Annotated in this window: 51 protein-coding genes, 1 tRNA gene, 1 pseudogene and 3 riboswitches (2 of these 56 running past the window's edge); of the genes and pseudogenes, 30 read left to right on the top strand and 23 right to left on the bottom strand. The window is 46.0% G+C overall.

The window, feature by feature from the left end; all coding sequences use genetic code 11:
• The 4 genes in view from ACYCSE_RS03290 to ACYCSE_RS03275 are tightly spaced (at most 2 nt apart) and all read left to right on the top strand, a layout consistent with a single transcriptional unit that may run on beyond the window.
• A protein-coding gene (locus tag ACYCSE_RS03290) for a polysaccharide biosynthesis protein (protein WP_039272612.1) crosses the window boundary here: on the top strand, positions 1–91 show its 3' end. It extends 890 nt beyond the left edge of the window; 91 of the gene's 981 nt are visible here — the last part of the coding sequence; its start codon lies off the left edge, out of view; the stop codon is at positions 89–91.
• Positions 92–93: 2 nt separating this feature from the next.
• On the top strand, positions 94–1,443 hold the full coding sequence (locus ACYCSE_RS03285) for a nucleotide sugar dehydrogenase (protein WP_442434764.1): 1,350 nt from the start codon (positions 94–96) through the stop codon (positions 1,441–1,443).
• Positions 1,436–2,311 (top strand): class I SAM-dependent methyltransferase, encoded by an 876-nt coding sequence (locus tag ACYCSE_RS03280; RefSeq protein ID WP_459701356.1) that lies wholly within the window; start codon positions 1,436–1,438, stop codon positions 2,309–2,311. The genes ACYCSE_RS03285 and ACYCSE_RS03280 overlap by 8 nt, the downstream gene beginning before the upstream one ends.
• Complete coding sequence (locus ACYCSE_RS03275; RefSeq protein WP_459701354.1) at positions 2,308–3,423, top strand: tetratricopeptide repeat-containing glycosyltransferase family 2 protein; 1,116 nt, start codon at positions 2,308–2,310, stop codon at positions 3,421–3,423. The genes ACYCSE_RS03280 and ACYCSE_RS03275 overlap by 4 nt, the downstream gene beginning before the upstream one ends.
• On the opposite strand, the gene ACYCSE_RS03270 is transcribed toward ACYCSE_RS03275, so the two are convergent.
• Positions 3,415–4,293 (bottom strand): DUF72 domain-containing protein, encoded by an 879-nt coding sequence (locus ACYCSE_RS03270; protein ID WP_459701352.1) that lies wholly within the window; start codon positions 4,291–4,293, stop codon positions 3,415–3,417. The genes ACYCSE_RS03275 and ACYCSE_RS03270 overlap by 9 nt on opposite strands.
• 343 nt (positions 4,294–4,636) lie before the next feature.
• On the opposite strand from ACYCSE_RS03270, the gene ACYCSE_RS03265 reads away from it, so the two are divergent.
• From ACYCSE_RS03265 to ACYCSE_RS03245, 5 genes are all read left to right on the top strand, one after another.
• A complete protein-coding gene (locus tag ACYCSE_RS03265) occupies positions 4,637–5,422 on the top strand; it encodes a class I SAM-dependent methyltransferase (RefSeq protein ID WP_322160223.1) in 786 nt (261 codons plus the stop codon).
• A 22-nt stretch (positions 5,423–5,444) separates the two neighbouring features.
• Complete coding sequence (locus tag ACYCSE_RS03260; protein ID WP_459701350.1) at positions 5,445–6,455, top strand: MBL fold metallo-hydrolase; 1,011 nt, start codon at positions 5,445–5,447, stop codon at positions 6,453–6,455.
• Positions 6,456–6,532: 77 nt separating this feature from the next.
• Complete coding sequence (locus ACYCSE_RS03255; RefSeq protein ID WP_459701348.1) at positions 6,533–7,168, top strand: NAD(P)-dependent oxidoreductase; 636 nt, start codon at positions 6,533–6,535, stop codon at positions 7,166–7,168.
• A 218-nt stretch (positions 7,169–7,386) separates the two neighbouring features.
• Positions 7,387–8,025, top strand: coding sequence for a TetR/AcrR family transcriptional regulator (locus ACYCSE_RS03250; protein WP_061828860.1), 639 nt, complete (start codon positions 7,387–7,389; stop codon positions 8,023–8,025).
• A 106-nt stretch (positions 8,026–8,131) separates the two neighbouring features.
• Positions 8,132–8,923 (top strand): SDR family NAD(P)-dependent oxidoreductase, encoded by a 792-nt coding sequence (locus ACYCSE_RS03245; RefSeq protein WP_459701346.1) that lies wholly within the window; start codon positions 8,132–8,134, stop codon positions 8,921–8,923.
• 143 nt (positions 8,924–9,066) lie between these two features.
• On the opposite strand, the gene ACYCSE_RS03240 is transcribed toward ACYCSE_RS03245, so the two are convergent.
• Entirely contained in the window at positions 9,067–9,504 is a 438-nt protein-coding gene (locus tag ACYCSE_RS03240) for a GNAT family N-acetyltransferase (protein WP_459701345.1), read from the bottom strand.
• Positions 9,505–9,576: 72 nt separating this feature from the next.
• The gene (locus ACYCSE_RS03235) at positions 9,577–10,134 is read right to left on the bottom strand and encodes a phosphatidylglycerophosphatase A family protein (RefSeq protein WP_039272599.1); all 558 of its coding nucleotides are present in this window, start codon (positions 10,132–10,134) and stop codon (positions 9,577–9,579) included.
• Positions 10,135–10,286: 152 nt separating this feature from the next.
• Between ACYCSE_RS03235 and ACYCSE_RS03230 the strand changes: the two genes are divergently transcribed.
• The 3 genes from ACYCSE_RS03230 (at position 10,287) to ACYCSE_RS03220 (ending at position 12,831) form a co-directional block, all read left to right on the top strand.
• On the top strand, positions 10,287–11,345 hold the full coding sequence (locus ACYCSE_RS03230; protein ID WP_039272598.1) for a GerMN domain-containing protein: 1,059 nt from the start codon (positions 10,287–10,289) through the stop codon (positions 11,343–11,345).
• A 92-nt stretch (positions 11,346–11,437) separates the two neighbouring features.
• Positions 11,438–12,199 carry a ribonuclease PH gene (rph, locus tag ACYCSE_RS03225; RefSeq protein ID WP_013311675.1) on the top strand — a complete coding sequence of 254 codons (762 nt, stop codon included), beginning with the start codon at positions 11,438–11,440 and terminating at the stop codon, positions 12,197–12,199.
• On the top strand, positions 12,199–12,831 hold the full coding sequence (locus ACYCSE_RS03220; RefSeq protein ID WP_459701341.1) for an XTP/dITP diphosphatase: 633 nt from the start codon (positions 12,199–12,201) through the stop codon (positions 12,829–12,831). The genes rph and ACYCSE_RS03220 overlap by 1 nt, the downstream gene beginning before the upstream one ends.
• A gap of 169 nt (positions 12,832–13,000) precedes the next feature.
• Here the strand turns inward: ACYCSE_RS03220 and asnB are convergent, their stop codons facing one another.
• Positions 13,001–14,845, bottom strand: coding sequence for an asparagine synthase (glutamine-hydrolyzing) (asnB, locus tag ACYCSE_RS03215; RefSeq protein ID WP_029518362.1), 1,845 nt, complete (start codon positions 14,843–14,845; stop codon positions 13,001–13,003).
• A gap of 163 nt (positions 14,846–15,008) precedes the next feature.
• Between asnB and ACYCSE_RS03210 the strand changes: the two genes are divergently transcribed.
• The gene (locus ACYCSE_RS03210; RefSeq protein ID WP_013311672.1) at positions 15,009–15,368 is read left to right on the top strand and encodes a hypothetical protein; all 360 of its coding nucleotides are present in this window, start codon (positions 15,009–15,011) and stop codon (positions 15,366–15,368) included.
• 319 nt (positions 15,369–15,687) lie between these two features.
• On the opposite strand, the gene ACYCSE_RS03205 is transcribed toward ACYCSE_RS03210, so the two are convergent.
• Positions 15,688–15,981 (bottom strand): DUF4870 domain-containing protein, encoded by a 294-nt coding sequence (locus ACYCSE_RS03205; protein WP_016324668.1) that lies wholly within the window; start codon positions 15,979–15,981, stop codon positions 15,688–15,690.
• 174 nt (positions 15,982–16,155) lie between these two features.
• On the opposite strand from ACYCSE_RS03205, the gene ACYCSE_RS03200 reads away from it, so the two are divergent.
• The 3 genes from ACYCSE_RS03200 to ACYCSE_RS03190 all read left to right on the top strand — a co-directional run bounded on the left by ACYCSE_RS03200 (position 16,156) and on the right by ACYCSE_RS03190 (position 18,801).
• Positions 16,156–16,229 (top strand) — tRNA-Arg (locus ACYCSE_RS03200).
• A 413-nt stretch (positions 16,230–16,642) separates the two neighbouring features.
• On the top strand, positions 16,643–17,566 hold the full coding sequence (locus ACYCSE_RS03195) for an IS4 family transposase (protein WP_322173002.1): 924 nt from the start codon (positions 16,643–16,645) through the stop codon (positions 17,564–17,566).
• Positions 17,567–17,898: 332 nt separating this feature from the next.
• A complete protein-coding gene (locus ACYCSE_RS03190) occupies positions 17,899–18,801 on the top strand; it encodes a PhzF family isomerase (RefSeq protein ID WP_069290241.1) in 903 nt (300 codons plus the stop codon).
• Positions 18,802–18,963: 162 nt separating this feature from the next.
• On the opposite strand, the gene ACYCSE_RS03185 is transcribed toward ACYCSE_RS03190, so the two are convergent.
• Complete coding sequence (locus ACYCSE_RS03185; protein WP_013311670.1) at positions 18,964–20,307, bottom strand: 6-phospho-beta-glucosidase; 1,344 nt, start codon at positions 20,305–20,307, stop codon at positions 18,964–18,966.
• Positions 20,308–20,493: 186 nt separating this feature from the next.
• Between ACYCSE_RS03185 and ACYCSE_RS03180 the strand changes: the two genes are divergently transcribed.
• From ACYCSE_RS03180 to ACYCSE_RS03165, 4 genes are all read left to right on the top strand, one after another.
• Complete coding sequence (locus ACYCSE_RS03180) at positions 20,494–21,468, top strand: LacI family DNA-binding transcriptional regulator (protein WP_442434751.1); 975 nt, start codon at positions 20,494–20,496, stop codon at positions 21,466–21,468.
• Positions 21,469–21,666: 198 nt separating this feature from the next.
• Complete coding sequence (locus ACYCSE_RS03175) at positions 21,667–23,058, top strand: helix-turn-helix domain-containing protein (protein ID WP_322158186.1); 1,392 nt, start codon at positions 21,667–21,669, stop codon at positions 23,056–23,058.
• A gap of 191 nt (positions 23,059–23,249) precedes the next feature.
• Positions 23,250–23,417: an aspartyl-phosphate phosphatase Spo0E family protein gene (locus ACYCSE_RS03170; RefSeq protein WP_322158576.1), complete on the top strand. Its 168-nt coding sequence runs from the start codon at positions 23,250–23,252 to the stop codon at positions 23,415–23,417.
• Between the two features lie 67 nt (positions 23,418–23,484).
• On the top strand, positions 23,485–23,679 hold the full coding sequence (locus tag ACYCSE_RS03165; protein WP_307353479.1) for an XRE family transcriptional regulator: 195 nt from the start codon (positions 23,485–23,487) through the stop codon (positions 23,677–23,679).
• A 688-nt stretch (positions 23,680–24,367) separates the two neighbouring features.
• On the opposite strand, the gene ACYCSE_RS03160 is transcribed toward ACYCSE_RS03165, so the two are convergent.
• The 6 genes from ACYCSE_RS03160 to ACYCSE_RS03135 form a co-directional block, all read right to left on the bottom strand.
• Positions 24,368–24,676 (bottom strand): hypothetical protein, encoded by a 309-nt coding sequence (locus tag ACYCSE_RS03160; RefSeq protein WP_459701335.1) that lies wholly within the window; start codon positions 24,674–24,676, stop codon positions 24,368–24,370.
• A 378-nt stretch (positions 24,677–25,054) separates the two neighbouring features.
• Entirely contained in the window at positions 25,055–25,744 is a 690-nt protein-coding gene (gene thiE / locus ACYCSE_RS03155; RefSeq protein ID WP_459701333.1) for a thiamine phosphate synthase, read from the bottom strand.
• Positions 25,741–26,571 (bottom strand): bifunctional hydroxymethylpyrimidine kinase/phosphomethylpyrimidine kinase, encoded by an 831-nt coding sequence (thiD, locus tag ACYCSE_RS03150; protein ID WP_459701331.1) that lies wholly within the window; start codon positions 26,569–26,571, stop codon positions 25,741–25,743. Before thiD ends, thiE begins: the two co-directional genes overlap by 4 nt.
• Complete coding sequence (thiM, locus tag ACYCSE_RS03145) at positions 26,568–27,410, bottom strand: hydroxyethylthiazole kinase (protein WP_459701330.1); 843 nt, start codon at positions 27,408–27,410, stop codon at positions 26,568–26,570. Before thiM ends, thiD begins: the two co-directional genes overlap by 4 nt.
• A gap of 74 nt (positions 27,411–27,484) precedes the next feature.
• Positions 27,485–28,174 carry a thiaminase II gene (gene tenA, locus ACYCSE_RS03140; protein WP_459701328.1) on the bottom strand — a complete coding sequence of 230 codons (690 nt, stop codon included), beginning with the start codon at positions 28,172–28,174 and terminating at the stop codon, positions 27,485–27,487.
• A gap of 138 nt (positions 28,175–28,312) precedes the next feature.
• A riboswitch (TPP riboswitch) is annotated at positions 28,313–28,415 on the bottom strand.
• A gap of 92 nt (positions 28,416–28,507) precedes the next feature.
• Positions 28,508–30,229: an NAD-dependent malic enzyme gene (locus ACYCSE_RS03135; protein WP_459701326.1), complete on the bottom strand. Its 1,722-nt coding sequence runs from the start codon at positions 30,227–30,229 to the stop codon at positions 28,508–28,510.
• A 397-nt stretch (positions 30,230–30,626) separates the two neighbouring features.
• Between ACYCSE_RS03135 and ACYCSE_RS03130 the strand changes: the two genes are divergently transcribed.
• Genes ACYCSE_RS03130 through ACYCSE_RS03115 form a run of 4 tightly spaced genes read left to right on the top strand, consistent with a single transcriptional unit; the run spans position 30,627 to position 35,099 of the window.
• On the top strand, positions 30,627–31,748 hold the full coding sequence (locus tag ACYCSE_RS03130; protein WP_061828845.1) for a glycosyltransferase: 1,122 nt from the start codon (positions 30,627–30,629) through the stop codon (positions 31,746–31,748).
• Between the two features lie 4 nt (positions 31,749–31,752).
• A complete protein-coding gene (locus ACYCSE_RS03125; RefSeq protein ID WP_459701324.1) occupies positions 31,753–33,018 on the top strand; it encodes a polysaccharide biosynthesis protein in 1,266 nt (421 codons plus the stop codon).
• Entirely contained in the window at positions 33,002–34,228 is a 1,227-nt protein-coding gene (locus ACYCSE_RS03120; protein ID WP_459701322.1) for a glycosyltransferase family 4 protein, read from the top strand. The genes ACYCSE_RS03125 and ACYCSE_RS03120 overlap by 17 nt, the downstream gene beginning before the upstream one ends.
• A complete protein-coding gene (locus ACYCSE_RS03115) occupies positions 34,188–35,099 on the top strand; it encodes a glycosyltransferase family 2 protein (protein ID WP_069290231.1) in 912 nt (303 codons plus the stop codon). The genes ACYCSE_RS03120 and ACYCSE_RS03115 overlap by 41 nt, the downstream gene beginning before the upstream one ends.
• Here ACYCSE_RS03115 and ACYCSE_RS03110 read toward each other — a convergent pair.
• Positions 35,067–35,771, bottom strand: a complete 705-nt coding sequence (locus tag ACYCSE_RS03110) for a response regulator (protein ID WP_459701320.1) — start codon at positions 35,769–35,771, stop codon at positions 35,067–35,069. The genes ACYCSE_RS03115 and ACYCSE_RS03110 overlap by 33 nt on opposite strands.
• 45 nt (positions 35,772–35,816) lie before the next feature.
• On the opposite strand from ACYCSE_RS03110, the gene ACYCSE_RS03105 reads away from it, so the two are divergent.
• The 3 genes from ACYCSE_RS03105 to ACYCSE_RS03095 are packed head-to-tail and all read left to right on the top strand — an operon-like array spanning position 35,817 to position 42,477.
• A complete protein-coding gene (locus ACYCSE_RS03105) occupies positions 35,817–36,266 on the top strand; it encodes a hypothetical protein (RefSeq protein ID WP_235308568.1) in 450 nt (149 codons plus the stop codon).
• A complete protein-coding gene (locus tag ACYCSE_RS03100; RefSeq protein WP_459701318.1) occupies positions 36,263–37,996 on the top strand; it encodes an ATP-binding protein in 1,734 nt (577 codons plus the stop codon). Before ACYCSE_RS03105 ends, ACYCSE_RS03100 begins: the two co-directional genes overlap by 4 nt.
• 50 nt (positions 37,997–38,046) lie before the next feature.
• Positions 38,047–42,477, top strand: a complete 4,431-nt coding sequence (locus ACYCSE_RS03095) for a hypothetical protein (protein WP_459701316.1) — start codon at positions 38,047–38,049, stop codon at positions 42,475–42,477.
• 42 nt (positions 42,478–42,519) lie between these two features.
• Here ACYCSE_RS03095 and ACYCSE_RS03090 read toward each other — a convergent pair whose 3' ends face one another.
• The gene (locus ACYCSE_RS03090) at positions 42,520–43,215 is read right to left on the bottom strand and encodes a response regulator transcription factor (protein ID WP_061828838.1); all 696 of its coding nucleotides are present in this window, start codon (positions 43,213–43,215) and stop codon (positions 42,520–42,522) included.
• A 160-nt stretch (positions 43,216–43,375) separates the two neighbouring features.
• Here ACYCSE_RS03090 and ACYCSE_RS03085 point away from each other — a divergent pair, with 160 nt between their 5' ends.
• On the top strand, positions 43,376–44,734 hold the full coding sequence (locus ACYCSE_RS03085) for a sugar phosphate nucleotidyltransferase (RefSeq protein ID WP_459702469.1): 1,359 nt from the start codon (positions 43,376–43,378) through the stop codon (positions 44,732–44,734).
• Between the two features lie 196 nt (positions 44,735–44,930).
• Here the strand turns inward: ACYCSE_RS03085 and ACYCSE_RS03080 are convergent, their stop codons facing one another.
• The 4 genes from ACYCSE_RS03080 to ACYCSE_RS03065 all read right to left on the bottom strand — a co-directional run bounded on the left by ACYCSE_RS03080 (position 44,931) and on the right by ACYCSE_RS03065 (position 49,722).
• Complete coding sequence (locus ACYCSE_RS03080; RefSeq protein ID WP_459701313.1) at positions 44,931–45,446, bottom strand: thioredoxin family protein; 516 nt, start codon at positions 45,444–45,446, stop codon at positions 44,931–44,933.
• A 138-nt stretch (positions 45,447–45,584) separates the two neighbouring features.
• Complete coding sequence (locus ACYCSE_RS03075) at positions 45,585–47,441, bottom strand: beta-glucoside-specific PTS transporter subunit IIABC (protein WP_459701311.1); 1,857 nt, start codon at positions 47,439–47,441, stop codon at positions 45,585–45,587.
• Between the two features lie 233 nt (positions 47,442–47,674).
• Positions 47,675–48,517 carry a BglG family transcription antiterminator LicT gene (gene licT, locus ACYCSE_RS03070; protein WP_452567400.1) on the bottom strand — a complete coding sequence of 281 codons (843 nt, stop codon included), beginning with the start codon at positions 48,515–48,517 and terminating at the stop codon, positions 47,675–47,677.
• Positions 48,518–48,750: 233 nt separating this feature from the next.
• Positions 48,751–49,722: a LacI family DNA-binding transcriptional regulator gene (locus tag ACYCSE_RS03065; RefSeq protein ID WP_459701309.1), complete on the bottom strand. Its 972-nt coding sequence runs from the start codon at positions 49,720–49,722 to the stop codon at positions 48,751–48,753.
• A gap of 136 nt (positions 49,723–49,858) precedes the next feature.
• On the opposite strand from ACYCSE_RS03065, the pseudogene ACYCSE_RS03060 reads away from it, so the two are divergent.
• Positions 49,859–50,490 (top strand): annotated as a pseudogene (locus ACYCSE_RS03060) (glycoside hydrolase family 1 protein); the annotation flags it as partial.
• Positions 50,491–50,655: 165 nt separating this feature from the next.
• Positions 50,656–50,732: riboswitch (glycine riboswitch) on the top strand.
• Positions 50,733–50,750: 18 nt separating this feature from the next.
• Positions 50,751–50,845: riboswitch (glycine riboswitch) on the top strand.
• A 159-nt stretch (positions 50,846–51,004) separates the two neighbouring features.
• Entirely contained in the window at positions 51,005–52,423 is a 1,419-nt protein-coding gene (locus tag ACYCSE_RS03055; RefSeq protein ID WP_235308583.1) for an alanine/glycine:cation symporter family protein, read from the top strand.
• Between the two features lie 57 nt (positions 52,424–52,480).
• Here the strand turns inward: ACYCSE_RS03055 and ACYCSE_RS03050 are convergent, their stop codons facing one another.
• From ACYCSE_RS03050 to ACYCSE_RS03030, 5 genes are all read right to left on the bottom strand, one after another.
• Positions 52,481–53,653 carry an iron-containing alcohol dehydrogenase gene (locus ACYCSE_RS03050; protein WP_459701307.1) on the bottom strand — a complete coding sequence of 391 codons (1,173 nt, stop codon included), beginning with the start codon at positions 53,651–53,653 and terminating at the stop codon, positions 52,481–52,483.
• 148 nt (positions 53,654–53,801) lie between these two features.
• Positions 53,802–54,629 (bottom strand): carbohydrate ABC transporter permease, encoded by an 828-nt coding sequence (locus tag ACYCSE_RS03045; protein WP_250260565.1) that lies wholly within the window; start codon positions 54,627–54,629, stop codon positions 53,802–53,804.
• Between the two features lie 22 nt (positions 54,630–54,651).
• Positions 54,652–55,527, bottom strand: a complete 876-nt coding sequence (locus tag ACYCSE_RS03040) for a carbohydrate ABC transporter permease (protein ID WP_165179212.1) — start codon at positions 55,525–55,527, stop codon at positions 54,652–54,654.
• A 32-nt stretch (positions 55,528–55,559) separates the two neighbouring features.
• Positions 55,560–56,843, bottom strand: coding sequence for an ABC transporter substrate-binding protein (locus ACYCSE_RS03035; protein WP_459701304.1), 1,284 nt, complete (start codon positions 56,841–56,843; stop codon positions 55,560–55,562).
• Between the two features lie 197 nt (positions 56,844–57,040).
• Positions 57,041–57,671: the final stretch of a PTS transporter subunit EIIC gene (locus ACYCSE_RS03030; RefSeq protein ID WP_250260567.1), read on the bottom strand. It continues 851 nt past the right edge of the window; the window shows 631 of its 1,482 coding nt (coding positions 852–1,482); the start codon falls outside the window, past its right edge; the stop codon is at positions 57,041–57,043.

Below are 57,671 nucleotides of genomic sequence, written 5' to 3'. Positions count from 1 at the left end.
ATTGGAACGAGTGAGCTTCGATCAATATCGCTCGGACGATGAGTTGATGAACCGCGCTGGAATTGCTGAGCTATTGAGAGGCATGGAGTAACGATGAAAGAGGTGGGTATTTTGCAGCTTATGGAAAAAATAACTAAAGGAACTGTAAAGGTTGCGGTAATCGGCCTCGGTTATGTAGGGCTGCCGATGGCAGTGGAAATGGCAAAGGCTGGTTATGATGTATATGGTGTGGATTCCGATCCCGTCAAAGTAGCCAAGCTGCTTCAAGGAAAGTCGTACATCATAGACATTGGCGATGATGCATTGGAAGGTCTGATCGGGCAGCAATTGCATCCGGTTACGGATATCAAGGTGCTGGAGCATGCGGATGTCGTTGTCATCTGCGTGCCTACGCCACTGACGGACGGACACCAGCCGGATACGTCCTATATTGAAACGGCTATTGATCAGGCCATACCTCATTTGCGTAGACAAACACTGTTGATTCTGGAAAGCACCACCTATCCGGGAACGACCGAGGAACTGATTCGGCCGGTGATAGAGCAGCGCAGGGGCTGGACAGTAGGTAAGGATTTTTATGTGTGCTTTTCACCGGAGCGTGTTGATCCGGGCAGCGTTCATTTTAACATTCGCAACACACCCAAGGTGATCGGCGGCTGCACACCGGATTGTCTGGCAGCGGGAGTAGGTTTTTATGGGTCCTTTTTGGACCAGATTGTACCAGTCAGCTCGACAACCGTGGCGGAAGCCGCCAAGCTGTTCGAGAATACGTTCCGCAGCGTCAACATTGGAATGGTTAATGAGCTGACAGCCGCCTGTGAGAAAATTGGCATCAATATATGGGAGGTACTGGATGCGGCGGCAACCAAGCCATTCGGCTATATGCCTTTTTATCCGGGACCTGGGATCGGGGGGCACTGTATCCCGGTTGATCCGCTATACTTGTCATGGAAATCCGAGCAGCATGGTTTTCCACTGGAATTCGTGGACTTGGCAGATCGCATGAACCGGCGTATGCCGCTGTATATCGCGGAGCGAATTGAAGCCATGCTCGCTCAGAAAGGTAAAGCCATAAACAAAGCCAAAATTATTCTGGCAGGTGTGGCCTACAAAAAGGACATTGATGATGTTCGTGAATCCCCAGCTCTTGTTCTGTTTGAACATCTAATAAAACTGGGAGCTTCGGTGAGCTTCACCGACCCGTATGTATCGAGCTTTAAGCTGAACGGTGAAGCAATCTCCTCTCGAACGGCAAATACTCAGTTATGGGAAAGTGCAGATATCGTAGTCATCACGACAGACCATTCTGTGGTGGATTACCAACAGCTGGTCGACCATGCCCCGCTGGTCTTCGATACACGTAATGCGACTGCACATTGTACAGGTGGACATGTCGTCATCTTGGGGCATCCCGGTGATGGAGGGGGCGCCGCTGTTGGCTAACCGTGATCAGGTAAATGAACGTTATTACGGGCAAATCAATTCGGAAGAGTCCCATGAAGCCACCCGCAATAGAATTCACTGGATTTGCCGCCATGCACAGGGCCATACTGTGCTGGATGTTGGGTGCAGTCAGGGCATAACGTCCATTTTGCTTGGGCGGGAAGGATTTAAGGTAACGGCCATTGATTTGGAAGAGGGCAGCATTTCTTATGCAAAAAAAGAACTTCGCCAGGAATCCGCACCCGTCCGGGGAAGAGTCCACTTTCAGTTAAAGGACATTTCACAATTCGAGCGTCCTCCCGGTGGATTTGACACCATTATTTTAGGGGAGATTTTGGAACATTTTGCGCATCCCGACACCCTGCTGGCTCATGCTTATCGCTTATTGAATAAAAAGGGAACGCTTGTCTTGTCTGTACCTTATGGATACCATCCGTTTCATGATCACAAGCGGACTTACTATGCCGGGAGCCTCTCCCGTGTGTTGTATCCTTATTTTGATGAACAAGCGCTGGAGGTGCATCACAAATATTTGTGCTTTGCCGGCCGCAAGAAGTCGAAAGAACTGCGTGAGGCCAAACCAGGGGTAGAGCATCTGAATGAGTGGATGAAACTGGACGAGGATCAATTTCGACTGGTGGAGCAGCAGCATGTTCGCAAAATGAATCAGCGAAAGGCCGCACTCGATAAGGCGGTACAGCGAATCCGGCATATGGAGGAACAATTTTTGCCGTTGCACAGGTATGCACGTGTCGAACAGCTAGACAAGACGCAGGCTGAAAGGAGAGGTGCATATACTGATGGCGAGTCTACCGGAAAAACGACGGCAGATTCAGCCAAAGGTAAAGGGGATGACGTGAAGTCATGACTGAGCATCCAATGACTATCAGCTTGTGTATGATCGTAAAAAATGAGGAGCAGACACTGGCCCGCTGTCTGGATTCGGTCGCAGACCTGATGGATGAAATTATCATTGTGGACACGGGATCGACGGATCAGACGAAGACGATAGCAGCCCGCTATACGGATCGGCTATATACGTTTGAATGGAGGGATGATTTTGCAGCCGCCCGTAATGAATCGTTTGACAAGGCGACGTGTTCCTACATCATGTGGCTGGATGCGGACGATGTGCTGCTGGAGCCGGACCGTGAGCGCCTGCGCGCCTTGAAGCGGCGTTTGTCTATGGATATCGACGCAGTGGTAATGCCACTTCATTTGGCAGAGGGGGAGCAGGGTGAACTGTTGTTCACCTCACGCCGTATCCGTCTCGTGAAGCGTGAGCGACAATACCGCTGGGAAGGGCGTCTGCATGAGGATCTGGTGATACCTCAGGGGCAAATCGTGCATTCGGATGTGGCAGTAACTCACCGCCGAATGCAAGACCACACGCTCCGTAACCAACGTATTCTCGCCCGGTGGATCAGCGAAAGCGGCAAGCTGGAGGGGCGTCTGCTGTATTTGCACGCCAATGAATGTTTTGACCGTAAAGAATATGCCGAGGCGGCAGAGGCGTTCAACCATCTGTTGGAGGAGCCAAGCGGCTACCGCGAGGATCGGATTACCGCTTGTGCGCGGTCGGCGGAATGCTATCTTCACCTCGGGAAGCCGGAGCAACAGCTGGATAGTCTGTTACGCTCCTTTCGATACGGTGTACCGCAATCAGACTTGTGCTGCATGATCGGTGACTGGTTTTTCACACGAAACGAATGGACCACCGCCGCATACTGGTATGAAAAGGCATTGGAGCAACAGCATCACCTTCCGGGTGTGCGACCTGTTCCACTACCATGCTACTCCTGGTTACCTCATGTGCGGCTTAGCCATTGCTATGCCCATGTAGGTCAGCTGGACGCTTCGTATGAGCATAACCAAACCGCTTTACGCTATTTGCCCGACGACCCGCATTTACTGGATAATGCACGCAAGCTCAAGGAGGCTATTTCCAACTCCCCACTCTCAGCCCGTTCCTCAAAATAGTTTAAGCTGTTCCGGTCCGTTATCCTCTTCGGGTGGCTTGTGAAGGGGAAAAGGTTTAGGGTCCATGCCAAGCATGGTCATGAGCTGCTTGGCGTTAGCAGCGGCGTCTCCACCTGAATTGTTATTGAAAATAACACACACCTCACGGCTTTGCTGCTCCAGCTCCAGCAATCTGTCTCTCCATTCGGTCAACTCTTGTGCATTGTACCGATACAGATAACGAACCTCCCGCCAATTAGGCGCGGAGCTTTGATTCCAGCCCGATATGTTCCGTCCGTGGAGACGTACAACTGTCAGATTGCCGTCTGTAGCCAACGGCACAATGGGAACCGACCCCGGTCCCGCCTGCGGCTCGTCGCATACGCTGTGTATCCAGCCTTCTTCACGCATGAATGCCAGCGTTTGTTTCCGAAAATCGGGTGTGAACCAGCTTTGATGTCTGAATTCAAGTACGGATGGGATCTCTCCCATCCTTTTTTTTGTGTCTCGCAGTACAGCGACATTCTCACGTGTACAGTCGAACCAGGGTGGGTACTGAAACAGCACGGCTTTGAGCTTGCCCGCTTCGCGAAGAGGTTGTATAGATGCATGCAGTGCTTCGTACATGGCATCTATTGTTTTGAAGTAAGGCTGCTTGCCGCGGGTATGTCCAGTCATGCCTTGATAGGCTTTGACGAGAAATGAAAAAGAGTCAGGGGTTTCCGCCGCCCAGCGTGCCATACGATCTGTGGGCTGCACCGCATAGAAAGAACTATCCATCTCTACTACCGGAAAATGGCTTCCATAGACGCTTAGTTTTTGGTTAGCTTTGGTGCCGGTTGGATACAAGTCATCATGATCGCCCCAACCCGTAAGTCCAATTTGAATCATAACTTCCCCGCTCCTTTCTCTTATGAATCCTTCTAAAGGCGTTCCCATGAATCATTTTAATGATAAAATGGGGTGAATCACATGAAGTTGGTATGAAGTTCCTATGAATATTTAAGCTCAAATGAATCCATTTCATAAATGATTAAACCATTTTGATCTATATGTACTCTTTATTAAAGCTACTGAAGGTATTATGAAATGGATTCAAATAACGATTATTGTAACATGTTTGTTGCTCAGGATTTTTTGTAAAACCCTTATTCGTAATGCTTTTGAGTTTCCAGTTTGAAAAAGCTAATATAGTATGTAATAGAGCGAAATGAGTTCATGGAGGAGAAACGATATGGCAGAATGGTACGAGCAAAGCTTTGGGGAAGATTATTTATTGGTATACAAGCATCGCGACTTTCAGGGAGCCTATCAGGAAGTGCAAAAAATGATCTCCTGGCTCAAATTACCGCAAGGCTCCAGCGTATTGGATTTATGCTGTGGGATGGGCCGTCATTCGCTTGCGCTCGCAGATGCAGGTTATAAGGTGACAGGTGTAGACCTTTCCAATGTGCTGCTGAGAGAGGCACGTGCAGCTGATTCCGAAGGGCGGGTAAGTTGGCATCAAGGGGATATGAGAGAGGTGCCGCTGGATGAAAGCTATGACGCGGTGATGAATTTGTTCACCTCCTTCGGTTATTTTGAAAAGGATGAGGAGCAGCTAAAAGTACTAAAGGAAATATATCGGCTGTTGAAGCCGGGAGGACGCTTTATCATAGATTATTTGAACCCTGCTTATGTAACCGCTCATTTGGTACCGCATTCGTCACGGGAGGATGAAGGGAACTGGATTGAGGAGCATCGGGTCATTGAAGATGGCTTTGTGAAAAAACAAATTGCGATTCGGTCAGCTGCATCCGTTGCGGGCACTGAGATAGCCTCTGCTCTGGGCACGACTCCTACTGAGGGAGAACCTGCGCGCGTGTATCATGAACGAGTGAAGCTATATCCATATGAAAAGTTTCGTGGATTGCTAGAGCAAGCCGGACTATCTGTAGAGCAGGTACATGGAAGCTATAATGAAGATCAATATATTGAAGATGCTTCGCCTCGAATGATTTTTGTCGGCGTGCGGGCATAAAACAGAAAGGCGGATGGAAGCCATGAAATTGCCAGAGCTTACACCATGTGAGCGAATAGACGGAGGCTTTCAGGTCAAAATATCCATGTCCTTTCCGCTGCGCTGGGTGAATAGCTATGTGCTCAAGGGACAGCACGGTTTTACGATTGTAGACCCGGGGCCGCGCAATATGGACACTGAGGCAGAATGGGCGCATGTCTTCCAACAGCTGGGGATGTCCTTTGGGGATATCTCTGACATTGTGGTAACTCATCATCACCCCGATCATTACGGATTGGCGGGCTGGATGCAGCAGCAAAGTCAGGCTCGTGTACATATGTCAGCTCGAAGCCATAAGGAAGCGATGATGATGTGGGACGCTCCAGAATCGACGGTCGCTATGGAGAACAGGCTTCCCCGCTTTTTTGTCCAGCATGGCTTTCCTTTGGAGCAAGTGTCGGCCTTGGAATTACATATGCGGCAGGCATATTTGCAAGTGAATCCACAGCCTGAGATTACCGTTATTCCTACCGGAATGGACGCTCGTCTGGAATGGGGTGAACGCAGTTGGCTCCCCGTCGAGACAGGAGGACATGCGCCTGGACATGTGTCCTTATATGACCCGAATAGCGGCGTTATCCTCTGCGGTGACGCAGTTTTGCCGCAGATTTCTCCTAATATCAGTCTGCTGCCAGACAGTGATGCCCAGCCGTTGAAGTCTTATGTAGACGGCTTGCAGCGTCTAGGCGAGCTTGAGGTAGCGTGGGCATATCCGGGGCACCGCAATCCGTTTGGTTATTTTCGGGAGCGGACGCAAGCGTTGCTGGCGCATCATGAAGAACGGCTGGAGAAATTCCAGCAGCTGATCCAACCGGAGGGCAGCACAGCCTATGAGCTGTGCATGGCCATGTTCGGTGGCAAGCTGGGTATTCACCAGCTAAGGTTTGCCATGTCCGAGACGCTGGGTCATCTGGTGGAACTGGTGCGCCGTGAACGGGCCTCTATGAGCGAGACGGACTCAACCACGCGCTTCTATCCCCTTTGCCGTCAATAGTCGCGGAAAGTTAACCAACAAAGTGACATGACAAGAGCAACATGACAAGCGGCATGCATGCCGGAAAAGAGGATTTTATGAATTTGCTGCTGCTGGGAGCTACCGGACGCGTAGGACGGTACATATTAGATTATGCATTAGCGGACGGCCATGCCGTTACGATCCTTGTTCGTTCACCGGACAAGCTGGAGGATTACGCACCCGGATACGGGAATCAGCTGCAAATCGTACAAGGCGATGCCACTAATGCAGAGGACGTAGCACAAGCGCTGAAGGGTGGGGCGACGACTGTGATCAGTGCGCTGAATACGGATGGAACGACTACCTTATCCGCTAATATAGCCCTGCTGATCCGGCTCATGCAGGAGCGGTCCATTTCCCGGCTCATTACGGTAGGAACGGCAGGGATTTTACAAAGCCGGACCGAACCGGACCTGTATCGGTACGAGTCCTCCGAGACCCGGCGACGCAGCACTCGTGCGGCTGAGGAACATCGGCGAGTGTACGAATTGCTGCGTGAATCAGCACTAGACTGGACAATCGTATGTCCAACCTATCTGCCGGATGGAGCGCGGACAGGGATTTATCGTGTGGAAAAAGATTTTTTGCCTGAAGGTGGCTCACAAATTACCACCGCGGATACGGCTGATTTTACCTATCGTCAATGCAAGAGTTACGAATTTATCCGTACACGGGTAGGCATTGCCTACTAATCATGAACGCCAAACATAGCTTCATTTTTAAGTATTAACCAGAGCGCGGTAAGTGTACCTACTCATTGCGTTCTTTTTTTCATTTGACAAATACTCAGGCTTAGAATACTATGATTCTTAACGGAAACACTGTTTCCTAAAATCTTGTGTAGATCTTTAATTTATTATAGTAGCATCAAGCGACAGTTCTTAATAAGCAAAAGGAAGTGTATTGAATCATGTCCGAGCCATCGCATCCCTATAAAACCTATTCGGAAGTGAAGCTACAGCAGCAGCAATTGCTACGTAAAAATGTCATCGATGCGGCATGCATCCTTCTTGCGGAAGAAGGGCCAGAGGCCGTGACCGTGCGGCGAGTTGCGCAGAAATTAAGCTGTTCCACCAAGATCATTTACAGTATTTTTGGCAGTAAGGATGGTCTTGCCAATGAGATGTACCTGGATGGATGTCGGCTATTGGCTGAATCCTTCCAGCAAGTACCTGTTACCGAAAGTGTACTCGCTGATCTTGAAGCTTTATGCTGGGCGTACTGGGAATTTGCGCAGCTTCATTCAGCTTATTACAAAATGATGTTTGGCGGTGCATTATCTGATTTCAAGCCGGATGAACAGAGCTTGGAGGGTACCACAACGGCATTGTCACGAATTCTGCACACCGTCACACATGCTATGGAGATAGGGGCACTGAAAGAGGAAGATCCGCTGTTGGTTGTCCGAATGCTGTGGTCTGCTTTACATGGAGTCATACATCTTCAGTTTGCAGGTCATTTTTCAGATGTAGATATGGCTCAAGGAGTGTATACATTTACACTGAAGAATACGCTCGTAGCATTTAAAACATCCTCATCCCCATCGTAAATAATGAAGTGTACTGAGGTCGTCATAGTAGATGACTTCAGTTCATTATAGAGTAGTGGTAACAATGTTTCTAAAATAAAACTATGATACTATGGAGGTTATCATCATGTTTATGTACGCAAACAAAACAGCTCTGATCACAGGGGCTTCATCAGGGATTGGCGAGGCCTTTGCCTATTCGCTCGCAGCTAAGAAATGTAATCTCATTTTGGTAGCACGCAATGAAACCAAATTAGAGACGCTGGCTAAAGAACTCTCAACTAAATATAACGTAAAAGCAACGGTGATTGCGATGGATCTTTCCACACCAGGAGCATCACAAGCATTGCATCAGGAGGTTCAAAAGCAACAGCTAAAGGTAGATCTCTTGATTAACAACGCCGGTTTTGCCACCTATGGATACTTTGAGCAGGTTTCAGGAGAACGACAGCATGAGGAAGTGATGCTCAATGTGGCTGCTTTAGTCGACATCACACATGCATTTATGCCTGATTTATTGCGTAAGCGGGATGGTGGATTAATCAATGTTTCTTCCACAGCTGCATTTCAGCCCGATCCTTATATGGCGGTGTATGGAGCAACCAAAGCATTTGTGCTTTCTTTTACTGAAGCGCTATGGGCCGAAAATCGGAAACGGGGGCTTAAAGTTCTGGCCCTTTGTCCAGGCTCAACAGAAACGCCTTTTTTTGATATTGTTGGCGCAAGTGAAGCGTCAGTTGGAATTAGGGAAACTCCCCAAACCGTTGTGAAGAACGCGTTGAGAGCATTTGAAAAGGGGCGTAGTCACATCATTTCCGGTCGCCAGAACTATTGGGTAGCTCAGGTGTCCCGGTTATTCTCTCGTCAATCCACGCTGGGAATTGTAGAACGTGCACTGCGTCCAAAAAATGGATTGTAATTTATGAATGAAGGTAATCTGGGCTTGAAATGTCAGGATTGCTAATCAATATGTTGTGAGTTTTATGCACCGGGTCTGATCGTTTCTAACTCGACTTGAATCAGACCCGGCGTTCCTATTTGTATAGATCAAGCACTTAGACCTTATTCAAGCCCTCGGGAATATAGTAAAATTCCATCCCGTTTCTCCCAGCCGTTAGCTGACCAGAAGTGTTGCCCCCCTGCGTTATGCTCCATTACAAACAGATGACATTTATCAATGCCTTCTCTCAGCAAAGCAGATAACGCCTTATCCACCAGTCTGGGCGCGATCCCTTGACCACGATGTGCTGTGGCTACACCCAGATGATACAAAAACCCCCTGCGAGAATCGTGACCCGCTAAAATCGTGCCTATAATGTTTCCGTTGTACTCACAGACAAAGCTAAGTCCTTCGTTCCGTTGTAAAAAGCGTGCAACCCGCTCCGGTGAGTCGGCCTCGCTTAATCCTAATCCGTCTAAGCCATTCCAAAGCTCAATAGCCTGATCATAATCGTCAGCCTGCATCGTACGGAATGTATATCCTTCAGTTACGTTTGCCATGTCTAGTTCTCCTCTAACCCTGTATATATCTGTTATATTCCAAGCGTTGTTTGTTATTTAACGTGTTGCTGTTTAACGGGTTGTATTCGGTGCGCTTTCTTCCCCAAGCTCCTGCTCGCGTTCTGCCTGTTTGCGATGGGCGATACGGCTGCTGGCCGAAGCTGCGATAGCGCCCACGATGTCGTCCAGGAACGTATGGATCGGCCCGAGGCTTTTATCATTCAGGCGTTCCAGCACACCGGGTTTGAGTTTATCAACATAACCGTAATTGGTAAATCCAATGCTGCCGTACACATTTACGATGGAGAAGGCCAGAATCTCATCCACTCCGTATAATCCCTCATCATTCTCAATCATGTCCTGCAATGGGGGAAGAAGGGCGCCCTGTTCGGCAAGGATATCGAGTTGGATGCCCGTGAGCACTGCATTTTGAACCTCGCGCTTCATCAGCACCTTGTCCACATTCTCAATACATTCTTCCATCGTTAGGGTCGGGTAATATTTTTTTTGTAAAAGCATGACCAGTTCTGCGATTTCAGTCAGGTGTACACCACGCTTGTGCAGCAACTCGCGGGTGGCATCGGCTACCTTTTTACTATTCAAGCTGTATGGTGCTTTTTTCTTGTCCATAAAGTTGAAATTCCCCTCCTCGTATAGATCCTGATTTCCACTGCAATTATGATCAGTGTGTCCAGTCTGCTGAAAAAGTAGTTATTTTTTACGCGAGGCTCGTATACATATTAGTACAATCTGTACAAAATTGTTAGGGAGGAACTTCACTTATGAATATAAAACACCCATGGCGTATGACCTCTGTAGCTGGACTGCTATCCCTACCCCTGTTGTTGTCAGGCTGCAGCCTTTTCGGCGACGAATCGGCATCTATTGACCCCCCGCCGTCCACGACAGAGCAGTCCATGATTAAGGCTGTAACGGGAAAAGCACCTGCCAGTACAGGGCAACTGAGGGCTGTTTTTTTGCAAGATCATAACGGTTTGCTGGCCCCGGTATCTTTACCGATTGCTACAGGTGATGTGCAGGCAGATGCCAAGTCAGCGCTGGAAACATTGGTTGAGGGCGGGCCATATGCTGGATTATTACCAGAGGGATTTAAAGGGGTAATACCCCAGGGTACAGAAGTAAAAAGTGTGACAGTGGACAAGAACAACAAGCTGGCTGTTGTCGAATTCAACAAATCTTTCACCAACTATAAGCCACAGGAAGAACGCCAATTAATGGAGAGCTTGACCTGGACCCTAACCGACCGTCCCGATATTGAGAGCGTACAGATCTGGGTGGATGGCAAAAAACTGAACGAAATGCCTGTTGGGGGCACACCGCTGGATCATCCATTGACGCGTGCAGTAGGTATTAATTTGGAAATTGGTCATGGCGTGACACCCCTGGATTCCAGTCCAGTCACTGTGTATTTCTCTTCCTCTTCTCCTGCTGGAGTTCAATACTATGTACCTGTAACACGGTTGGTTAGCCCTGAGAAAGATCGTGTCCAGTCAGCACTGCATCAATTGATTCAAGGGCCGCAGACCAAAGATGGGTTACAAGAAGTGATGACAGGGGAGACGGCGCTGAAATCGGTAGAACGCTCCAAAGACAACGTAATTACGGTATCTCTCTCAGATGATATGTTTGCTAAAGGAGAAGCTGTGCCTGCTGAATTTTTGGAATCGGTTGTGCTGACAGCGGCAGACAATTCAGATGATGCGGTCAAAACAAAAATTCGGATTGAACTGAATGGTGAAAAAAGCGTAATTGGACAAAATAATCAAAATTATGGAGAGCCTGTAGCCAAGCCGCAACATATTAACGAAATTCCTCTTTAAGGGCGGGAATCGTCCTTGGGGTGCTTTTGCCTGCACACTTTGGTAAAATAAACATATAAGAACAGGTTGCATACGACGTAGGAGGAAAAAGCATGAGTAGATCTAACGGACGAAACGGTGATGAGCTGCGCCCGATGAAATTGACAGCAGGAGTAAATAAATACGCGGAGGGCTCTGTTTTTATAGAGGTTGGCGAGACGAAAGTCATTTGCACGGCTACTGTAGAAGAACGTGTACCCCCCTTTATGAAGGGACAAGGAAAGGGCTGGGTGACCGCAGAGTATTCCATGCTTCCGCGTGCGACTCATAGCCGTAATCAGCGTGAAGCTGCTCGTGGCAAGCTGACAGGCCGCACCATGGAAATTCAGCGTCTGATTGGAAGAGCGTTGCGTTCGGTGGTCAATTTGCAGGCGCTTGGTGAACGGACGATTACGTTGGATTGTGACGTCATTCAGGCGGACGGCGGAACACGCACAACCTCAATTACCGGTTCTTTCGTAGCGTTGGCGATTGCGGTTAATAAAATTGCCACCCAGCACAAGCTGCCTGTTTTTCCAATTACCGATTTCCTGGCTTCCGTCAGCGTAGGGGTTGTTGGTGAAAAAGCGTTGCTGGATCTGAACTATGAAGAGGATTCCAAGGCCAAAGTAGACATGAATCTTGTCATGACTGGCAGCGGAAAATATGTTGAGCTGCAAGGTACAGGTGAAGAAAGCCCATTTGACCGTAACGAATTGGATCAACTGCTTAGCTTAGGCGAACAAGGGATTCTGCAAATGATTGAGCGCCAAAAAGAAGTGCTTGGACCGATTGCTGATAAGATCGGTGCTGGACGTACAGGAGCTGGCGCCTAATGCGGCTGGATGGCCCGATGGTCATTGTCGCTACGAAAAATAAAGGAAAGGTGCGGGAATTTGCGCATGCTTTTGCGCCGTTTGGCAAGGAAGTCAGAAGCATGTACGATTATCCCGACATTCCTGATGTCGTTGAAGATGGCAAAACCTTTGCCGAAAATGCACTGAAAAAAGCTAAAGCGGTTGGAGATGTGCTCGGATTGCCCGTACTGGCCGATGATTCCGGCCTCTGCGTGGACTTGCTGGACGGTGCACCGGGGGTATACTCTGCCCGTTATGCTGGAGAAGGTGCCAGCGATCACGAAAACAATATTAAGCTGCTCGACGTTCTAGAATCGAAGCAACTGGGTGATGATACGGGACAGCCTTTGCTAAGCCCGGCTCAATTCGTCTGTACCTTGATTCTGTATAATCCGCAGACTGGCGAGACGTTGGAATCGACAGGCTCCGTGGAGGGCTGGATTACTACTGAAACCGCCGGCAGCGGCGGGTTTGGGTATGATCCGCTGTTTTATTTGCCAGAGTTTGAAAAGACAATGGCCGAGCTGACGTTGGAACAAAAGCAGGCTATCAGTCACCGAGGGATAGCTCTGCGTGATTTGGCAACAAAGCTGGGTAATCCACAGGCATAGCATTGGTAACAGGGGCGAAATCATCCCCCATTCACATAACGAAAAAAAGGCTATCCGTCAGTCATAAGCTGCGGATAGCCTTTTTGGTACTTTCTGTTCCCCATATAGTACACAGCGAAAAATTGCCGCTGCCGCTTAGAAGCTCTATTGCTTCAGCATTCAGCGTAGCTTATCGAATAGCAACCTTGTAAGTGCGTAACCAGTTATCCACTTGAGCCAAGTAGGCGAACAACTGGGGACCCGACATCAGCTGACCAAACCAAGGCAGATTGGTGGATGCCTCCGGTGAGGCGGCAATATCACGTACCTTTTGCGCATCGATCAGTTTGAGCAGTGGGGAAGAGGAATCATCCAGCAGTTGCAGCGCCTGCTTTTTCACAGCCTCAAGATAGGAAGGGTTATGCGTTTTGGGATATGGGCTTTTTTTGCGATACAGCACATCATCCGGCAGTACGCCCTCCAGCGCCTTGCGCAAAATACCTTTTTCACGTCCGCCTGTCATCTTGATACTCCACGGAATGTTCCATACATATTGTACCAATCGATGATCGCAATACGGCACCCGCACTTCCAGTCCGGCCCCCATACTCATCCGATCCTTGCGATCCAGTAGAGTAGGCATAAAGCGGGTGATGTTCAAATAGGACATGACGCGCATTTGCGCAGCTTTTCCTGTTTCCCCTGGTAGCTTCGGCACTTCTCCTACCGCTTCTGAGTAGCGATCGTTCAAATACTCCAGCGGCTTGATCCAGTCCCGTACCTCAGGAGACAACAGACTGGCTCTCATATCGGGTGCAACTGCCCACGGGAATGTACCCGAATTCAGCATATCCTCCCGGTGGAACCAAGGATATCCGCCAAAAACTTCATCCGCAGCCTCGCCGGAAATAGCGACCGTAGCTCCTTTTTTAATCTCCCGGCAAAAGAGATATAGCGACGAATCCACGTCCGCCATTCCGGGTAAATCCCGCGTTAGTGTGGAGTTGTTCAGAGCTGCTACGACTTCTGGCGTATCGAATTCAATCCAGTGATGATTTGTCCCTAATTCATCCACCATCCGCTGAATCCAGGGGGCATCGGCTCCGGGTTGAAACGCATGGGCTTTAAAATGCTTGTCGTTATCCACATAATCGACCGAATACGTATGAACTTGTCCCTGCCCGGTACGTTTGTAATAATCGACAGCTAATGCGGATAGAGCGCTTGAATCCAGCCCGCCAGACAATAAGGTGCACACTGGAACATCCGAAATGAGCTGCCGCTCCACCGTATCCAGCAACAGTTCTCGTACCTTAAGTGCCGTTTCTTCGGTATTATCCTCATGCGCAATGCTTTCCAGTGTCCAGTAGGCTTGGATGCGCACGCCGTCGCGGCTGTAGGTTAACGTATGCCCGGGGCGTAGCTCCTTCATGGACGAATAGACGCCGTGTCCGGGGGTACGTGCAGGCCCGATGATAAAAATTTCGGCCAATCCCTCGGCGTCCACTGCTGCCTCTACCGCTGGATGCTGGAGCAGTGCTTTGGGTTCTGAGCCAAATACGAATACTTCTTCGGTTTGGCTATAAAATAGCGGCTTCACTCCCAGCCGATCTCGTGCCAGAAATACCTGCTCCCGCTCGCTATCCCAGACCGCAAACGCAAAAATGCCGTTTAACCGATCCACACATTCAGGGCCCCATTCGATATAGGATTCGAGCAGCACCTCCGTGTCGCATTGTGTACGGAAAAAATGCCCGCGCTGTTGCAGCTCTTTTTTCAGCTCAGGCGCGTTATATATTTCCCCGTTATATACAATCGTATAAGTGATATCCTCCAACTGCCGGATCATGGGCTGAGCACCATTTTCCGGGTCCATAACGCTCAATCTTCGGTGTCCGAAGGCACACGGGTTGGATATCCAGGTACCCGCAGCATCCGGTCCGCGATCGGAGAGCGTTTGTGTCATATTCAGCAGCAGCTCAGATTGATGCATTAAGTCTCCGTTCCACTGTATGAAACCTGTAATTCCGCACATGTCTGTTCATCCTCTCTTTGTCGTGTTCATCCAGTGTTGGAATGAATCAAAAACTAAATCCCCAGTTCATCAGTATATATGCCGAAAAGAAGCATAAAATGTCTGTCCGTTCCGAAAACTACAGATGGGGCAACCCGTCTACTCGCAAGGAAGGAGGGAGACCATGTACTACATCAAGGATGCCAAAATACGCCGCTTCACTGAACTTGACGGAGTGCGCTGCGCTGAGGTAGAGGTGCGGCCCGGTGCCGCAGATGACCCGGAACTGCTGGTCTATATCACGGCCAAGGATCAGACGGATGGTCAGCATGACTATGACATGGTACGAATCATCCGCAATGACGCCGATCTGGAGCTGGATTGGTACGACAATAATCTGCATTCGGCATTTGAGGAAGTGACAGACAAGGCTTTTACCGACTCTACACACATTACTGCTGGTGAGGAGCGAGAGAAGTTTAAAAAAGAATTGCTCTCCTATGGGCAGCTCAGCACAGAGTTCGCCAAGGAGTTCGGGGCATGAGGATATGGTGTGCTATGCCTCGGCTTTTGTTGATTTGGGCCCCGGCGCCATCGCCGGATCAGCGTGAAAGGAGGGGGAAATCATAGACGGCAAAGCGAATTATAAGAAAAACAAAGGCAGCAGTTATATTCATAACAATGAGTTCGCGGAAGAAGTGCTGGAGAAAAACGTAAGACATGAAGTACGGAGAAGTCCTAAACGCTTTGGGAATAAATAAGCAGCCATTGAACCAAATAGCAACAGCAACTCATCAAAAATGACCCTAAAGAAGCCTCCGTATCCCGCCAAATTAGCGGTATGTAGGAGGCTTCTTTTTGAACTAAGCCGCTTCACGCAACGTCATAATCCCTTTGTAGATGTTATAAACAAAAACCCCGAGATAGACCACTACGAATAGCAGTACAAAACCGATCACTGAACCTGCATGATTCGCAGTAATAATAAAATACACGAGCGGAATTGCCGCAATAATGGGGAAAATATGCGATAAAATAGCTTTTTTTGCATGTCCCTGAACATATTCGTCCCGTACTGCAATCCACACAATGACAGGCACTAGGAAAGGTGCGAAGAAAATGCTGAAATAACAAAGTGACGACAAAAGACCTCTCACAGATTAACCCCTCCTTTATGCATGGTTCTTTGTACATAATACCCCGTTAGCGTCCAAATGATTCCTTTTGCAGCCCACTTCCCTACATCATGAAAAAATGCTTTTGACAGTTGCTCGAAATGTGATATAATAATTAATGCGCTGAATACATAAGGTTTTATTGATCACCATCTTGTCCCAGTAGCTCAGCTGGATAGAGCAACGGCCTTCTAAGCCGTCGGTCGGGGGTTCGAATCCCTCCTGGGACGTCGAAGCGTTCAGATATGTAAAGTTTGAACGAAATTAAAAATGCTTCAAACCCTTGATATATAAGGGTTTGGGGCGTTTTTTCTTTTATTGGGGTTACGATAGAAAACGTTAGAAAAAGTTGTGATTAATACACCTGTTTACTCAAATTATACACACGATTTTTACACGCTATATAAATGTTCAAAAATGTCTGTTGTTTTGAATCCTGTTCACGTAGCTCTTTCATAAGGTGGGCATATGTAGAGGTAGTGATATCTAATGAGGCGTGACCAAGCCGCTCCGAAACATACAGTAAACTAATACCTTTATATAGTAGCACGCCTGTTGAATAACCACAAAATGGTAGAAAAAAGATCGTCTTTTCTGTAGAATCGTTGGTACCATCCAAACGAATCCGAAAGAAGACGATCTCATGAAAAATTCTATCACGATTACATCTATCCTTCAATCCATGCTGACTCCTGAAGAAGTTCAAAGGGTTGTGAAGTTAATAGGTTATGAAGACAAAGCCCGCAAGTTTACGGTGTACCATTTACTCCAATACTGGTGCATGGCTGCGTTGGAACAATGGGGTAGCTATCGATCCAGCGTAGATTATGCGGCTCTCTGTGGCTTGCCCGTCGTCCACTACTCACGCTTTTCAACCAAAGCCGCCGAAGTCCCGTTTTCCGTATTTAAGGAACTTTTCCATCTACTCGCTTTACGATCAGAAAATGGGCAACCCCTTCAGGTGGTCGAAACGCTGGGCTCCAAGCATGATGGCCCCATGAGTGAAGCGTTGGCTCAACCGGACTACATTTTGGTGATGGACCGTGCTTATGGGAAACTGGAGCGTCTGGATCACTTCAAAACCCATGGACAATCGTTTGTCATTCGGCTTCGCGACAACGTCCATTTGGAAAAGCCTCATGCGCTACGTCGCCTTACGAAGCCAGATTCATCCGTCATTCGGGATATCACTTGCCAGTTGGGAACCCCTCAGTGTCGTTCCAGACAACGTCATCGTGTGGTGATGTTTCGGGATTTTGAAGGTCGGGAAATTCGGGTGGTTACCGATTTAATGCAGGTGACCGCAGAACAAATCGCACAGATCTATAAGGCTCGATGGCAGATTGAAGTCTTCTTTCGTTGGATCAAGCAACATTTGAATATTCCAACGCTGTTTGGTACGACTGAAAATGCGGTCTATGGGCAATTATTCTGTGCTCTAATCGTCTATGTCCTGCTCAATTGGCTATTTGTTGCTGCTCAGACTTCATGGCCCCAACATGCCGTTCTTTCCTTTGCGCGATTTTCTCGTCTATTTCTTCTTCAAAACTACCTGTTGAATGGCTGATTCAGATTCGGCGCGTTCTTCTTCAGTGCACCTCTTGTTTCATGAATTGAGTTACTTATTTTGGTTATTCAACAGGCGTGGCAGAATCTAAAAGTATCTATAATCATAAAAGATTTATTCCACTTTTAGATAAGGATTGAGAAGACCATTTCAGCTAACTGCGGCTTTAGTTTAATAACAACTTCCATAAAAGAGCGCGATTCTATAATAAGGATCAGTTCGTTTTCATTAAAGGGCCATATTATATCTTTTAATTTAAGTGAAACTGCCTAAAAAGTATGTTAATATCGGATTTAACAGACAGACAAATTAGTATTTATAGAGGCGAAATTATGAAAAAATATAGAATATATCAAGTAGACTCATTTACAAAAAATAGATTTCATGGTAACCCTGCTGGGGTTGTTCCAAATGCAAATGGACTTACAGATGAGCAGATGCAGAGAATTGCAAGAGAATTAAATAATTCGGAAACTGCATTTATTTTTGAAACAGATTCTTCAAATTATGATGTTGAAGTAAGATTTTTTACTCCAACAACAGAGGTTCCAATTTGTGGTCATGCAACAGTAGCAGCGCATTATATTTATGCAATTGAGAGAAAAGCTGAAACTGGAAGAATTATTCAAAAAACAAAAGCAGGTATATTGCCTGTTGATGTTATAAAGTATGAAGATGACTATTCTATTGTAATGACACAGGGAGAACCTTCTGTATCAGAGCCTTTAAATGATGAAATAAGAAGTCAGATTGCAAATGCGTTAGGTATTTCTTGTAAAGATATTTGCATGGAATATCCAGTTGCAATATCTTCAACAGGTCATTCTAAGGTAATGGTTCCGATTTACTCCAATGAAATACTACATAGTTTAAAACCTGATTTGCAGAAGCTTACAGAAATCAGCAAGCATATTGGATGTAATGGATATTATGTTTTTACATTAAATCCACAAGAGGATATATTGGTTCACGGAAGAATGTTTGCTCCTGCAATTGGAATAGCTGAAGACCCGGTGACAGGAAATGCAAACGGACCGCTTGGAGCCTATTTGGTACACTATAACATTTTGCAAAATGAGAATGAGCAGTCTTTTGATTTTGATATTTTACAAGGTGAGGCAATCAAAAGAGAGGGAACAATGCATGTTCATGTGAAAAAGGAACAGGGAAAACCCGTATTAGTTCAAATTACGGGGAAAGCGGTTATTGCTTTTTCAACGGAGATCATACTTTAAAAAAGTCTAACAAATTTATCAATAAGCTTAATGACGGATTGTCAAGCCAAGTACAAACCCAATAACACCAACGTCCCAGCAAGTACTCCTGGGACGTATAGCAAAAAGCTTCCTACATGGAGGAAGCTTTTTTGTGTTTTAGCAGGATGATTGATTCTAGCTTTATACCGTCGCCTTCTCCTTATGAGCAAAGAATTGAGGTAGATGCTCTTTGTGTGCTTCTAGCAATTCATCCAGCACGGTTTGAGCAATGTCCCCGCTTGGTACGAGCGGATTCAGGGTGAAGGCTTGCAGTGCTGTTGCATAGTCACCGGTGACCGCCGCTTCAATCGTCAGCTCTTCCATTGCCTTCATTACTTGCAGCAAGCCTCGCTGTGCAGGTGGGAATTTACCAAAGTTGACAGGTTCGGCACCATGGGCGCGAATAACACTGGTTACTTCGATGGCACTATCATAAGGAACATCATCAATCGCACCATTGTTGCGTGTACTAACGACCATCAATGTGCCTTTGTTGTTATAAATGGAATTAATGATCTCACAGGCTGCATCGCTGTAATGCGCACCACCGCGTTTGGATAGTTCCTCTGGTTTGTAATCCAGATTCGGATCTTTATACAGTTCGAACAGACTTTCTTCCAGACGTTTGACCACTTGGCCCCGAGTTCCTTCGTTTTTGGCTTCCTCTAATTCTTCCTTGAGCATATTATCCGTCATATAGTAATACCGATGGTAAGGACAAGGCAGCATTTTCAATTGACGAACTTGATCATACAGGAAGCGCATGTTCTTAATATTTTCAACGACTTTCTCTGGCTTTGCACCCGGAGCGTACAGTCCTTCAATAACTTGCTCTGTTAATTCGGCCCCTGTTTTGTCATAAACTTTGTGCCAATGAAGGTGGTTAATCCCTGCAAATTTAAAGAACAGCTCTTCTTCCGGTTTGTCCAGCACAGCTGATGCACTCTTGATCGCGCCGATTGGAACATTACATAATCCGATGACTTTATCCCACTGACCATAACGAAGCACGGCTTCGGTGACCATACCCGCAGGGTTGGTAAAATTAATCAACCATGCATTCGGACATAGTTCTTTCATATCTTCGACGATACTGAGGATAACGGGTATGGTGCGAAACGCTTTGAACATTCCTCCGGCCCCATTGGTCTCCTGACCGATCATGCCATGTTTTAACGGAATACTTTCATCCTTAATCCGGGCTTCCAGCAAGCCTACCCGAAATTGGGTCGTTACAAAATCGGCGTCCTTCAACGCTTCCCGACGATCCAGCGTCAAATGTACCTCACAATCAATGCCTGCGGCCTTCACCATCCGTTTGGCCATAGCACCTACGATCTCCAGTTTTTCACGTCCTGCCTCAATATCTACCAGCCACAATTCCCGAATGGGAAGCTCTGCATAACGTTTGATGAAGCCTTCTACTAGTTCTGGTGTATAGCTGGAGCCTCCGCCAATGGTTGCAATCTTTATGCCTTTTTTCATAGTTAGTGCCTCCTAAGTATGTTTTGTAAACCGCTTTCTTAAGCACAAATTCACTGTAATCCCTGTAATGCATTACAGGTCAAGCGCTTTTAAAAAACTTATTTTGGGAAGGTGATAATTATAGGGCGGACACTACGAACATGCTAAACACGAACATGCTAAAATAGAAAGAACGAGGTGAGAAAAATGGCGAATATTCATGAAATTGCAAAGCTGGCGGGGGTATCCTCGGCTACGGTGTCCCGTGTCATTAACAACCATCCGTACGTGAGTGAACCCACAAGGCAGCGTGTGCAGGAGGTCATAGATCGGCTGGATTATGTTCCCAATTTAAATGCGGTATCTTTAAAAAAGGGCATGACCAAGCTCATAGGGATTATTTCACTTTCTTTTAATGATTCATTGGGTTTATTTGTGCGTGGATTTACAATGTATGCCCAGGAGCATGGCTTTAATATAGCGCTGTTTATTACGAATGGGGAGAAAGGCCGAGAACTTGAAGCGCTGGAAATGTTGCGGAGAAAGCAACTGGACGCCTTGGTCTGCATGATTCGCGTCAATGAGTGGAGTGTGATTGAGCATTATACAAAATATGGTCCGATTGTGACCTGGCAGCGTGTAAACATTGAGGCAATCCCGTCTGTATTTATGGATCAGTATCAGGGCTATACGCTGGCATTGGAACATTTGTACGCTCGAGGATATCGGAAAATTGTGAATGTGTACGGCAGCATGCGGGGGTTGAATACAAAAGAACGCATTCGAGCTTATCATGACTTTTGCGAAAAATATGATTTGGACGCTGAGGCCTTCCCGCATTTTTATGATTTAAATTCAATAGCAGCTGGTGAACAAATAGCTCATTGGTGGGCAGAACGAGCACAAACTGACAGGCCGGACGCCTTTGCCTGTTCTACCGATTATTTGGCAGCAGGTCTTTTGACTGAAGCGCGTAGGCTAGGTGTTTCTGTACCGAGTGATTTTGCAGTAGTAGGCTTTGATAACACCGAAATCTCGCATTTGCTTGATTTAACTACGATTCATTACCCGATAGACAAGCAAGCTGAGAACGCGTTCATTATGATTCGAAATGCCCTCGAAGGGCTGGAAGAAACGATACATCATCTGGAATTCAAATTAGTAGAGCGAGCGACCACCTGATTCCAAAAGGGTTTGTTCTTCTATTCATTGTTACAAATATTTAAATGCTAATGAATCTATATGGTATGTTTACTTTTTTTAAAGGGTAATAATAATGTGGATATTGACTAAAAGTTTCGTTGACGTATGTTAAAATTTGGACAATAATCTGAGATGGGATTATAAAAAATTTTTTTTTATGTGAAGGGTGGTTATGACTTGGGACATACACCTACGATCTTAGCTAAGTTTGAGGATTTTTTAAAACAAAATAACTTGACTTTGGCACAATTTGCGGAGCATTCAGGTGTGCATCAAAGAACACTTAATAACTGGATTGCTAAGCATCGTCCTGTTGCTATACATCAGCTGGATCGAATCACGCTGGCGATGAGATTACCGGAAGGTTTTTTTTACGAACTATACATAGATAATTATATCATTGAGCGTTCCCCAGATTGGCGGCGAATTGAGCCGTTGTTATTTCGCTGTGCGGAACTGGATAAGTTACATGCGATCCAGCTTGTAGTGGCCCATATCATGGACAACCTCCTTTATTCCCCGAAGCTATTCGATGCGGCAGAAAAGTTATTCGCACAAGGTCAGCATAATGCTGCTTTGTTACTCTATGAGGGGATTGCAGAAGGCGAGAAGTACCAGCACTCTGAACGCTTAGCTATCTGTCAGTATCGTCTATTTACCATTCATGTGGGGGACGATCAGATGCGAAATCTCAAGGCAGCTACACGATTTGAACCCTTTGTCGAACGTCTGGATGAAATAGACCAACTTGATGCGTTGAAGGATCTAGCGAATGTGTATCGTTCATTGCACGAGTGGGATATGCTTTATGAAACAGCTCAAAAAATGAGATATAAAGCGGAAATTTGTTATTCTATGAAACAACGACAGAAGAAGCAAAAGAGCGAGGAGTCTTATATGAGGCTAAGTCGTCCCATGTTTGTGTACATTACCTATGCTGATTTACTGTGTGCCAGTGTCTGTGAAGCCCAAGGCAATTATCAGCAAGCTTTGCAGTTTACATACGCCTACGCAGATTTAGATTGGGTGATTGAGACAGACGAGGAAACCCGACACTGGATCAACTTGTTTGAGCATTGGGCAGTAGGTAATGTCTTTGTAAATAAACTTCTGTCTGGAGATACCAGTGTGCTTCCAGATTATGTTGAATATATTGTAGCCACATCAATTACTAACGAAGATGAAAAGCTCTCAAAGCTGTTGAACATTATAATAGCGGCTAACCGATATGCAATAGATGTTGATGATGTACTCTCACGTTTTGAAGTGGAGTTTAATTCTTTTGATCCAGCATCTACTGATATGTACACACATCAAGTCGTACCAGAACACATAACGCTCTTCAAATATGAACTTGCTAAATATTACTTGAATAGAGGTAGCTACTCGCATGGTTTTAAATACTTGCTAGACATTTTATCTAAATCATTAACCATTAATAAAGAAGCTTTTTTCATTAGGTGCATAAGATTATTTGAACAGTTTAAAACGTTTGCGGACGTTAAGGCTCATGTGAAGTACGAAAGTTTAGTGAGTGAAGGGCAAAGAGAAAGATCGTTTTATTATTAGTAGTAATATCCTTTACGAATAAAAAAGAGCCTCTGCTCCACTTTATTAGTGGAAACGGAGGTTTTTTGCATAGATTTAGGAACGCCCTTATTTACGAAAACTTTTGTGATATCCTCTTTTTTGTTAGGCGCATCATCCGAAAAACCAAAAAACGTCTTTTTATTCTAAAATGTGACATAGAGGAGGGGAACATGCTGATGAACCAAGGTGTGAATTTACTTCGTGTCGAGAGAGCTAGGAGGAAACTGTACCAAGTTCAGAAAAAGTATGGATTTTTAACACACCCCAAAGTAATTGAGCAATCTAAAAAGTTGGATTACCTGTTGAATCATTACCAAACATGCAGCTCGAACCAATAAGCTATTGGTGTATATTAAGTGTTGCATAATACATGATTTAAAAAACTAAAATCTGGAGGTAGTGATGTTGAATCATCGAAATTCTGTAACCCCTTTTGGATGGGAGATCAAGCAAAAACTGCTCGATAAAAGAATGGATCAGAAAACTTTTTGTAGTACATATCATATTCCAGCTTCCAGATTGTCAAATCTCATTCATGGAACACGCAAGGCTACAAGATACAGAAAACAAGTATCCGAATTGCTCGGAATTGAAGAATAATATATTTTTTCTATTTTTAAAACGACTCTGTCTGAACATAAGTATTAATAAAAAGCGACTTATGCCACCGTATTTCTTGTGAAATAAATAAAAATAGGATAATTCCGAATGAGATCATAAGCATAATCAGTTCTACGATCGTATCGATTATAATACTGGTCCTATATAATTATTCTGGTATTTTTTTATATATCGTCCGACCAATCAAATGTATGGTGTATGCACCCATCAACCAGTCGGTGTAGTTATCTATGAATTGGAGAATCCAAAAATAGCCTCCAGAATAGGCGCGAATGTTGGGGCATCTCCCCAGTACGTAGGTGATTTCCATACAATAATGGTCAGCCTTTAGGTTGTCGAGAAAGTCCAAGGACTTTTCGACAATTCTATTTTTATATGGGGAGACGCATCTTTTAAAACAAAAATCGATTTAAAACGATCTGAGGACCCTAGTTTTTAGACCACTAAGACAGTTTTAAACCCCCTGCAAAAAAACAGGGGGTTTCTCGACAGCCTGACGATCTGATTAATCAGATCGTCTTCTACTGGGTATGAAATGAGAAATTAATTAGTCAATCGAAACAATTTGCCATGCTCCATCTTTATCTTGTATAAAATAGAAATAGTACAGTTATATCCGAGGAAAAACCTTCTTTTTCCTCAAGTAGGTCGCCTACAACGGGAATTTTTATCCATTCATTTTCTTTTTCGGCTTTTCAATACCAGTGAATTTCACGGGCTGATCCAGAAGATAATCGTGCCCTGTTTTAACAGTTGGGCTGAGTGCAGCATGGAATTGATCCAAGTCTTTGGAAACAAAGGGTGCGATGGCCGCTTTAAGCTTTGTTATCATGCTATCTTCAATCAGAGGGTCCTTCACTTCATCCCACTTGATCTCGTCCAGGCTGTGCAGGATGGTTGTCTGAGTTGCTGGTATTTTTTCTTTGGGAGATGAATCAGCTGTTCCCTGATTCGCACAACCAGCTAAAGCACTCAAAGTATGAAAAATTCTTAATATATAAATTCTATGGTAAAGCAAGGATGAGAAGTCGGTAACGCAAGCATAACTTGAAAATACTACGAGATTAAGGGATATTATTGCGCATATTTCCGAGGGAAGTAAGGAAAGATCAAATTTAACGCTCCATTTCGCTAATCATCTTGTTTTAGCAAAAAGCAGCAACATAATTTCGATCCCTTCATCATCTTACTTTCACATGCAAATCGTTTTGAAAATAGATCATATATGATGGGGAGGTGCTGTCTCAAAAGTAGGTTTTCCTACAACTAAGACAGCTCTCTTTATTTAATAACGGTATGAAACCAGGAACCATAGAATCTGGAAACAATAGCGACTTGAGCAACGATCCGTACTTTATAGTTTTTGGGACCTCCCCCGATGTTCGATGCTCAAGACGACCTTCCTCTTTAATTCCTTGACCGCACCTCTAACCTGCTCTGTCTGTGTCACGGCTGAAATCACCGCTACACCATCTGCACCTGCACGTGCGACTTCCTCAACACGGTCCACTGTAATACCTCCGATCCCAACAATCGGCACATCAATTCCCGCTTTACGCATCTCATATAAAATTACCGGTCCCTGTACGGCATGGGCATCATCTTTCGAGACGGTGGGATAGATGGGTCCGACGCCGAGATAATCAGCACCTTGCAGGATGGCTCGACGTGCTTCCTCGATGGTATGGGCGGAGACGCCTAAAATTCGATTTCCGATTCGCTCGCGGACGGAATCGGCGGATTCATCGTCCTGACCGATGTGAACACCGTCGGCGTCGAGTTCAAGAGCCAACTCCACATCGTCATTGATGATGAAGGGGACACCAGCGTGACGGCACAGTTCCTGTAGCTGGCGCGCGAGTTCGAACATAGGAACGCCCGTTAACGCGCCGAGACCCTTTTCTCGGAACTGGACCATGGTTGCCCCGCCAGCCAGAGCCTCCTGCACGACCCAGCCTGGTTCCGCGAGGCAATTCACGCTTCCAAGCACCAGGTATATCTGTAGATGGCGGCGCACCACCTCTGACAATATTCTGCCGCTCATAGAAGCATCTCCTGACGACGTCGGTAGGCCCAATGATTGGTTGGGCCGTGTCCCTGCCCCAGAGACAACGTATCCTCAATCGCCGCCTGGATGAAGGCTTTACCATTCGAGATAGCCTCCGGTACAGACATCCCTTTCCCTAATTCCGCGGTAATCGCTGCCGAGAAAGTGCACCCTGTTCCGTGTGTATGGACAGTCCGTACTCGCTTGCCGCTCAGCTCTATAAAGGCGGTTCCGTCAAAAAGCAGGTCAACAATCTGTCCGCTGATCTCGCTCTCGTCAGCGTGGCCACCCTTGATCACAACGAATTTTGGTCCCATACTGCTAATATGTCTCGCAGCCTCGCGGCGATCCTCCATCGTATGGATACTAATCCCTGTCAGGGCTTCCGCCTCCGGGATATTCGGTGTAACGACCAGGGCCAAGGGGAGCAGGTCGTCCTTCAAAGCCTGCACCGCTTCCAGCTGCAGCAGTTCAGCGCCTCCCTTGGCAATCATCACGGGATCGACGACGACCTTTTTCCAGCCGAACTTTCGGATCTGCTCGCTCACAAGACGGATGATGCCGGCATTAAACAGCATGCCAGTCTTCAGGGCATCCACTCCAAGGTCTAATCCTACGGCTTCGATCTGTTCCGCTGTTGCTTCCTCTGGTAGCGGATATACGCCGTGGACCCCTAAGGTATTCTGTACGGTAATAGCCGTAATAGCCGACATGCCGTACACGCCAAGTTCTTGAAAGGTTTTGAGATCAGCTTGAATTCCGGCCCCGCCGCCACTGTCCGAACCAGCAATCGTCAGCGCTCTGGGTACACGAGTGTCTATCATCGCGCACCACCTGCTGTGGTTGTTCCGGCTTCACGGATAGAGACATGCCCTTCTAGTGAACCTGTATGCAGTTTGGCCAGCTCGTCGAGAAAGGCAATCTGGAAGCTGCCGGGCCCCAGCTCTGCGGTACGTGCTGCGGCTCGAGAAGCTGCTGCACCGTAAAATGCCAAACCTGCTGTACCTGCGAGCAGCAGGTTGGGTTCAACAGCTGCAAAGGCACCTAACACAGAGGTCAGCAGGCAGCCTGCTCCGGTTACCTTCGTGAGCAGCGCGTCTCCGCCGCTAATCATTCGTGCTTCGGCCCCATCGGTGATGACGTCCTCTTTTCCAGTAATGACAACCATTGTATTGAGCGTTCGAGCAGCCCGAATTGCCAGATCGACATGGCCGCTGTCAGCACTGTCACCGGCATCTACGCCTTTAATCTCACGCGCTTCTCCAACAAGATGTGCGACTTCGGCTGCATTGCCCCGCACCAATGAGATTTTGACTTCACTAAGGATTCGCAGTGCCGATTCAGTTCTAAAGCTCGTTGCTCCCGCACCGACCGGATCTAGCAGCACCGGAACACCGTGTGCATTCGCCGATTGTCCAGCAATGATCATGGCATCCACCAGTTCGCGGTTCAGTGTACCGATGTTTAACACGACGGCGCCTGCTATTTTTGCCATATCTGCTACTTCCTCGGGTGCATAGGCCATCACCGGGGAGGCGCCCAATGCATACAGACCGTTGGCCGTAAAGTTGGTGACTACCACATTGGTCATATTGTGAACGAGGGGTTTGCTGTTTTGTACCTTCGTCAGGAGATCCGAATAACTTTTTTTCCATGTACTCATAATGATTATCCTCTCTATAGTTGGTGGTTCAACAGGGCATTAAACGTACTTCACACATCGAATCGCCAGGCTGACTATTCCAAGACCGCTGCCTGCATCTGGACCGGCCATTCTTCCTGCTTATAAGCCATATCCCAGAACTTATATTCCAGCTGGCAGCTCAGTATAAAATGCTCAATCATCCGCTCCCGCTCAGCAGCCGTTGCGTCTTCCGCCCAAGCATCTACACGTTCTCGGAACTTGAGTGTTGTATCATCAAGCTGATCTCCATAGAAGCCCATCCATTCATAGAACGGATGAGACTCATCCGGCTTTACTTCATCCAGCAGCCTGCGACCAATCTCGGCATACGTCCACATACATGGCAGCAGCACAGCCAAGATCTCGCCCAGGCTGCCCTCATGCGCAACCGTCAGCATGTGACGGATATAGTGATGAGCCGACGGAGCGAGCGGATATCCCTGCAACTCTTCATAGCTCACCCCTGCGACAGCACAGAAATTTTGATGCGGATGAACCTCACTGTGGAGAATAAAAGAGATTTGTTCATTAAATACAGCCATGTCCTCCCGATTTGTGCATTTGGAGATTGCGATGCCGTATATCCGCATGTAAGCGTTCAAATATTCAAAGTCCTGTTTTACATAGTGAATCAGCTGTCCCCTTGTCAAACTTCCTTCAGCAATACCTCTCACAAAGGGGTGCTCAAAAATCGCTTGAAAGATGCCGTCCGCCTGCCGACGGAGTTCTTGTGTAAAACTCAATTTCCCCACCTCCATTAAATTGAAGAGCAAGAAGTCCTGTAAGAATATAATTCCGGAACAACGCTAAAAAGCCGCCCCGGAAAAATGGGAGCGGCTTCAACAATAGGCTCAATACGCAAAAAAACGTTTGAAACCTTATATACGAAGGCTCCACTTTCCTACGCTAGTACGAACTAGATCAGGTTCAAAGGGTCCAAGATACGTTCTTGTCTCAGCCATAGCGGCTCCCCTAGTGGACTTCTATTCTTTTGACTATTACTGTACATACGTTCATACGCTATGTCAAACATAGTGTGCAAAATATGAAATTTCCTCTAGTTAGGTGTTTTGGGCTTAGTGAGGGTGATGAATTACATTTTCCACAGCTTTGACCTTGGCATATTCCGGTTTCCACATTGCAACTCGTATAGCTTGTTCCACATCTGAAATGTGCGCCTGAGCTACCTGATCCTGTATCGCGGCTTTTGCAACCGCAATCGCAACAGCGTACGAAACTTCGCGTAATTTTCGGATATGAGGGAGTAGTGCACCACCAGGCGTATTCGAATCTACACCATTGGCAACAGCTACTGCTGCCGCTGTAAACATCGCAGGGGTAATCCTTTTGGCTTTAACCACAATCGCACCCAGACCCAGTCCCGGAAAAACAAAGGCATTGTTCGCCTGTCCAATCTCAAATTTCGTACCGTTATAGGTGACGGGCTCAAAAGGACTTCCGGTTGCAATCAGTGCTTTGCCATCGGTCCACCGGATCAAATCCTCGGGTACTGCTTCTGCAAGGTTTGTAGGATTGGACATGGGCATAATGATCGGGCGTTCTACATGTTTCGCCATCTCCTTGATGATCTCTTCAGAAAAGGCACCTGCTACACCGGAAGTTCCAATCAATATCGTAGGCTTCACCTGACGGATGACCTCTAGCAGTGGTATTTTGCCGTCACCCGATCGGGTCCATGAGCTGACTTCATCCTTTTTGCGCACATACGGTTTCTGATACTCCAATACGTCTTCCATATCTTCCATTAACAGCCCGCGATAATCAAAGGCCCAAAAGGACTTGAAGGAATCTTCTGCGGAAAGGCCGTCCTCGATCATAGCACCCCGAATTTGATCAGCATTACCGATTCCTGCTGCCCCTGGACCGAAAACAAGTATTTTTTGTTCACGCAGCGGAGTCTTGGTGATACCCACCGCCGAAAGAATCGCAGCCAAGGTCACCGCTCCTGTACCTTGTATATCATCGTTGAAGGTGAGTATACTTTGACCGTATTTTCCTATAATATGGCGTGCATTTACGCTACCCACGTCTTCCCAATGTAAAAGCGCCTTTGGGAATTGCGCTAACGTTTTGCTGATAAAAGTATCAATAAACTGGTTATAGGCTTCTCCGCGAACCCGTTTATGGCGGTTTCCGATGTACAGTGGATCATTCAGCAGCTTTTCATTATTTGTACCTACATCTAGTACAATTGGCAGCACCCGCCCGGGATGAATGCCTGCCGCAGCCGTATACACTGCAAGCTTGCCGATAGCAATGTTAATCCCCCCGACGCCCCAGTCACCAATCCCTAAAATACTTTCGGAATCTGTCACGACGATCAGATCCACATCATGGCCACTCAAACCAGAATTATGGAATGCTTGTCCAATACCGTTCGGGTTATCTATCGACAAATATATGCCTCCAGGACGGTTGTACTCGTGACTATATTCTTGAATCGCGGTTCCTACGGTCGGCGTGTAGACTACGGGCAGCATTTCACTCAAATGATCGGTTAGCAGCCGGTAGTAGAGTACGACATTTCGGTTGTGAAGGTCGTTGAGAGAAGCATTTTTTCGCAGCATGGTGGGTTGTGCCAGAAACTGCTGATATGCCCGTACGCTCTGTTTCTCCAATGAAAGGACGGTTGGAGGAAGGATTCCTTCCAAACCCAGCTCCTTGCGTTCTTCTTCTGTAAAAGCGACACCTTTGTTCAAAAGGGGATTTGCCAACACATCCTTTCCCCGTAATGGAGTAGATAATGACCCATCACGATTGACATAAAATGCTTCCATAGAAAGACCTTCCTTCTCTTCATTTTCATAACTATTCATAACGAAAGATGACATGTTGTCCATAGTATGGACGTGCAAATATGTTTTATTCTTGCATTTATCTATGACAAAATAACCATATTTGTTTCTTTCTAATGATATAAAAGAACTAACTTTCAATATAGATTCGCTAACCATTCCTGATGATTTTGGTTCTAATGAATCAGGTCTAAATGCTCTGTTTTTATCAAATATGAAAATTAGTTTTTCTTCTCTTATCTCCATATATATCATGGAGTGTCAGTTATTTTGTTAAGGAAATATGAAGTATTTGGACATTAATTTAACTCCTATAAGCAAACATTCTTAATTCTTTTTCAACAAAATAGAACTATTCGGAGGAAAAGGAGAGGTTTGTGTGCAGGGACCTATAGCCATTTTTAGCGATAACGACAGGGCTATTGATTATCCCAATGTGATTTGTTTTTACCAATATATACAGTGCGAGGACACGGAGGCAGCTTCAGTCTACGAGAACGCATGTTGTTGCCTGATTGATTATAGGGAGCCGGGGCAGGCAGTGCGGAAAGCCAATCAGATCCGTAGCCAATTTCCGCAAATGCCATTGTTACTGGTGACGGATGTAACATTTCCGTTCAGTGATCAGCATATGGTGCAAATCATCGGAGTAGGTCGTTTGCGGCTGCTATTTTGGCAAGCCAATGACAACGAAGAAATGCTTTCGGAAATACAAAGCTTGCTCTATCCCGAGTATTCGACCAAAAGCCAACATATTGCATTTATCTTGTCTGTATATAACGAAGAGCAACGTTTTGTTCATGTCAAAACCTTTGCTGAACGATTGCAGGTCTTTATCCGCAGCCATATTATTGAAGGTTCGATTTATCTCATTGATGATGGCAGCTACGATGGTACGAATGCCTTGATTAAAGCGCTGGAGGCAGCCACGGACTTGTCCGTAAACCGGATTAATCAGAATCTTAGCCCGCTGCTTCAAACAAGGGAATTGGGACGCAATACACGTAAGGCAGGGACGTATCTGGAAGGGATGCGGACCATTGGTGCGGATTACTACGTATTTGTGGACGCAGATGACTCCTTTTTTATTGAGGATATTGCCAGAATGATTAATGTTGTTCAGCAGGGCTATTATGATGTCGTGATCGGAACCAAGGATATGACCGCTGAGAATCGATCTTTATTGCGATCTGTCGTCAGCTTTGGTAAACGGGTGATTTCCCGTCCTTTTTTACCCACAGGTGTGGTGGATTCCCAGACTGGGCTTAAAGTGATGAGTTCGGTTGCAGTGAAGCGAATGTTTCCGCATTTAAAGGAACAGCTCGGACTGGCGTTGGATTTGGAAATGATGTTTATTGCCAAGCGACTCCAGCTTCGTGTGCTGCAATTACCCGTCAAATGTATTGACCGGGATGGCTCGCACATCCATGTCTGGAAGGATTCTATTCGTTTTTTGCGCTCCATCATTGATATTTGGCGACTGGATCGGCGGGTGAGATAACAACGTGAACAACCGAGTACGATCGTTGATGTTTCCTCTCTTTAATGTGCTGCTTAACGGATTTAATTTTTTCTTTCACATTGCAGCGAGCTGGTATCTTACCGGACAAGCTTATGGCCAGGCGAATGCGCTGCTGGCGCTTTTTGCGCTTTTATCCGTTTTGGGTTTATCCATCCAGCTATTAACTGCAAAACTGGTCTCTAAGGGAGACCAAAAGCTTGCGCTACGAAGCTTACCGCTCGGTTCTCTATTACTCAAAGCACCTCTGGTGCTAACCGTGCTTGCCATGATCATTTTACTCATCTTTCATCCGTTACTGCGTTCGCTATTAGGCGTCGAATCCGGCCCGCTGTTCATGCTGTATGGCTTGATCGGACTGCATATTCTTGTGAGTTCGTGCCGCGGAGATTTACAGGGCAGGGAACGCATGTTGGCGCTCAATGTGAACTATTACATTGAGGTATTAGGGAAGCTGAGCCTGTTTTTTGTTCTGGCTGCACTGGGGTTAAAGCTGGAAGCCCTACTGTTAGCGAGCTGTGGAGGAATGTTGCTGTCGCTGCTCCACGGCTGGATCGTTTCGGCTCGCGGCTTGTCCCTTTTCACATACAGTGGAGAACATATCCCTTCTGGGCTATGGAAATCATTGGGTCAGGATTTCACCGATAGCCTTATGACGAATTTATTTATTTTGTTTTGTATCTCCATCGACATGTTGTATGTACAGCATTACTTTCCCGAGCAGGCCAGCAGCTATGCCATTGCGCTGAAGTACAGCCAATTGGTCTATTACGTTTCGTATAGCCTCATTGCTGCCTTTATTCCAAAGATCGGTGCACAGGGGCATGACCACCAAGCTTTGGGCAAGTTGATTGCCGTCTATGCCGGATTAATGGCTGTAGCTGCAATCTGTGTATATGTGGGCACGACCTTTGTGTTCCCATCCTCTATTCCCATATTATTCGGAGCCTCTTACCAATCGGCCGAGGCCTATATTCCATGGGGTGGCTGGGTGTACTGGCTATTTTCCATCGTGCTGTTTTTTGTACATGTGCACGTATTGGTGGGCAGACGCAAATTTATATTCAGTCTGATGGCAGGAGCCGCGGCTTTATTAGTAGCCTTTCATATTGCCCACACAGATCCGGTAGATTTTTTGCTATCTGAGTTCATTGTTTACGGGGCTATGGCTCTCTACTTTGTGATAGACGCCTATGTACATTTGTTCAAAATAAAGATAAAGGGGGATTTACCCCATGAATACCATACATGAACAGGACGGTAAAACCGTAGTTCTATTGCTTTCCTGGCGTGACATTCGTTCACCTAAAAGCGGGGGAGCAGAAATTTTTACCCACGAAATGCTTAAACGCTCACAGCAAGGCCGCTTCCAGTTCATTCATTTTTCACCCCAATTTGAGGGGATGCCTGAGCATGAAGTTATTGACGGTATTACGTATATTCGAAAAGGGAACATATACAGTGTTATTTATTATGCGATGCGCTATTACCGTCGTCATCGAAGGAAGATCGATTATGTGATTAACCAGGCAAATACGCATCAATTCTTTACCCGATTTTGGGTGGAGGCATCCAAGCGGATCTTTTTCATACATCAGCTAACAAGGGAAATATGGTTTGAGAACGCCAAATTCCCGCTAAATGTTATTGGGTTTCATATGGAGCCCTTGATGCTTAAGCTGGCTCGTAAGGATCGGACGCTTACGGTATCTCCGTCTACTCGATACGATCTACTTAAGCTGGGCTTTCACCCGGATCGTGTCCATCTTTTACCGGAAGGCATTGAGTTTGATCATTGGCCGCGCGAACAATTTTTAACGAAGGAGCCTAATCCGACCTTCATGTATGCTGGGCGCTTCGTCAAATATAAAGGCATTGATCTGGTCGTTGAGGCCTTTGGGCAGCTCAAGGAAAAGTTCCCTCAGGCTATGTTATGGATTGCCGGAAAAACCGATAAAACCTATGTGGCAGAACAATTGTTGCCGATTATGAAACGATATGGATTAACATACGGAGAACCGGATGAACAGGGGCAATCGCAAGCCGATATTACCTTTTACGGATTTGTTTCAGCAGAGCATAAGCTGGAGTTGATGAGTCGTGCCCACGCGCTGGTGTTTCCTTCCTTACGTGAAGGCTGGGGGTTGACGATTACCGAAGCGGCAGCCGTTGGAACGCCCAGCATTGTCAGCAATTCACCGGGGCTGGTGGATGCAACGGATTTCGGAAAAAGCGGGTATCTATGCTTTCACGGCGACATCCGGGGATTATCTGAACAAATGGAAAGAGCAGCGAAGGGCGGGGAAGATTACATGGCCATCCGTGAGCGGGCGTATCAATATGCGTTAAGATTCCATTTTGATCATACGGCTGCTGCGTTTGAGCAGTTGATGGAAGATTGGGCAGAGGAGGCGGAACAGAGTGGACAAAGTGGTCATTCTCTTCTCCACGTACAACAATGAGCGGACGATAGAGCCTTGTTTGCGAAGCTGTATGGGGCAAAATTACAAGGATCTGCATATTGTAATTGCTGATGATGGCTCCAATGACCGGACCGTCGAGACGATTCGTATGCTGTCGGCAGGGAGTTCAGTACCCGTAACGGTACTGGAGCTTCCCCATGGGGAGCGGGGAGTCGCCAGGGTCAGGGCGGTTGAGGAAGCAAAACACTTGGGGGCCGAATACATATTTGTATTGGATTCCGATATGATTTTAGCCGAACATCTGATTCAGCAGAGCATCGACTTTTTTGACGATCATCAGGATATTGGCGCCTTGGTCATTCCGGAGGAGGCGTATTCGGAAGCGGACAATTTTTTTTCCAAAGTGAAAGTTTTTGAGCGAAATGTGATTAATAACGCGGGTGAGACCTTGGGAAAACGCTCCATTGAAGCGGCACGCTTCTGGCGAATGAGCGCTTATGAATCGACGGGCGGATTTAATGCGGAGCAGATTGCTTTTGAAGAAATACAGCCAACCTTGCGTTATATAGAGTCTGGCGGAGTTATTCGCCGGGCGGTATTTACACGGGTATATCATGATGAAAAACAGGTGTATCTGCACGATGTATTACGTAAAAAAGCCTACTACTTTTCGGTGATGGATCGTACGATGTCATCTGAAGAGGGCGGATTGCGAAAGGCGCTGGAACGTTGGTACTTCTTCCGTCCGGTGCTGTATACATGGGGGAATTTGAAAAACTATATCCGTCACCCCTTGCTGACGATGGGGATGTTGTGGATGTATGTATGCCTGACTGTGATTGGGGTAGCCGCCGTGTTAAAGGGCGGCACCCGTCACTCAGGCGATCTCGCTAAGGCGGATAAGGCGTAACGATGAATGGCCGAGGGTCAGCGTATCCAGCGTATACAGGTCGGGATCGGAAGATTCCGACTCCTCATACGGTATATATAATGAATGCGTGGTTAACTGAATACCTTCCCCGTCAGGATGACGTAGTGAGCAGCCGACAGGATACAGCTCAGCGAGTGCAATGTGTACAGCGGTTACGATATCTTGTTCATTCAGTAGCACATAGGGGCGGTACGGAGCGTTCAAAATGCTGTCTATAAATGCTGACAGGTCGGAAGCTACGTTCTGTTCTGCATGCAGGCTGTTTCGGTTGAGTTTGGCCTGATCAAGCGCCTCATACAGTATTTTTTTTAGCGTGTCATCATCCAACTCCAGCGGTTTCGTCAAAAAACGGAACACACCGACTTGATTAATTGCCGATAAAATGGACTGCGTATGCAGGTGACCAGACAAAATGATTCGTACGATATGTGGATAATCCTTCTTAATCATGCGAAGGAAGGTAATCCCATCCAGACCAGGCATGAGCAGATTGGAAACGACCACATCAATCGGGTGCTGTTCCAGCACTTGTAAGGCTTCTTTGGGCGTGTGAGCGGTATGTAAGGTAAATGCTTCTTGCGTCAAGGTCCGTTCGAGCAGGGACAGAACCATAGGGCTGTCGTCAACAAATAGAATGTTTTGGGGTGTCATAAGAACTGCGCAACTCCAATCAGGAAGTAAGAAATGAGGAACTACATGTATAATATCAGCGTTTTGGCATTTTTGAAAGATGTCAATACAGAACGGGCGTTGCGTCTTTTTTGTGAACGATTTGATTCGGCTGAACATGCCCTCTGGGAAAAAGGTATGCGTCTCCTTCATCAGTATCATGCTGCACGGCATACAGGAGTGACCCTGGCTGTCTCCAGCGCACTTCAGCATATGGACGATCGTCATGATATTTACGTTGTTGATCTGCGAGAATACGGCGAGGAAGAGCTGGATCGCTTATATATCGCAAAAACATGCGAGTTGATCCTACTGACGGACGGTGCAACGGAAACCGCTGCAAGGTTTGCTGCCCTCCAGCGTCGCACTCCCCGGTTGCTGTGCGCACGGCTACCGCTGGTCAGCTACGAGCTGGAATGCCTGATGCAGGCTATTTTGAGCCGTCTTGAACAAAATGGAGGGGACAGGAAAGCATGAAACAATGGGCTTTGTTGAAACCAGGTTGGCAAAAGCTGATCCTGTACCTGATCGTTCTGGGTGTGACAGTGTTTTTGGCCGCTGTGCTTCAATGGTTTGTCGTGCGACAATTCAGTGTTCACTTGGCGGAGATTCAGAACGAACAGCTCCAGTATGAGGTACAGGAACTTTCTAGCAGCATAACCGAGCGTTATGCCGCATGGCAGGCTGAACTGAAGGAGCTGTCGTCCAGTCTGGGCAGAGATATGCTGAATCAGGGAACACGCCAGTATCCTGAGGGTTTTAAGCGTGAAAGCGGGGCCTTTTATGTGCTGGATGAGCAGTATCATGTGATGGTCGGACGAGACAATCGTGAGATGAAAAGTGTAGTCCAGCAGATTAAATGGCTGCAAAATGGTTGTGCAGTAAGCTCTTTTGTGACAGAGGATCATCAGCCTGCCCAGTATATAGCATGCAGGATTCAAGGGGCGCAGATGGGCGGTTTTATGGTGCGCACGGTTGACGCTGATATGCTCAGCGGGATTATTAAAAGTAAACCGATTAACCAGCATGAGACTTTATTTTATAACGGTCAATTTAAGGTCGTAGCTTCCCGAAGTACTTCGGATATTAACCGAACGGACATCACGGGCGTAACCCGTAGGCTGCTGGAAGGCAATACAGGTATCATCGAAGATGGCGGAGAGAAACACGGAATAGGATTCAGCCGCATTGGGGAAGAGGCCCTTTACATATCGGTTAAGGATGTCAGTGAGGATACAGCTCAGCGAATCAGCTCCTTTCGCAAACAGTTATGGATGGCCATGGTTCTGATATTGTTCATTCTGTGGGCCATGCTCGTACAGTTCCGCAAACGGATTGTAAAGGATGCCATCGTGAACAATCAGGTGCGTGACCAACGGCGAGATGAAGATATGCGACAACAGCAGGACACCTATTATTTGCCGTTAATGCAGACGATTGAGCAGCAACTACAAGAGCTGCAAGAGCAGACTAGCCGTCTCACGGGCGGCGACGATTTGAAGCTGCTGGGATTTTATCATGATCTAGCAAACCGCTTTGAAGCGGCTTCGAGTCAGGGAAAAGGAGCCTCGCATGAGGAACTGGAGTATTTTCGCGAGTTGAATGAAAATTTCATCCAGGGTCGTCTCAGACAGGAATCCTCACTAGGAGAGTTACTGACGGGAGTTCGTAGCTTGCGCGATGAGCTGGAAGAGAAGATGCATGATAATAGTGGAATTAGCTTTACAGATATGAATGAAGTATTGTCTGAGTCGCTGAAATGGGCGAACCGTTCATTGAACATGAAGAACATTCAAGTGATCTTGCGGCAAGAGCCTGTTCCATCCATTGCAGCACAAGCACCCATGCTGTACAAAACGATTCAGGGGCTGCTGGAAAATGCAGTGCAGGCCATGGGCCAAGGTGGGGAGCAGCCTGAGAATCAGGATAAGGGCCGAACAGGTCTGCGGTCCAAGCGGCAATCTCAAGTGCTTAAGGTTAGCTCACGGCTGGAAGAAGGAGAAATTATTATTAACATTGAAGACACGGGCGGCGGGATTGATGATAAAATGCGTTGGAGCTATTTCCAGCCAGACTATTCCCAAAACTCGCAGGAGCATGCGTTCAGCCTGTATCATATGGATGCATACCTGAAGACCATAGGTGGTCGTTTAAAGCTGCGTAATACCGATCAGGGCTTGCAGGCAATCGTTCGTTTGAGAAGATAGGCCCAAGATAACCGACAGATATACGAGAAGTTCAAGAGAGGGGGACAAGCATGAAAAAATGGATATTTCGCTACCGCTACGATATGGCGGCAATGATGTTGATGCTGATTGCGATTGTTGCATATCTTGCACCCATCTATGGACCAGGGCAAATTGTGTTTAGCGACATTGCTTTTGGAGCCACCTCTCATCGGTATCTGGAGGAAATAACCGGAGTATGGAACGAGCGATGGTCTACCTCGACCTTGTTCAATGCTCCACGTATCCTGTACATCTTGCCCTTCTATGGACTGTCACTCTTATTTGACGAAAGCGGCCCGGTCTTGCTCAAGTCGTTTATTACAGGCTTGTTATTTGTTTCGGCATTTTCGATGTATGCCTTTGCCAAGCGACTGGTCAGTGTGTATTATTCACCAAGCTTTACGAAGACACGTATTTTTGCCATCATGGTCGGCTCGTTGTTTTATGCGCTGAATCCGTGGGTTATTTTCCGCATTCAGCATATTTATTTGCTCTGTGGATATAGTTTGTTTCCGTTAATGCTGCGATTCTTCTTTAGTGCGGTGGACCCCAAGTTTCAAATTCAACAAATAAAAAACTATCATCCCCACAAGCTGTATCAACGGAACTGGATCGACCTGTTCCTGTTGGCTGCGGTATTCACCGTTAGTGCTGCGGCCATTCATTATTTTTTCTTTGGCATGATTTATTTGGGATTGTTCACCTTGTTGCTATTGATCAAACTAACCTGGACCCACCGTAAGGCTGGTCGCAGCTATTTGCAGCCGTTATACGGCAATTTTTTGCGTAAAGGGATCATTTTTGGCGTCTTTTTTGGTCTGCTCAGTTTTTATTGGTTGTCTCTATATGTCGGTAGCATGTTGATGGACGCTCAAGCGTCTCAGCATAATATCAACGTCGTGGATACGTTGTCTCTGTTCAGCCGCAACAGCAGTTTATATAACGTAGGTTATTTACTGAGCTATTGGTGGCCCATGTTTTCCTTGTCCTCACTGCCTAGCATGTTTTATGTAGGAGGGGGATTTTTGTTGCTATTGATCGGGTATGCGATGGTGACACGTTCACATAAAAATCCGATTATTCTGATCTTCTCGCTACTTACGCTGCTGTTTCTGGTTGCAGCTACCGGGACGACGTTTCCGTCCATTGCCAAGTGGTTTGTCATTTTGGTTACGAAAACTCCTGTAATTGGTTCGGTTTTCCGTGATCCTAACAAATTTATTGGACTGATTGCCCTTAATTTCGGGGTGTTGCTGACCTTTGGCGTCATTCAATTTATGGAATGGTTCGGATCATCCCCGTTGCAGCGTGTATATAAAAGGCTGGCGGTTGTTATCGTCGTCTTGTGCCTCGGGGTATATTTTGCTCCCTTGCGTACTCAGTTCATAGAGGGGTACTACAAGCCGGTACAAGTGCCGGAGGCTTATAGTCAAATGGCTGAAAAGCTGACTGACCCGGATCGTTTCGATAGCAAGGCATTGTACTTTCCGATTGCTGACAATATGATTCAGAGCTATAACGGAGTAGCCACGCCCAAATGGAATAAAGGGAAGACCGCAAACGAGAAGGCAACCGGAGATTTTCAGGTATACTCTTCTCCTAAAAATACGATCTTTCATCATGAGGGCAATGATCCCGGCATTACATACTATATGAATTTTCTGCAGTATGTCATGGACAATGGATTAAGCTCCCGATTAGGCTGGTTGTTCTCTACCTTTGGGGTCAACCAGTTGGTCTACCATGACGAATATGAGGGACAGGAGAAGCGCCAGGATTTCCACCTGTCTCAGCTGGAAGGTCAGACCGGGCTGAAACGTACGTACCAAAACGGGCTATTTTCCATATTCAATCTCGATCAGACACCGCCCTATATGAACATCCTTGCGAGTAAAATTGTAACACCTTACGGTTTTAGCCGACTGGAGAGCTACAGTCATCTGCCTGGTTTTGATTTTAACCGCTTTGGAGTGCTGTTCAGTGCGTTAAGGCCTGAGCTAAAAACCATCCAGACGATTAACAAAGGGGATTATGTGGAAGCGGCGTCCTTTAATGACTTGCTGTTGTCACAGCTTCCAGCAGAGGATTACTTACGGCCTTTTGATGCCATTGAGGATGGTAATGCCTTTTTAAAATGGTCCAAAACCTTTGCCTCGACCAACGATTGGTTATGGTATTTATCCTCCCAAAATATACGGAACTTTCCGTTCGATATGGAAATGGATGCAGGAATTGCGGTTACCTTTGCCAGTAAGAAGCTGGATGTGGCCCCGTATCAGATGAGCAGCATCGAAGGGAAGACGGTCGTGGACTTTGATTCCATGTTGCGGACCGAAACCTTCTTCAAGCCGGATAATCCGCAGTTGTTCAGTGTACAGGCCAATCCCCGTGAGGAATTGAATGATGTGCCCACTCTGCATGGCGAAATTATGAAGGGAGACCCGAGTAATATATGGCAGGTCGCTAGATCGGGTTTGCTGGAAGCCAAGGAAAATAATCCGTATCAGTTCCAAATCACTGTTTCCGGCCGCGGGACGAACAAAATGCATGTAAAAATGAGATTTTACGATAAGCAAATGCGTGAGCTGGGGGTTAGCTATGTTGTGGCGCCCTCGGAGGGATATAATTTTGACAGTGTGAAATTTTACGGAGAATACGTTTCGCCGCCAGGCAGCTATTGGATGCGAATGGATTTGTTAACCCTGCAGCGTCCACAGCAAAAAAATTACTGGTGGATTCATGATATCCAGCTGCGTGATTTGGGGCAATACAGCAAACCTAACACGTTTACGATGCACAAAAAACTGGATCAACCTCAAACCTCGCATGTATATGCTAGAGTGTTTATGAATAAGGCAGGCGGGAAATTGCAAGTCACGCTGCCGGACAAAGTGGTTAATATCAAAACTCAGGATGATGGTTTAAACCAATTCCAATGGATCGATCTGGGAGTGCATGCCTTTCCCAAAGGAGATACCTCGGTCACGGTTAATAACCTGCAAGGCTTTAATGCGGTCAATCAATTTGCGATTGTGCCTACAGACCAGCTAGATCAGCTATCTTTTCCCGTGGAGCAGGCATTGAAGCGGGGCAAGCTCTTTTTCACCTTGGAGGCAGAAAACGATTTTAACGCCCAAGGGAATGTGCAGACGGAACGTGCTTTACCAAGACTTAGTATGGGGCGGGGGATCAGCTATCAGAAGGGGACGTTAAGCAGGGATGTGGAAGTCGCCAAAACGGGAACCTATGCCACAGCTATTTTGGCTAATCTCCCCGCCGGGTACCAGGGGTCATTAACGATGAAGTGGACGAATGAAGAAACTGGAGAGGTGTTGACCAGAACGATTCATACGGGGGAGTCGTATAAGCGATTACCTGCTACCTCTTTATCCGAAAAGCAGGTTATTGAAACGGTGCCCAATCAGGATGGTTTTGCCAAGAAAATCATACAGATTCCCGGTCTGCTGAATGACTATGGCCGAGTCGAATTTAAAAATCTGTTCCTAACCAAGGGGAAGTATCGCTTAACCCTTGTCCTGGATAGTCAGGTGCCGTCATTGAGCCGTTTTGGAGATATTCATCAAATGGGCGGGCAGGAAGTGACGGTGATGCCTGGGGAGGATACGAAGGAATCATTGAGCACGACGGATGTCGGATGTGTGGCGGATATTCGACCTGGGCAGACGAATCTGTCAATCAAGGACACAGGACTGTCTATCCGTTACGCACCTAGCTATTCCTGTGACTGGAATATTTATGCGTCCAAGAAAATGAAGGCAGAGCCGCTGCAAGAGTATGCCGTGCAGTTGGATGCGCGATCAGAACAAATTGGAAGTCGGCATATGAAGGTCATTTTTTTGAATAAAGCGTCCCAGGTTCTCCAAACCTCCTATATTGATGAGGTGGAGGAGAGAGATAAGGAACAATGGAATCATTACGATCAAATTGTGAAGGCTCCGGCAGGAACTGCCTTGATGCAGTTTCAGATTTTGGCGCACGCGCACAAGAAGCAGTCAGGCTTATTTCAAATGAAGCAATATTCCATCATCCCTTATCAAGCGATGATTACTGTGGATCAATTTACGTTGTTTGAGGGAACGGATTTGGATACCTTTTTTATGGCTCCCCACACTTCGGAAAGCATTCAGGCTACTCGTGAAAATTCCATGGAACGCAGTTTTACGCTATATAATCCAACGCATGAGCAGGTGCTGATCCGGGAGACCGAATCACCCAATCCACTGTGGGAGTTCAGGCTGGGTAGCGAAAATCAGCGAGCCCGTCTGTCCGTCAATGGAGTGACTACCGGATTCATTACCGATGGTAACGGAAACGGGAAAGTCGTCGTTATTCTGGCTTCCGCCTACCGTTTCGGCTGGGTGCTATTCCTCATAGGGATACTGGGTGGAGCAGCTTGTTTTCTTCCTTATCGGCGATGGAAGAAGCGAAAGCTTCCATAAAAAGCAAGCTGCTCAGTGGGGAAATGGGTAGCCATGATACGGCTACATCTCATATTTGTAGCCTCTGCCCCATACAGTACGGATGTGCTGAGGATTTTTAGGGTCACGTTCTATTTTTTTGCGGAGGCTGGAAATATGTACGTCGATAGTGCGATCCAGATAAGCGCCATCTCCGCCTTTGATCCGATCCATCAGCTCACTGCGGGTAAAGACTTTACCTGGATAACAGGACATCTCTTTTATAATAGAAAATTCGATTTGAGTAACTTCTATTTCTTGGTCATCGACTAACAGACAATGACGGTAATCATTCACCCAAATCCTTACCTTTTTAATCTTTTGAGTTACCGTTTGCGATTCAGTGAGCATGTTGCGGCCGCAGCGGCGCAGCAGGGCTTTGATGCGGGCATTTAACTCTATCAGACTGAACGGCTTGCATAAGAAGTCATCTGCTCCGTCATCCAGAGCCTTTATTCTTATATTCAGTACGGTGTTATTAGAGATGACCAGCATAGGGACTGTGGTAAATTGGCGGATTTGGCTGATCAGCGCACATTCGACTTTACCGGAAAACATCAGAGCGGTCACAATAATATCCGGCTTAAAACGCATAAGTGTAGGAATTGCAAGTTTAGAGTCATAAATAAGCTCGGTATGATAGCCTTCCTCCTGAAGATGAAGAGCAATCATATCTGCCAAACTTTTTTGATCTTCAATGACGAGTATTTTTATGGGCATGACTGACATCTCCTGTACAGACAAAGATACAATAGCAGTGCATAATCATGTATTTTCCACGATAATACATACTTATGTATTCGGCAGAAATGCGAAAATTGAACAGTCCTATAATGTAAGAAAAATATTAATTTACAGGAAGAAGGTTGCATCTTTGCGAATGATTTTATTATCTGGAGGTTCGGGTAAACGTCTATGGCCCTTATCCAATGTGAACCGTCCCAAGCAGTTTCTTTCCATACTACGTCACGACGAACGGCCCGAAAGTATGCTGCAACGAATATGGAGGCAATTAGATGACGCGAATTTGGCAGATGAGGCCTATTTTTCGACGAGTGGAACTCAGGCCGAGCTGATCCGGGGGCAAATTGGCGGAGGTGCTGTAGTCATTGAGGAGCCGACTCAGCGGGATACCTTCCCGGCCATTTCCCTGGCTACGGCCTACTTGCATGATGTTGCAGGTGCATCACGCGACGAGATCGTAGGGGTCATGCCTGTGGACGGGTATGCGGGGGATGAATTTTTTGAACATCTGCGCAGGCTTCCTTCAATATTAGAGCAATCAGGAAGCCATATCGCATTAATGGGGGCTGCTCCAACGGAGCCCTCTGATAAATACGGATATATTGTGCCTTCAGCCTCTTCTTCACTTGACCAGCCATATTATAGAGTTAGTTCATTTGTAGAAAAGCCGGATCTGATCCGTTCAGAAGAGTTGATCCGCGAAGGGGCCTTATGGAATTGCGGGGTGTTTGCTTTTAGACTGGGCTTTTTGTTGGATATTCTGGAGCAAATGGGTTTACCAGCCGACTACAATTCTCTTTCGACAAATTATGCAGACTTGCCTAAAACTAGCTTCGATATTGCAGTAGTAGAGCATACTCATAAGCTCTCCGTGCTTCCATATCATGGAGAGTGGAGAGACTTGGGCACATGGGATTCGTTGGTGCGGGAAGTAAGTTCGAAGCTAAGTGGCCCGGGATATATTTCAGAAGCTTCACATGACTCGCATATCATCAATGAACTGGAGATTCCGGTTAGCATCTGGGATGTCCCGGACATTATCGTCGTTGCTGGTCCAGATGGCGTGCTGGTTACGGACCGACAGTCGTCAACAGGAATTAAGGATATGGTGGCGGAAATTGAAATCGGCCCGCGTTTTGAGGAGCGCTTCTGGGGAAAGCAAACTGTATTATCCCATCAGCAGGCGGCAAGTGGATTGCAGACAGTGACCAAACGCGTGGTCATATCGAACGGAAGATTTATCAGCTATCATGAGCACCAGTACCGTAAAGAAGTATGGACCATAGTTTCTGGAACCGGAAGTGTCTCTATCAATGGCGTGACACAGATAGTCAGCCCAGGTGAGGTTATTGTCGTAGAACCCGGTACAAAGCATTTTATAGGGGCAGTAGAGGGAGATTTAGAATTCATTGAGTCACAAATCGGACATATCGTATCCGAAACAGATATTATCCGATATGAATTTCCTGATTCGATTGACGACCATACTCTATAAGTGCCTACCATTATAGGGACTTATAGATACGAACGAGGTTTATCAGAAGGCAGTGAAGAGTAGGAGGAACTATTTTTTATTAGAGCTTAGATGACCTGTGCATTCCTAAAAAAGGTATTCATGCATTATAGACATGAATACCTTTTTTTGCATAAACAGTTCTTTGTGTTTGTAATAAGATGAATAGAAAAGAGACTTATAAAATAATTTTCTTGGAAGTCAGCCACTCTTTTACGGCGTCCGTACTGAGGTCTCTTTTAGGTGTCCATTCTATTTTATCAACCAGTTTGCCGTTTCTGAATTCTGCAATGGTGGGGGTGTATTTTATGTTGTAATTCTCTTTGAATTTATTCCATTGGGACTTGTTCTTATGGATTTTGTGAACGTTCAAAAAAGTAATTTTAGAGCCTAGATTATACTGCTCAATCATCTTATTAAAGTTAGGCTCAAACCGGTTGCAGTCGCCACAACTGGGTCTGCCGACATAGACAAGTACACTTTGATCCTGTTGAATTAAACTCTTAAAATTTTCAAATGTAACCGCATTCAAGTGGTCATATATTTCCGGGTAATTGCTTTTGCTCGCTTGGATTTCTTTGTCTTTTTGTTGAACAACCTGCTCTAGGTCTTGAAATTTAGCTACAGCTGAAATAGCGATACCAATGATAAGTAATACAATGACACTTAACCCGGCGATATATCCTTTTTTCACAGAAATCCTCCTTTTTTTACAATCTTACACTTACAGTAAATGATATTTCCATTTCTAGCTGTAACACTTGTCTCATTATGTATAAAAAAAGAAGCTTTCCATTGTTGGGAAAGCTTCTTTAGTCTGATAATTAAAACGTTAGACCACAACAGTCAACAAGTAATCCTCACGCTTCACTTCAGTTTCCATTGTGTTCAACACATCCAGGTATTGAGCGGAATTTGTTACGATAATTGGTGTAGCTGTAATATAGCCTGCCGCCTTAATTTGCTCGATATCAAATTCAAGCAATAGTTGTCCTTGCTTAACCACATCGCCTTCCTTGACGCGCTTGTCAAAGAATTGTCCTTTCAGCTTCACTGTATTCACACCCACGTGAATCAGAATTTCTGCTCCGTCATTGGAAGTAATACCGATTGCATGTCCGGTCGGGAATACTGTCGTAATCGTTCCATTGACAGGAGATGTCAGCACACCCTCTGTAGGATCAATGAGGATTCCTTTCCCCATAGCACCTGAAGCAAAAGCAACATCAGAAGATTGTTCCAAAGGCAATACTTTACCTTGCAGTGGGCTTACGAGAATTTCCTTTTCGATTGCCACTTCTTTCTTTACGGGTGCAGCTTCTGTTTTTGCAGTTTCTTCTTTTGGATCTTCAAAGCCCAAAATCATAACCAACACAACTGCGAGTACAAAGGCAACGAGCAAACCGATGACTACCCACAAGAATCCAGTTCCAAAATAAGTTGGCAACGCCAGTAAACTAGGCAGGGAGAAGGATTTTGCAGTCGCTCCGCCAGAAGCGATAATAGCGCCCCCAATACCACCGGAAATACAAGCATAAATGAAAGGCTTTTTCAATTTCAAAGTTACACCATAAATCGTTGGTTCAGTAATCCCGAATACAGCTGCCAGTGTAGAGGAACCAGCCAAAGCCTTCATCTGGGTGTTACGGGATTTCAGGAATACCCCCAGTGTTGCACCGGCTTGAGAAAGTACAGCTGCTGTAAGCATCGGAAGCATCGTGTCATAACCCAATGTTTGAATATTGGACAGCATGATAGGAACAAAGCCCCAGTGTACGCCGAAAATAACAAATACTTGCCAGAATGCTCCGGCAACAGCTCCGGCGATCAATGGGCTTAAATTGTATACCCATGTAAAACCGTTCGCCAAGCCCTGACTGATCAGGTTACCGACTGGACCAAAGGCCAAAAACGTCAACGGAACAACGACCAGTAGTGATAGCATAGGTACGATAATGTTTTTAACCGATTGATGGATAAAGGAATTGAACCAGCGCTCCACATAGGACTGTACCCATACCGCGAGAATAATTGGGATTACGCTGGAACTGTATTTAATTAAAATGATTGGAATCCCGAGAAAAGCCAGTTTTGCCGGATTGTCCACCGCCGCAATAACATCCGGGTAGACAAGGGCTCCAGCAACTGCGACAGATACAAAGGCATTTGTCTTAAATTTACGGGACGATGTAATAGCCAGAAATAGAGGCAAGAAATAAAATACACTGTCTGAAGCGGCGTTCAGAATCAGATACGTACCGCTTGTATTATCAATCCAATGGAGCGACAAAATTAATGCCAGAATCCCTTTGAGCAAACCTGCCCCTGCAAGAGCTCCCAAAAGAGGAGAAAAAATGCTGGAAATGATATCGACCGCTTTTCCAAGGAAATTCGTTTTTTCGGAAGACTCTTCCTTTTTCGCATTTGGATTGTCAGCATCCTGTAAATTTGTTTCTGCCATCATATGCTCAAACACTTGACCTACATTGTTGCCGATAACCACTTGAAACTGGCCGCTGCTTTCCACTACTGTAATGACACCAGGGGTTGCTTCCAGTGCGACTTTGTCTGCTTTTGTACGATCATTTAATTTAAATCTCAAGCGTGTAGCGCAATGGAATACCGAATTGACATTCTCTTCGCCACCAACGAGGGTCACTATTTTTTTAGATAGTTCTTTATCACTCATGTTCAGAACTCCTTATGGGTTATTCTTGCTACTGATAGGATTTTACTGTTTACAGCTGTTGCTAAGATACGCCGGCGTGCATCTTTTTAAACTTGTAAACAAGAAAAACCTAAACTCGTGGTGAAAACTACGCACTCTCTCCTATAAGGGAACGTCGATTTCACCATCAGTTTAGGTTTTGCCTGCCTTACCAGTCACAATCCATGAACGATGAAGGTATGAAGTTGTTAGTCTTATATGTTATTACGTTCAGTTACGCGATGAATATGGATAGTTAGATATACGTATTCATCCTTGCTTAAATATTGATCGTATGTTTTTTCCAGATATTCATTGATCTTTTGGGCACAAGCAAAAGCTTCGGTATACGTCTGCTTTACCTGGTTATACAAAAATTCTTCACCACTGTGAATGACTTCTTTGCGAATCACTCGCATCGCAAAATATTGCAAATGTGTCAAAAATCTCGAGTAGCTAAAAGAAGACTCATCCAGCACAATTCCGTAATGATACGTAATAATGTTCAAGATATGTTGAACAATCTCGGTCATTTTCAGTGTGGATTTCATTTCGTTACCGTCGATCCGTGCATTCACCACATGCAATGCAATAAATCCCGCTTCATCTTCGCCTAATTTTACTCCGAGCGTATTTTCAATTTTTTGGAGAGCATCCAGCCCAACTGCAAATTCTTTTTTGTAAAAGCGTTTAATTTCATACAGCATCGCGTTTTGGAGTGCCAGTCCTTTTTCTTGCCGTTGTATGGCAAAATGAATATGGTCGGTCAACGTTAAATAAATATTATCGCTTAACTCCGTATCCAACACTTCCGTTGCATGGGTTACGATTTCATTCACGACCTCCAGATGAGATACAGGAATATCGTTCAGCAACTCGGTTAGTTTGGCCGTGAACTCGTTTTCATTTAACATGAAAATCTTATCTATTTTATCATCATCGACTTGATCGCCAGCCACCTTTTTGAAGGAAATACCTCTTCCCATCACGATGACCTCTTTGCCTTTATCGTTTTTAGTCAATAGGACGTTGTTATTGAGCACCTTCTCAATAATCATTGAAGTTCCCCCTCCCATCCTTTACCAATAAAAAATGCCTAAGCACAATTCAATACTATTGTTAGCAATAGCACTCAATTGAACTCAGGCATTGCCCGCATCACCGGTCACAATCCTTCGATATAGTGCTATTGTAGCACAAAAAAAAGCGATTTCAACATATTTTATTCTCTTTCGACAAAAAATATTTCATATCAAGGCCCTTTTGCCTAATTTGCAAGTACATCGTTACCTTATGTAGTCGTACGTTCAATGAGGCTGTACTCTAGCGAATGAAGCTTCATTTGGCGTCCAATCAGCTGAGGGGAAAGCATGAAAAAGGCATTTTGTGCTTGAGCCATGATAGGATTTTGAATCGTTGTAATCCCCAGCGTATGCGCCAGCTCCGTGTTATCGAATCCAACAATTGCCAGATCTTCCGGTACGTTCAGTTTTTGTCTGCGTGCTTCGCAGAGAATGCCCACTGCTACATAATCGTTAGCACATAAAATAGCCTCTGGAAATTCGTCCGGATGCTGTAACAAATCCCGTACGACCTGTTCGCCATCACGGATATTATAAATAGAAGAGTGATTCCAGTGTTGCAACACTGGCAGATTGTGCTCACTCATGATCTGTTCGTAGGCTCGTTGTCTACTATGGGTATTAATACTGCTCGGACGGCCAAAAGCATTGGCTATACGAGTATAGCCTTTTTGTATCAAATGTTTGAGCGCTAACATATATCCTTCATACTGATCCATAGCGACGGAGCGAATATCGGTATGCTCCATTCGTTGCCACGACACGATCGGGCCATATTTGCAATAGGTGCTCAAAAAATCAGTGTCATTCACGCAGGAAATGATGACCAGCGCATCGACTCTTTTTCTTTTTAAATCCTCAAAGGCTTGAAGCTCTTTCTTTTTGTCTTCTCCCGAAGTATAAATAATGGTTTGAAATTCATATTGGCCCGCTACTTCCACAAAGCTGTCCAGAAAAGCGAGAACAATTTCATTAATAGTTGAAGTAATGATACCGATCTGAAGCGTCTGACCCTTAGATAGAGAAATGGCATTTCGATTAGGAACATAATCTAATTCCTGCATGATTTTCAAAATTTTAGTTCTTGTTTCGTGACTAACATGGGGGGACTGATTTAATACTCTGGATACCGTAGCTTTGGAAAAGCCCGCCAGTTTTGCAATTTGATCAAGATTCGACATGGTGCTTCTCCTCACATAAGAAAAAAATAAATTCTTGACATGAAACGCGTTACAACGATTAGGATGACTTATGAAGGCATTACGTCTATTTTAAAGTATCTGTCAATGCATTTCAAAGGAGAACGGTTATCGTTAGGTTGCATTGTTCGCTGAAATGGGCTTTAAAGTATTTCGTATGTCCATCCACTGGTCGCGGATTTTCCCGAATGGCTATGATGCCGAGCCGAATGAAGCAGGATTGCAATTCTACGACAATGTATTTGATGAGCTGCGCAAGTATGGTATTGAACCGCTGGTAACATTGTCACATTATGAAACACCGCTAGGTCTGACTCAGAAGTATAATGGTTGGCTGGGACGTGAAGTCATACAGCATTACGTAAATTATGCCGAAACGGTGTTTACACGCTATAAGGATAAAGTAAAAATACTGGCTGACCTTTAATGAAATCAATGTAATGACCATGAGCCCGTTCACCGGTGGCGGTGTGGTTATTGACCTTTGTGCATGACACGTATCGCATTGATTACTTGCGTCAGCATATTGCCCAAATAAAGGAAGCGATTGCCGACGGTGTTGATCTGCTTGGCTACACCAGCTGGGGTCCTATCGACCTTGTGAGCATGTCTACTTCTGAAATGTCCAAGCGCTACGGATTTATTTACGTTGATCTGGATGATGACGGTAACGGAACGCTCAAACGCTCCAAAAAGGACTCATTTAACTGGTATAAAAATGTGATAGCAACCAATGGTGAAGAATTGTAATTCCATATCATCTCGGGCGGATATAGCAGAAGACATCCTAAGGATGAAATTTGCTGTACCCGCTTTTTTGATAGACATAATAATATTTCAGAGGGCTTCACAAACTTTTCACTTGTAATAAGCTGAAAGTTTTCTGTATAATGAATAAAAATTTCATATGTCTGGTTGATGTTTGCGGGAGATGGAACGAAAGTTCCGACCGAAGGGGCAAAACTCTCAGGTGCTTAGGCTGATTACAGCAACAAGCGGGGACCGTAAACGGACAGAACTCTGGAGAGACCCTTAATTGGGCGCCGAAGGTGCACCGCAGAGAACATCTGCTTAAACTCTCAGGCAAAAGGACAGAGACGCGAATAACCTGTGACAGGGAATACCCTAGGCTTTTTTATGAGCTATTAGAGGTAGTAACCTGCACAAGATGGTTGTATTTTTTCGTGCCTTTAACCTCTCCAGGAGTCGAATCAGCTGATTTGACTCTTTTTTGTTTTCTAATATGCTGGAGGAGCGGGTTGAAATGAATTTGGTACATGTATTAGAAACGATTGACAGCTGGATATGGGGAGCGCCGCTTCTTATTCTCGTAATGGGCACGGGGTTGTGGCTAACGATCCGTTTGAAGCTGCTTCAGGTTATTCGATTGCCTTTGGCGCTCAAGCTAATTGGTAAAGCGCCGGACGAAGGTAGTGGAGATGTAAGCAGCTTCGGAGCATTGAGTACGGCACTGGCAGCTACTGTAGGTACAGGAAGTATTGTTGGCGTGGCGACAGCAATCAAGCTGGGTGGGCCCGGTTCATTATTCTGGATGCTGGTTGCAGCTTTTTTCGGGATGGCAACCAAATATGCGGAAGGATTATTATCCGTTAAATACCGTGTTAAAGACCGGAACGGACAATTTTCGGGTGGTCCGATGTATTATATTGAAAACGGACTTGGCCGCCGTTTCAAGCCGCTGGCGATGTTGTTTGCCTTTTCTGGTGTTCTTGTAGCCCTATTTGGAATCGGTACTTTTCCGCAAGTAAAGGCTATCGTTTCTTCGACGGAAAGTAGCTTTGGAGTGCCAACGGTAGTTACAGCGATCATTATTTCCGTGTTAACGGCTGTTGTTACGATTGGAGGACTCAAAAGTATTGCCAAGGTATCCACAAAGATTGTTCCATTCATGTCGGGGCTCTATATCGTAGTTTGCTTAATTGTACTCATTAAGTTTGCAGGAGAGCTTCCTCATGCGATTGCTTTAGTATTACAAGGGGCCTTCTCGACCACATCTGCAACGGGTGGATTTGCCGGAGCGACGATTATGTTGGCGATGCGAAGCGGAGTTGCCAGAGGTATTTTTGCTAATGAAGCCGGTTTGGGAAGTGCGCCAATTGCAGCAGCAGCTGCTAAGACGAAATGGCCTGCAGAACAAGGGCTGATATCCATGACAGGCGTATTTATTGATACGATGATTATTTGTAATCTGACGGGATTTACGTTGCTGGTTACGGGAATATGGAGTGGAAATGACGATGGAGGTCTGATGACCCAGCATGCGTTTTCCAGTGCCTTTCCGGCTGGTGCAGAGCTCGTGACGATTAGCCTTATTTTATTTGCGTTCACAACGATACTTGGCTGGAATTACTACGGAGAACGTTGTGTTGAATATTTACTGGGTGTCAAATGGATTAAACCATACCGTTATCTGTTCATCGCACTTGTAGCAGGAGGTGCGTTCATCAAGTTGGAAGCCATTTGGCTGCTGGCAGATATCTTTAACGCAATGATGGCTTTCCCGAATCTGATTGCACTGCTTGGCTTATCGGGAATCGTAGTTGCAGAAACCCGAACCTATATGGATTCTCTGTATCCTAATAAGAAAAAGGGCATTCTTGCAGGTGCCAATGTAGGGGCTGCTATTCAAGTAGAAGAAAAGGGACAAACGGTTAATTCATAAATTCCAAAAGGGAGTGCCCTCAGCCATCACAGGCTTGAGGACACTCCCTTTTGAATGTTACAACGATGCACGCAAAATAGCTAAAATATCTTCTTGATTCAGCTTTTTATAATTACCAAATCCTCCGTACTCCATTTCACGGTCTGCAATGTCCGCGATTTTTTCCAATTGCTCATCATTAATATTGTAATCGGCCAGCGTAGAAGGGGCACCGAGACTTGTCCAGAATGCACTAAGACGGTCAATACCTTCCAAGGCGATTTCTCTATCTGTTTTACCTACGGTGTCTAAGTCAAACATGCTGAGCATCAGCCGCTTCATGCGTGCAGCATCCTGATCCACTGTATGTCTCATCCAGTTGGGAAACAGAATTGCCAGACCGCCAGCATGAGGAATATCATATACAGCGGATAATGCATGTTCAATCGTATGCGAAGCCCAGTCCCCGAAGTAGCCCATTTGCAGTGTTCCGTTAAGAGCAATCGTTCCGGCATATAAAATCGTTTCACGATGCTCGTAGTTGTGCAAATCCTCTAGCAGTTTAGGTGCAGTTTCGATCACGGTTTGCAGCACGGAAAAGCACATACGATCTTGCAACGGTGTATTTTTAACATTGTGAAAATACTGTTCAAACACATGGCTCATCATATCCACCATGCCATATACCGTCTGATCACGTGGCACAGAGAAGGTGTTTTTTGGGTCCAGAATCGAAAATTTCGGATGCGTCACCGCGCTGCCCCATACGTATTTTTCGTTCGTTTCCCAGTTGGTGATGACAGAATCCGGATTCATTTCTGAACCGGTGGCGGCGAGTGTGAGGATGGTGCCGAATGGTAGAGCCTCGGTCGGCATGTGCTTTTTGTTGATAATATCCCACACATCGCCGTCATATTTAGCCCCTGCTGCGATGGCTTTGGTGCAATCAATAACGCTTCCGCCGCCTACTGCAAGTAAGAAGTCGATGTTTTCATTTCGGCAAATGTCGATGCCCTTCTTAACGGTGGACAAGCGCGGATTCGGCTCTACGCCGGACAATTCATGAATGTTAAGATGTAGCGGCTCTAACGCGTTTAATACCTGGTCATACAGACCATTTCGCTTGACACTTCCGCCTCCGTATATCAGTAAAATATTTTTGCCATAATTCAGCAGCTCCTGCTGCAGTTCTCCAATTTGATTGTCTCCAAATATTAATTTGGTGGGGTTATAATATGTGAATTTGTTCATCTGGAAAGTTCCCCTCAGTTCATAGTTCATGTTCAAATCGTAAATCGCTTAACCTGATTGCCTGTTGGATACCTAACTTCATCATGTAAGCTATTTGAAATGACGATTAACCATTATACATGAAATGAATAAGGGAATTCAAGTAAATCTAATCTTTGACCGCTCCAGCGGCAAGATCGGAAATAAACTGGCGGCTAATGAAAAGAAACAAAATAATAAGTGGCAGTACAGCCAGCAGGGTGCCCGCAATGACCATCGCATAATCCGTATTGTAAATTCCGTTCAATTGTGACAGTGCAATCTGGAGCGTGAATTTACGCTCATCCGTTAAGACGATTAGCGGCCATAAATAATCATTCCAAGCTCCTATAAAGGTAAACGCGCCGAGAAAAGCGAACGCAGGACGTAGAATAGGCAGTGCTACATTCAAGTACAGTCGAAAAAAGCTGCATCCGTCCATCCGGCCCGCATCCAGCAGCTCCTTTGGGATGGATTCTTCCGCATATTGACGAATCCAGAAAATGCCGAAGGCATTTACCATCCCCGGGATGATAAGCGCTTTGAACGTACCTACCCATCCAAAGGAGGCCATCATGACAAAGGAGGGGACAAGCGAAAGTTGTGAAGGGACCATCATTGTAGCTAGCAGAACGATAAATAGCACTTTTTTGCCCGGAAAATCAAACTTGGCGAATGCAAAACCTGCCAGTGAATCGAAAAACAGAACCAATAGGGTAACAGAACTGGCTACAAAAAGGGTATTAAAAAAGGCTCCGACAAAATTAATCTGCTGTAATACTCTCGTTATGTTATCCAAGAAGTGGCTGCCAAACCACAATTGCGGTGGAAAACGGTAGATGTCTGAAGTGGTACGAGTTGCCATGACGATCAGCCAGTAAAATGGAAACATCGACAGGATGATTCCCACCAACAATCCGGCATATAAAACAAAGGATTTTGCGCGTGTCTGCATCATGTTGTGAAGCTCCTTCCCATCGTTATTTTTTACCTTGAACGAGTTTCCAGTTTATGATGGAGAATAGAGCAATGATGAGGAACATGCCCCATCCGACGGCTGCACCATATCCAAAATAGTTGTTAATGAACGACTCGCGGTACAGGTATAAAACGATGGTCATGCCACTTGCCCCGGAACCGCCGTCATTACCGACCAGGACCTGTGGCTCGGTGAAGAGCTGCATACCGCCGATGGTGGACGTAATGACCGTAAACAGAATGACTGGGCGCAGCATGGGGATAGTGATGCGGAAAAAAGCTTGCGCTCCGGTTGCCCCGTCTATTTTGGCGGCCTCATACAGCACATGCGGAATACTCTGGAGTCCGGCCAAATAGATGATTGCGTTATAGCCCATCCATCTCCATACGACCATAGAAGAAATGGCAATTTGGATACCCCATGGCACATTCAACCATTGAACCATGGGTAGTCCCAAGAGTTGCAGAAGGTAGTTGAGAAATCCAAAATTGTTGGCAAATAAGGCACCAAATATGATGGCAACAGCCACAATAGATGTCACATTGGGCAGGAAGAATCCAACTCGCCATAAGGTGCGCATTTTCACAAAAGGGGCATAAAGCAGAAAGGCAATAATCAGTGCGAAGAATAGCATGGGAATCGTTGCATACACCCAGATCACAAAGGTGTTGCCTACAGCCTGCCAAAATTCATTGTCTGTCACAAGGTAGCGAAAGTTGCCCCAGCCGTTGTAGGTCATGTCCCCGATCCCGTCCCATTTGTGAAACGCTAGATATAATGAAAAGCCAATCGGAAACAGTCCAAAGATGCCAAACAGCAGATAAAACGGCGAGATCGCAGCATAAACGGCACGGTGCTTCCAGATTTCTCTCAGCATAATGTCCACACGCCTTTTTTGAATTTTGTTTTTTACCGCTGTAATTCTCGTTCGATTCGATCCATGGTTTCCGTCCATAATACATCGGAATTGGCATCCTGCTTGGCGACATTAGCAAGGCGACGAGTCACAATGCCGTGGATGACAGGATAGCGCTCGCCGAAATAGCTGCTTTTCACATGACGTGCGGAGGTGGCAAAGATGAGTCCGGTGGCCTGACCACCAAAGAAAGGCTCGGGTGTCCCCATGATAGGATCGTTATAGACGCCGGGAGTGGACGGGAACAGTCCGATTTTGTGGTAGGCTTCCAGCTGGTGTTCCGGGTTTTGCAGCCAGGTCAGGACTTCAAAGGCTTCTTTGGGATGTTTGCTGGATTTGAGGATAGAAATGAAAGAACCACCCAGGTTGCCGTCTCCTCCAGGAGCACGGGCGACTCTCCATTTGCCCGCTGTATCCGGCGCGGCCTCTGTGAGAACTTGCTTCATCCAGATAGCCCCTACAAAAGAGGCAATTTTGCCGTTATTGACCGAAGCGTTCCATTCGGGAGTCCAGCCATCCGCATTGGCGAGCAGATGCTTCTTGTGGAAATCGACAGCGGTTTTCCAGCCCAGACGGATGTCAGGAGATTGATTGCCGATATAGCTGCCATCCGGCTTGAAGTAAAGGTTTGTGTGCTGAGCGAGTACTTGATTGTAAACGTTTACAATATTATCAGCCAAAAATGAACGGCTTCCGAATTTCTGCTGAAGTTGTTCTCCGGCAGCCATGTAATCATCCCAGGTGCGGATGGAGGCACTAACCTTTTCAGGATCACTAGGCAAGCCTGCTTGTGCAAACAGATCACTTCGGTAGAAGAGGGCGGTAGGCCCAGTATCCATGGGAAATGCAATCATTTTACCATCAGGAGTGATCCCTTGATTCCATTTCCATTCCAAATATTGATCCTTCAAGCGGTCTGCTCCGAGTTCCCTTAAGTCATAAAAACGATCCGCACTGGGGAACAGCTCCACCATCCAATCGTTCAGAGCTACGATGTCTGGTTCACCGGAACGAGCTGCGAGCGTTGTCTTCAGTTTGGCTTTGAAGTCACCGCCTATTTTTTGAGTTTTTAATTCAATGTTGGGAAATTGTTTTTCCGCCTGGGCGAGTAGTTCATCGTCAATTGAACGGTTCCAGTACCATAATGTAAGCGTTATCTTTTTTCCGTTTGACAAATTAGTTTCAGATGATTGACTTTCAGAGGACGAGGGTTCACTACAAGCACTGAACATCGTGAAAAAAGCAAGACATAGTACCAGCCATTGTACTGTCTTCACATCATTTCCCTCCTTGCTGTCTGAGATAATCTGCCTGCTAAACAAGTTGTAAATGGTTTAGCTCCATCATATGAAGCTGTTACCCATTTATGTGCATTGCCTTAACCAAAAACAAAAAATTTGAAACGTTTATTACTAAAAAAAAGCACGCGCGTCTGTTATATGAAGAACGCACGTGTTTAAGTTAGGGATTCAGCCTATGACATCAACCGCTGTATTTCATCTTTCAGAATTTCGGACCGAGTCCCGAAAATAACCTGCAGGGTACCATTACCAAGCCTGATGATTCCCGACGCTCCGAGCTGCTTGAGAGCTTGATCGTTAACCGCTTTGTCGTCTTTGACGACAAGACGCAGCCGCGTGATGCAGGCATCAATGCTTTGGATATTGTCCGTACCGCCGAGATAGGTTAGTATTCTGCCTGCCTGACTGGATTGAGTGTCGGATGTGGTGCTTGCCTTTCCATCGGATATAGTTTCGTTAACCTCAGACAGGAGACTGTCTTCTACATCATCTTCACGCCCAGGAGTTTTTAGGTTGAATTTGAGAATGATAAATCGGAACAGAAAGTAATAGATGAGGGCGAACACAAGCCCGACCGGAATCATTCGCAATGGGTGGGTGGAGAGTTTCATATTGACCAAATAGTCAATGAGTCCTGCTGAAAAAGAAAAGCCAAGTTTGACATCCAGTAGGTATACGACCAGGCCACTCAGGCCTGTCAGCAGAGCATGAACGCCGTAAAGCAATGGTGCAATGAACATAAACGAAAATTCGAGGGGCTCGGTAATTCCGGTCAGGAACGATGCCAGCGCAGAACCGATGAAG

This window comes from Paenibacillus sp. SEL1, from assembly GCF_054602535.1.
Note: the sequence above shows the minus strand (reverse complement) of the source record. Positions and strands in the feature narration are given on the sequence as shown.

Bases quoted from the DNA above. Each gene is read 5' to 3' on its own strand.
- ACYCSE_RS03285 (WP_442434764.1), top strand. From the start codon at position 94: ATGAAAGAGGTGGGTATTTTGCAGCTTATGGAAAAAATAACTAAAGGA.
- ACYCSE_RS03275 (WP_459701354.1), top strand. From the start codon at position 2,308: ATGACTGAGCATCCAATGACTATCAGCTTGTGTATGATCGTAAAAAAT.
- ACYCSE_RS03270 (WP_459701352.1), bottom strand. From the start codon at position 4,293: ATGATTCAAATTGGACTTACGGGTTGGGGCGATCATGATGACTTGTAT.
- ACYCSE_RS03265 (WP_322160223.1), top strand. From the start codon at position 4,637: ATGGCAGAATGGTACGAGCAAAGCTTTGGGGAAGATTATTTATTGGTA.
- ACYCSE_RS03260 (WP_459701350.1), top strand. From the start codon at position 5,445: ATGAAATTGCCAGAGCTTACACCATGTGAGCGAATAGACGGAGGCTTT.
- ACYCSE_RS03255 (WP_459701348.1), top strand. From the start codon at position 6,533: ATGAATTTGCTGCTGCTGGGAGCTACCGGACGCGTAGGACGGTACATA.
- ACYCSE_RS03250 (WP_061828860.1), top strand. From the start codon at position 7,387: ATGTCCGAGCCATCGCATCCCTATAAAACCTATTCGGAAGTGAAGCTA.
- ACYCSE_RS03245 (WP_459701346.1), top strand. From the start codon at position 8,132: ATGTTTATGTACGCAAACAAAACAGCTCTGATCACAGGGGCTTCATCA.
- ACYCSE_RS03240 (WP_459701345.1), bottom strand. From the start codon at position 9,504: ATGGCAAACGTAACTGAAGGATATACATTCCGTACGATGCAGGCTGAC.
- ACYCSE_RS03235 (WP_039272599.1), bottom strand. From the start codon at position 10,134: ATGGACAAGAAAAAAGCACCATACAGCTTGAATAGTAAAAAGGTAGCC.
- ACYCSE_RS03230 (WP_039272598.1), top strand. From the start codon at position 10,287: ATGAATATAAAACACCCATGGCGTATGACCTCTGTAGCTGGACTGCTA.
- rph (WP_013311675.1), top strand. From the start codon at position 11,438: ATGAGTAGATCTAACGGACGAAACGGTGATGAGCTGCGCCCGATGAAA.
- ACYCSE_RS03220 (WP_459701341.1), top strand. From the start codon at position 12,199: ATGCGGCTGGATGGCCCGATGGTCATTGTCGCTACGAAAAATAAAGGA.
- asnB (WP_029518362.1), bottom strand. From the start codon at position 14,845: ATGTGCGGAATTACAGGTTTCATACAGTGGAACGGAGACTTAATGCAT.
- ACYCSE_RS03210 (WP_013311672.1), top strand. From the start codon at position 15,009: ATGTACTACATCAAGGATGCCAAAATACGCCGCTTCACTGAACTTGAC.
- ACYCSE_RS03195 (WP_322173002.1), top strand. From the start codon at position 16,643: ATGAAAAATTCTATCACGATTACATCTATCCTTCAATCCATGCTGACT.
- ACYCSE_RS03190 (WP_069290241.1), top strand. From the start codon at position 17,899: ATGAAAAAATATAGAATATATCAAGTAGACTCATTTACAAAAAATAGA.
- ACYCSE_RS03185 (WP_013311670.1), bottom strand. From the start codon at position 20,307: ATGAAAAAAGGCATAAAGATTGCAACCATTGGCGGAGGCTCCAGCTAT.
- ACYCSE_RS03180 (WP_442434751.1), top strand. From the start codon at position 20,494: ATGGCGAATATTCATGAAATTGCAAAGCTGGCGGGGGTATCCTCGGCT.
- ACYCSE_RS03170 (WP_322158576.1), top strand. From the start codon at position 23,250: ATGCTGATGAACCAAGGTGTGAATTTACTTCGTGTCGAGAGAGCTAGG.
- thiE (WP_459701333.1), bottom strand. From the start codon at position 25,744: ATGAGCGGCAGAATATTGTCAGAGGTGGTGCGCCGCCATCTACAGATA.
- thiD (WP_459701331.1), bottom strand. From the start codon at position 26,571: ATGATAGACACTCGTGTACCCAGAGCGCTGACGATTGCTGGTTCGGAC.
- thiM (WP_459701330.1), bottom strand. From the start codon at position 27,410: ATGAGTACATGGAAAAAAAGTTATTCGGATCTCCTGACGAAGGTACAA.
- ACYCSE_RS03135 (WP_459701326.1), bottom strand. From the start codon at position 30,229: ATGGAAGCATTTTATGTCAATCGTGATGGGTCATTATCTACTCCATTA.
- ACYCSE_RS03120 (WP_459701322.1), top strand. From the start codon at position 33,002: ATGAATACCATACATGAACAGGACGGTAAAACCGTAGTTCTATTGCTT.
- ACYCSE_RS03110 (WP_459701320.1), bottom strand. From the start codon at position 35,771: ATGACACCCCAAAACATTCTATTTGTTGACGACAGCCCTATGGTTCTG.
- ACYCSE_RS03105 (WP_235308568.1), top strand. From the start codon at position 35,817: ATGTATAATATCAGCGTTTTGGCATTTTTGAAAGATGTCAATACAGAA.
- ACYCSE_RS03100 (WP_459701318.1), top strand. From the start codon at position 36,263: ATGAAACAATGGGCTTTGTTGAAACCAGGTTGGCAAAAGCTGATCCTG.
- ACYCSE_RS03095 (WP_459701316.1), top strand. From the start codon at position 38,047: ATGAAAAAATGGATATTTCGCTACCGCTACGATATGGCGGCAATGATG.
- ACYCSE_RS03090 (WP_061828838.1), bottom strand. From the start codon at position 43,215: ATGCCCATAAAAATACTCGTCATTGAAGATCAAAAAAGTTTGGCAGAT.
- ACYCSE_RS03085 (WP_459702469.1), top strand. From the start codon at position 43,376: ATGATTTTATTATCTGGAGGTTCGGGTAAACGTCTATGGCCCTTATCC.
- ACYCSE_RS03075 (WP_459701311.1), bottom strand. From the start codon at position 47,441: ATGAGTGATAAAGAACTATCTAAAAAAATAGTGACCCTCGTTGGTGGC.
- licT (WP_452567400.1), bottom strand. From the start codon at position 48,517: ATGATTATTGAGAAGGTGCTCAATAACAACGTCCTATTGACTAAAAAC.
- ACYCSE_RS03065 (WP_459701309.1), bottom strand. From the start codon at position 49,722: ATGTCGAATCTTGATCAAATTGCAAAACTGGCGGGCTTTTCCAAAGCT.
- ACYCSE_RS03055 (WP_235308583.1), top strand. From the start codon at position 51,005: ATGAATTTGGTACATGTATTAGAAACGATTGACAGCTGGATATGGGGA.
- ACYCSE_RS03050 (WP_459701307.1), bottom strand. From the start codon at position 53,653: ATGAACAAATTCACATATTATAACCCCACCAAATTAATATTTGGAGAC.
- ACYCSE_RS03045 (WP_250260565.1), bottom strand. From the start codon at position 54,629: ATGATGCAGACACGCGCAAAATCCTTTGTTTTATATGCCGGATTGTTG.
- ACYCSE_RS03040 (WP_165179212.1), bottom strand. From the start codon at position 55,527: ATGCTGAGAGAAATCTGGAAGCACCGTGCCGTTTATGCTGCGATCTCG.